Genomic DNA, 55,726 nt, shown 5'->3' on the forward strand with positions numbered 1-55,726 from the left:
GGACAGCGCCTGTTCGGTGCGCCGCAGGTCTTCGAGGACGAGGTCCACCGTGCGGGCCGCGACCAGCATGACGGCGGTGTCCATGATGTCCTGGCTGGTCGCCCCGCGGTGCACGTAGGGGCCGAACTCGTCGGGCACCGATGCCGTCAGGTCCGCCACCAACGGGATGACGGGGTTGCCGCCGCCGCGGGCACGGCGGGCGATGTCACGGGCGTCGAAGCGGGCCGAGCCGGCCGCGGCCGTGACCGCCCGGCCGGCTTCCGCCGGGGTATGGCCGAGGGCCGCCTGGGCCCGGGTGAGGGCCGCCTCGGCGTCGAGCATGGCCCGCAGGAACGCGGTGTCGGCGGTCGCGGACTCGGCGGGGGAGCCTGCCCGCCCGGGGGCGAGGAGGCCGTGATCGATGTCGGGGGATGTCACGGGAACTCCAGGAACACTGTCTCGCCTTCACCTTGGAGGCGGATGTCGAAACGGTAGGCACGGTTCTCACCGGGCCGCGCGATCAGCGTGGCCCGGCGCTCCGGCTCCACGGAGTCCAGCAGCGGGTCGGTGCCGTCCGCGAGGTAGGCGCGCGTGAAGAGGTGGTGCAGCAGGCCGCGCGCGAAGACGCAGACGCTGATGTACGGCACTCCTGCGCTGCCGGGCTGAAGGGTGTGCAGGGCGTAGTGGCCGTCGGCGTCCGTGGCGACCCGGCCGAAGCCGGTGAAGTCGGTGCCGTTGCGGCCGAGGAAGCCGCCGGTCACCGGGTTGCGGCGGAGCGATCCTGGGACGCCGGCGAGGGAGCGGTCCGGGGCCGCCTGCCAGAACTCCAGGAGGGCGTCGGGCACCGGGTCGCCGTGGCCGTCGAGCACGTGCCCGTGCAGCACGATGGTGTCGGGGTGGCCCTTGGGCGCGATCTGCTCCCCCTCGGGGAAGGGAAGTGCGTACCCGTAGAAGGGGCCGACGGTGTGGGACGGCGTGGGGAGGATCGTCTCGGTCATCTCGCTCAGTGCCCTTCTTCGATCCAGGTGGCGGAGGGACCGTCGAGGACGATGTCCCACTCGTAGCCGAGGGAGAACTCGGGCCGCGACAGGTCGTGGCGGTACGCGGCGACCAGTCGTTCACGGGCGGCCCGGTCGGTGACCGAGCGCAGGATCGGGTCGTAGGGGAACAGCGGGTCGTTCGGGAAGTACATCTGTGTCACGAGCCGTTGCGTGAACGCGGTGCCGAAGACGGAGAAGTGGATGTGGGCGGGGCGCCACGCGTTGGTGTGGTTGCGCCACGGGTAGGCGCCCGGTTTGATCGTGGTGAACGTGTACCGGCCCTCGCCGTCCGTCAGCGTGCGTCCGACGCCGGTGAAGTTGGGGTCGAGGGGCGCCGGATGCTGGTCGCGCAGATGCGCGTAGCGGCCGGAGGCGTTGGCCTGCCAGAGTTCTATGAGCTGTCCGCGTACGGGGTGCCCGGCGCGGTCCAGCAGCCGCCCCGACACGGTGATGCGCTCGCCGAGCGGCTCCCCCTGGTGCTGGACGGTGAGGTCGTTGTCGGTCTCCGTGATGTCGGTCGGGCCGAACACCGGACCGGACAGCTCGACCGTCTCGGGATCGCCGCCGCTCACGGGGACGAGCGGCTGCTTGGGGTGGCGGAGCAGCGAGCTGCGGTAGGGCGCGTAGTCGCGCCGCGGGTGGTGGTGCGCGGGCGCGCCCGCCGCCAGCGCCTCGTCGTAGGCGTGCTGGAGTTCGTCGATGGCGGTGTCGATGTCCGACTGGGTGTGAGTCATGGGGTTTCCCGGATTCCTGGTACGTGCGTACGCGAGTCGCTGGTCCATGAGGCGCGGGTCTACGGGCGGGGCGCGGCTGAGCGCTCGGCCGGTGCCCGGCGCGCCCGCTCAGCGTTCGAGGACGAGGGCGAGCCCTTGGCCGACCCCGATGCAGAGGGTGGCGACGCCGGTCCCGGAGCCGTTGCGGGCGAGCTGGTGGGCGACGGTGCCGGCGAGGCGGGCGCCGGAGGCCCCCAGCGGGTGGCCGAGGGCGATGGCGCCGCCGTACGGGTTGAGGATCGCCGGGTCGAACTCGGGCCATTCGGCGACACAGCCGAGGACTTGAGCGGCGAACGCCTCGTTGAGTTCCAGCGTCGTCAGGTCGTCGAAGGACCTGCCCGCCCTGGCGAGGGCGCGGTTGACGGCTTCGACGGGACCGAGGCCGAACCAGTGCGGCTCGACCGCGGCGACACCGGTGGCCGCGACGCGGGCCAGGGGTTCGCGTCCGGTGGCCCGCAGTCCCTCTTCGTCGACGAGGAGCAGCGCGGCGGCGCCGTCGTTGAGCGGGGACGCGTTGCCCGCCGTGACCGTGCCGCCTTCCTCCGCCGTGCGGAAGGACGGCTTCAGCTTGGCCATCGCCTCCCGGGAGGCGTTCTCCCGCACGCTCTCGTCGCGGTCGAGGAGCACCGGGTCGCCCTTGCGCTGCGGTACGGGTACCGGTACCACCTCGGCGTCGAGAAGGCCGCCGTGCCACGCGGCGGATGCCTTGCGGTGGGATGCGAGCGCCAGGGCGTCCTGCTGCTCGCGGGTGATGCCGTGCTTGTCGGCGATCAGTTCGGCCGACTCGCCGAGCGGCACGGTCCACTGCGGCTCCATCCGCGGGTTGACCATGCGCCAGCCCAAGGTGGTCGAGTACAGCTCGGTGTGGCCCGCGGGGAAGGGGCGGTCGCTCTTGGGCAGGACGTAGGGCGCGCGGGTCATCGACTCGACTCCCCCGGCCAGGGCGATGGACACGTCGCCGAGTGCGACGGCCCGCGCGGCCTGGACGACCGCTTCGAGGCCGGAGGCGCACAGCCGGTTGACGGTGACCCCCGGCACGGAGGTCGGCAGCCCCGCGAGCAGGCCCGCCATCCGGCCGACGTTGCGGTTCTCCTCACCCGCTCCGTTGGCGTTGCCGAAGTAGACGTCGCCGATGCGGGAGGGGTCGAGCTGCGGGGTGCGGGCGAGGAGTTCGCGGATGGTGTGGGCGGCCAGGTCGTCGGGGCGTACGCCCGCGAGGCCGCCGCCGTACTTGCCGAAGGGGGTCCGTACGGCGTCCACGACGTACACGTCGCGCAGGCTCATGATGCTGTCTCCTCCGCGGTGAGGGCGATACGCAGGTCCGCGGCGGTCCTGCGCACGATGTCGTCGGCGGACACCCCGGGGGCGGTCTCGACCAGCTCGAGGCCGTCGCCGGTGACGTCGAGGACGCCGAGGTCGGTGACGATGCGGTCGACGCAGGCCTTGCCGGTCAGGGGCAGCGAGCACTCCTGAACGATCTTCGCGGAGCCGTCCTTGGCCGTGTGGTTCATGACCACGACGACCGTCCGGGCGCCGTGCACCAGGTCCATCGCCCCGCCGATCCCGGTGATCATCTTTCCGGGGACGGCCCAGTTGGCGAGGTCGCCGCGCGCGGACACCTGCATGGCTCCGAGCACGGCCACGTCGATGTGCCCGCCGCGGATCATCCCGAAGGAGAGGGCGGAGTCGAAGTAGGAGGCGCCGGGCACCACCGTGACCGTCTCCTTCCCGGCGTTGATCAGGTCCGGGTCGACCTGGTCCTCGGCGGGGTAGGGCCCCACGCCGAGGATGCCGTTCTCCGACTCGAGGACGACCTCGACGTCGTCCGGAAGGTGATTGGGGATCAGCGTCGGCAACCCGATACCGAGGTTCACGTACTGGCCGTCCGCCAACTCGCGCGCCGCGCGCGCCGCCATCTCTTCGCGTGTCCAGGCCATCAGGCGCTCTCCGTCCTGGGGCTGCTCGTTCCGGTGCTCCCCGTCCCGGTCCCGCGCGTCGGCGACGCGGAGACCGTGCGCCGCTCGATGCCCTTGTCCACCGCCTGCTCGGGTGTGAGCGCGACCACGCGCTGGACGAAGACACCGGGCAGATGCACCTGGTCGGGGTCGATCCCGCCCGGTTCCACCAGCTCCTCCACCTCGGCCACCGTCACTCTCCCCGCCATCGCGGCCAGCGGGTTGAAGTTCCGGCTCGACTTGTTGAAGACCAGGTTCCCGTGCCGGTCCCCCCTGGCCGCGCGCACCAGCGCGAAGTCCGTACGGATGCCGTGCTCGAGGACGTACTCGGTGCCGTCGAAGGTACGTACTTCCTTGGGCGGTGACGCCACCTCGACGCCCCCATGGCCGTCGTACCGCCAGGGAAGTCCGCCGTCGGCGACCTGGGTGCCGACCCCCGCCGGGGTGTAGAAGGCCGGAATGCCGTGCCCCCCGGCCCGCAGCCGCTCGGCCAGCGTGCCCTGCGGAATCATCTCCACCTCCAGTTCGCCCCCCAGGTACTGGCGGGCGAACTCCTTGTTCGCACCGATGTAGGACCCGGTCACCCGGGAGATGCGGCCCGCGGACAGCAGGACCGCGAGGCCGGAGTCCAGCGCGCCGCAGTTGTTGGACACCACGCCGAGATCCTTGACGCCCAGGTCGTACAGGGCGCCGATCAGTACGTTGGGCACACCGCTCAGACCGAAGCCGCCCACCGCGAGTGTCGCCCCGTCCCGGGCATCGGCCACCGCCTCAGCGGCGGTGGCGACCACTTTGTCCATACCGGAAGCCTCCACTCCCCCGAGGGCTCGAACCCTCGGAGTTAATCAGTGCACTGACTATTTTCTAGGAATGCGTCATGCTGGCATCCGGCGTACCGACCGTCAATAGGTCGCATGAATCAGCAGGTCAACGCGTTGCGCAGGGGCAAGGCATCGTGACGTCCAGGCAGTATCCTCAGTGCACTTACAGAAGCGAAGGGGAGGAACACCATGGCCGCCGTCGACCTGACCACCCACCCCGGGCACTTGGCCCGGCGCCTTCAGCAGGCGCACCACTTGCTGTGGACGACGATGGTCTCCGAGGAGATCACTTCCCCCCAGTTCGGCGTGCTCAACGCGCTCACGGCCGAGCCGGGCCTCGACCAGCGGACGGTCGGCGAGCGCGTGGGGCTCGACCGCTCGACCATCGCCGATGTCGTCAGCCGGCTCGGCCGCCGGGGCCTGCTCGACAAGGTCCGGGATCCCGACGACGGCCGCCGGTTCCTGCTGCGGCTCACCGACGAGGGCGCCCGGACGCATCGCCGGCTCACGGTGCGCACGGCCCGGATGAACCAGGTCTTCCTCGCACCGCTGTCCGCCGAGGAGCAAGCACTCTTCCTGACCTTGCTCCGCCGCGTCTCGGACGCCGCGGAGGCGCTGCGGACTCCGGAGGAGACCACGTCGGCGGGGCGCGAGGAGACCGCGTCGGCGGGGCTGTAGCGCCTACTCCACCACGAGCGGCACGTACGCGAAGGCCGTCGCCAGTTCGTCCTCGATGCGGGAAGCGGTGTCCCGCAGGGCCGGGAGCACGCGCTCGACGGTCTCCCGAGGTGTGCTCCGGCCCGCGTGCACGGCGACGTTCAGGGCGGCGACGACACGCCCGTCCCGGTCGTGCAGGGGTACGGCCAGGGAACGCAGCCCCTCTTGCAGTTCCTGGTCGACCAGGGCGTAGCCGTCCCTGGCCGCCGCGGCGACCGCGGCGGCGAGACGGCGCGGTGCGGTGAGGGTGTACGGAGTGAGGGGCCGCCGGTCGGTCCGGGCGATGCGGGCCGCGAGTTCGCCCGGGGGCAGCGCCGCGAGCAGGACGCGCCCCATGGAGGTCGGACCGGCGGGCAGGCGGGTGCCCGAGGTGATGTCGATGCGCAGGACGCGGGAGGTCGCAGCGCGGGCCAGATAGCGGATGTCGTCCTCGTCGAGAACGGCGACCGAGGCGGACTCGCCGAGGAGCGCGGCCAGTTCCGCCAGGTGCGGGCGGCTGATGTCGGTGAGGGTGAGGCAGGACAGCCGGGCGTGGCCGAGGTCCAGGACACGGGGCAGCAGACGGTACGTCGGCCCTCGGCTGTCCGCGTACCCGAGGTGGTGCAGGGTGAGCAGGGCGCGTCGCGCGGTGGCCCGGGACAGTCCGGTCGCCGCGGCGGCCGCGCTGATGGTCAGCCCGCCACCGGCGCCGCCGAAGGCGGACAGCACGGCGAGGCCACGCGCGAGGGACTCGAGGAACTCCATCCCCAGTTCGTCCTTGGACTCGCGCAGGTCCTGGGCGGTGGGCGCGGGGCGAGCGGCGGGCCGCGGCGACAGGCTCCGAGCGGTGGGCGCGGGGGGATCGGTGGGCCCGCCCGCCCGGTGGAGCGCGGCCTCCATCCGGCCGACGGCCGCTCGGAGCCGGGGCATGACATGTCCGGGGAAGTCGGCGGCCGTGTGCCGACTGGTGTGGGTGAGCACGCTGACCGCGGCCAGGATCCGGCCGGCGGGGTCACGGACAGGAGCGGCGACAGCCAGCAGGCCGGGCTCGATCCACTCCTCGTCGAGCGCCCAGCCGGCCCGGCGGGCGACGGCCGCGCGGGAGCGGAGGCAGCGCTCCGACTCGTCCTCCGCCGGGGCCTCGTCGCGGGCAGGCACCGCGGGGAAGCCCGCGTCCAGGAGGTCCGCGCGCCGCAGGGCACGCCAGGCGTCGAACTGCGCTTCCTCCCACCCGCCGGCCAGGACCACCCCGGCGGCGCTGCGCTCGGCAGGCAGCAGGTCCCCGATGTGGAAGGCCAGGTACAGGGCGCGGCGCCGGACGGCCTGAGTGATCAGCCGGGCGCCGTCGCGGTCCGGGACGGCCAGGGACACGGATTCGTCGAGTTCGTCGGCCAGTTCCACGACGTAAGGCTCCAGGGCGTCGACGAGGCCGCAGGAGGCGAGATAGGCGTTGCCGAGCTCCATCACGCGGGGGGTCAGGAGCACGTCCCGCCCGTCGGCACGGACGTAGCCGAGGCGCAGCAGGGTGGCGACGATGCGGTCGACGGGGGAACGGAGCAGGCCGGTGGCGGCGGTGAGGTCGCTGCGCCGCATCCGCGGAGAGGGGTTCGCGGCCATGGCGTGGAGTACGGCGAGGCCGCGCTCCAGGGGGCCGACGGCCTCTCCCGACATACCAGGGCCCCTTCGCTCCGTGTCTTTGATCAGTGAGTACGCGAAAGATACCCGGCCGCCCATTGACGGTCGCGACCGCGGTGACCCACACTCGGCCCCACCGCACAACGAAAGAAGTTTCGGCAGGCGAACATGGGTGGCGAGGTCCCCGGCGCGGACGGCCCCCTCCACTCGCGGCATCCGACAGAACCCTTCAGGAGCCCTTCCATGACCTCCATCACCCGTGGACTGATCATCGGCGGCCGGGAGATCCCCGCGTCCTCCGGCCGCACCACCCCCGACATCGGTCCCTGGACCGGGACCCCGTACGCGGAGGTCGCCGCGGGCACCCCCGAGGACGTCACCCGTGCGATCGACGCCGCCGACGCCGCCGCCGACGACTGGGCGGCGCTGGCCCCCACCCGGCGGCGCGCGATCTTCCTGCGCGCCGCCGACCTGCTGGAGTCCCGCACGCCCGAGGCCGTCGCGCTGATGGCCGAAGAGGTCGGCGGCGCCGCCCCCTGGGCCGGTTTCAACGCCGCGCTCGCCGCCGGGATCCTGCGCGAGGCCGCCGCCGCGATCACCCAGCCCACCGGGCAGATCCTCGCCACCGACACGCCCGGCGCGTACTCGATGCACGTACGCGTGCCGGTCGGCGTCGTCGCGGCGATCGCGCCCTGGAACGCGCCCCTGATCCTCGGCATCCGCGCCATAGCCATGCCGCTGGCCATGGGCAACACCGTCGTGCTCAAGCCCAGCGAGGACGCCCCGCTGGCCTGCGGCCTCTTCCTCGCCGACGTCCTGCACGAAGCGGGGCTGCCCGCGGGCGTCCTCAACGTCGTCACCAACGACCTCGCCGACGCTCCCCGGATCGTCGCCACCCTGATCGCCGACCCGCGCGTCCGGCTGGTCAACTTCACCGGCTCCACCTCCGTCGGCCGCCGCGTCGGTGTGCTGGCGGCCGAACACCTCAAGCCCGCCGTCCTCGAACTCGGCGGCAAGAACGCCCTGGTGGTGCTCGCCGACGCCGATGTGGACTACGCCGTGGACGCCGCCGCCTTCGGCTCCTTCATGAACTCCGGCCAGATCTGCATGTCCGCCGACCGCGTCGTCGTCCACCGCGACCGCGCCGAGGAGTTCACCCGCAAGCTCGCCGCGAAGGTCAAGTCCCTGCGCTACGGCGACCCATCCGACCCGGCCACCGTCGTCGGCCCGGTCGTCAGCGCCCGTGCCGCCCGGCGCGTCGCCGCACTCGTCCAGGACGCCACCGACAAGGGAGCGCGACTCCTGGCCGGCACCGGCCGGGTGGAGGGCGACGCCGGGGCGCTCCTTGCCCCCGTGGTCCTGACCGGTGTCACGAAGGACATGGACATCTACTACGGGGAGATCTTCGGCCCGGCGACCGTCGTGCACGTCGTCGACTCGGTCGACGAGGCCGTCGACCTGGCCAACGACACTCCTTACGGCCTGACCGCCGGTGTGATCACCGAGGACTTCGCCGCCGGTGTCGCGGTGGCCCGCCGTCTGCGCACCGGCATCGTCCACGTCAACAACCAGACCGTCGCCGACGAGCCGCAGGCGCCCTTCGGCGGCGTCAAGGACTCCGGCTACGGCCGTTTCGGCGGCCAGGCGGGCATCGACGCCTTCACCACCGCCCGCTGGATCACCGTCCAGGCACACGGTCACGCCCACTACCCCTTCTGACCTGGCACCGCTCCGCTCCCCCACCGCCTCCCCGGCCCCCGCGCAGCCCCGGCTCACCCCCAGCGAGCCGGGGCATCCTCATGTCCGCCTCGCGGGCGCGCCCCCGTGCGACACCGTGCCGCTTCCCTCCCGTGCCTTCCCAGACGCGAAGCGTTCACTTCCAAAATCCGGTACTCATGGGCGTTTTCCAGCCAAGAGATATGACCACACCGGCTCCCTTGATCGTGTGCTCAGGCAACTCGCGGCGCAAACGCCCCCAGGGCACCGGCGGTTTCCCGTCGTCTCTGCTGCAACGCGTTAGTTCGAGCACCCAGTGGATCAGAGGTACTCCTGCCCTTCCTCACCACTGCTAGACAGGCGGTGCATCATTTCCGCACACGTGCGAAGACTCGTCACGGCTGTCCTGACCCTGAGCCTCCTGGTCGCAGCCGGCGTCGCCCCGTCCTGGGCGGCCTCCCCCCGGGACCGTCCGCCCACCACGGCGGCGGCCGTCACCCCCGCGAAGGCCAGGACCGCCGCCGACCTGCCGAAGCCACCCAAGGCCATGACACTGGCCCAGCGGCGCGCCCAGGTCGCGAAGGAACAGCACCAACTGTCGCCGATGCGCGCCTATATGAACGCGCCCGGCAGGAAGCCCGAAGGCCGCCCGCACGGCAGGCCGGACCCGGACCGGGCGCGGCGCGGCCCCGCCGCCGTCCCGCCGCGCCGCCCGGCAGGTTCCCTCGCGGCGCCCGAGAACCCGACGTCGGTCTCGGCCTGGGCCAGCGCGTACCCAGCCATGCTGTCGATCGGCGGCCAGGTGAAGCTGCCCAAACGGGGTTCCACGTACAGCGGGATGTGGCTGTACGTCATGGACGAGGGCGGCGCCCCGGTCCACCAGTTGGAGATCAAGAAGGCCACGGACGACCCCAGGGGCGACACCCCGGGCACCGGCGCCTGGTGCTACGACTGGTGGTCGAGCAACTCCTACCCCACCGACCAGTGCTTCTGGTGGGCGGGCAACGAGCTGGGCGGCGCCCTGAAGGACGGGAAGAAGTACTACGCCTGGGTCTTCATGAACAGCTCCGACGGCTCGTCGAGCCCCGGCGGGACCACGTCCCCGCTCGTGGAGGCCTTCTACACCCCGGACATACCCGGCGCGCAGGCGGGCATCTGCAACTGCTACGCGCAAGCGCACCGCGCCGACCCGGTCAACACGGCGACCGGCATGTTCTCCCAGCAGCTCACTGACGCATCCCTGGTCGGCCCCGGTGTGCCCCTGGCCCTGGAGCGCACCTACCGCTCCGACTCCACCGCCACCGGGCTCCTTGGACGCGGCTGGGCGACACCTTTCGACGCGGGACTCACCCTCGCGACGGGCAGGGCGACGTACCGGACGGAGGACGGCGCTTCGTTCGTGTTCACCCAGAGCAGCGACGGCACATACACCGCCCCGGCCGGTTCGACGGCCAAGCTGGTCAGGAGCGGCAGCACCTACGCGGTCACCACGCCCGACCACACGCGGCGCACCTTCGACAGCGGTGGCCGGCTCACCTCCGTGGCCGACCGCGCGGACAAGGGCCTCAGCCTGACGTACGCGTCCGGCAGGCTCGCCTCCGTCGAGGACGCCGCCGGCCGCACCACCACCTTCACCACCGGCACCGACGGACTGCTGTCCAAGGTGGAGCTGCCCGACGGAGGCTTCGTCGCGTACGAGTACACCGGCGGGCTACTGACCTCGGTGACCGACCCGGCGGGCCGGAAGTCGGCCTACGCGTACGACGCGAACAAGCGCCTGACGTCCCTCACCGACCCGGCGGGCGGCAAGGTCACCAACGCCTACGACGGCGCGGGCCGCGTGCGGTCCCAGACCGACCAGAACGGCAGGACCACCGCGTTCACCTGGGACGGCAAGAAGAAGCAGGCGCACACCACGGCGCCCGACGGCGGCGTGTGGACCGACGTGTACTCCGGCAACGTCCTGATGGAGACCCTCGACCCGTACGGGAAGAGCATCACGTACGACTACGACCGCCGTCTGCGGCCCGTCACCATCACCGACCAGCGCGGCAACGCCACGACCATGACGTACGACAGCGCCGGCCGGATGCTCACCCGCGGTGCGCCCACCGAACTCGGCTACAAGGAGAGCTGGACCTACGACGGCTCGGGCAACATCACCAGCAGCACCGACGGCCGCGGCAACAAGACGACCTACGCGTACAACACGTCGAACCAACTCACCACGACCACCGACCCGGCGGGCGGCAGGACCACCTACACGCACACCCCGCTGGGATCCCTCGCGACGGTGACGACGCCACGCGGCAAGACCACGACGTACGGCTACGACTCCGCGGGCAACCGCACGTCGGTCACCACACCGCTCGGTGAGAAGTCCACGTTCACGTACGACAAGGCCGGGCGGATCCTGTCCAGGACGGACCCGCGGGGCAACGCCGAAGGGGCCGACCCGGCCGCGTACACCACCACGTTCGCCTACGACGGGCGCGGCCTGCTCACCTCGGCCACCGATCCGCTGGGCCGCACCACGACCTACACGTACGACGGCGCCGAACAGCTGGTGGCCGCGCGCAATCCGGCGGGCGACACCACCACGTTCGCCTACGACGACGCCGGGCATCCGACCCGCACCACCGACCCGTCCGGCAAGTCCGTCACGCGTACCTACGACACCGCCGGACGCCCGGCCTCCGAGACAGATGCCGCCGGCGGCAAGAGGACCTACACGTACGACAAGGCGGGCCGCCTGCTCACCAGCGTCTCGGCGCGCGGCAACGCCGCAGGGGGCAACCCGGCGGCCCACACGACCAGTTACGCCTACGACGCGGCGGGCAACCGCACCAAGGTCACCGACCCCACCGGCGCGGCCACCACCACGACCTACGACGCCCTCAACCGTCCGCTCGTGGTCACCGACCCGCTGGGCCGCACCACCGGCTACACCTACGACGCCAACGACAACGTCACCAAGGTCACCGACGCCGCGGGAAAGACCACCACGGCCAAGTACGACAAGAACGACCGGCACACCAGCGGCACCGACCAGCTCGGCAGGACCACCACCTACGCCTACGACGCGGGCGGCAACCTGCTCAGCCGCACCTCCCCGCTCGGCCACAGGTCGAGCTGGACCTACGACGGCGACGGCCGCCGGGCCACCTCGGTCGACCCACGCGGCAACGCCACCGGCGCCGACCCCGACCAGTACACGACCACTTACGGCTACGACCTCGCGGGCAACCCCACCAAGGTCACCGACCCGCTCGGCGGCGTGACCAACACCGCCTACGACGCCCTGAACAAGGTCGTCGAGCGCAAGGACGCCGACGGGCGCACCACCACCTACGGCTACGACAAGCTGGACCAGCCGACCGAGGTCACCGCCCCCGGTGGCGCCGTCACCGCCTATGACCACGACAAGGCCGGCAACATCGTCCGGCGCACCGACGCGAAGGGCCGCGTCACCACGTACGGCTACGACGCGGCACACCGACTGACGTCGGTCACCGATCCGTTGAAGCGCGAGACGTCGTACGCGTACGACGCCGACGGCAACCTCGCCGAGAAGACCACGCCCCGCGGCTCCACCACCCACACCCACGACCCGCGCGGCCTGCTCACCAAGGTCGACTACTCCGACTCCACTCCCGATGCCACCTTCGGCTACGACGACGCGGGCCGCATGGTCTCGCGCGTGAACGCGAGGATGTCCGAGGACTTCGGCTACGACGCGGTCGGCAACCTCACCAAGACCCGCGGCTTCGCCTACACCTACGACGCGGCCGGGCAGATGCTCACCCGCAAGTACTCCGACGGCAACACCCTCACCCACACCTACGACGACGACGGCCGCACCGCGACGACGACGGCCGACGGCAGGACCACCTCGTACACCTGGGACCCGGCGGACCGCCTCACCAAGTCCGCGCTGCCCAACACCGAGACCGAGGAGCGCGCCTACGACCGGTCGGGCCGGCTCACCGCCGTCACCGCTGCCAAGGGGGACACGACGGTCACCAGGACCGCGCTCGGCCTCTCCCCTGCGGGACTGCCCACGCGTGTCGACGTCACCCGCGCCGGGGTCGGCACCGGCGGCTGGGACCTCGGCTACGACGCGGCCGGGCGCCTCACCTCCGGCTGCTTCCCCCAGCCCTGGGCCGCCGGCTGCGCCGCCGGGCGCGCCACGACCTACTCGTACGACAAGGTCGGCAACCGCCTGACCGCCACCCTGGGCACGGTCACGACCGACTACACCTACGACGCGGCCGACCAGCTCACCGCCGCCACCACCGGCACCACGACCACTGCCTACGACTACGACACCGAGGGCAACCAGACCAAGAAGGGCGCCGACACCTACGCCTACGACCTGGCCGGACAGATGTCCGCCGCCACCGTCGCGGGCGCCTCCTACGCCTACGACCACGACGCGAGCGGCAACCAGGTCACCACCCGCAAGGGCGGCGATGTCACCTCCCGCACCCAGTGGGATCCCAACGGCGCCCTGCCGATCCTGGCGACCGAGTACGACAGCGACTGGAAGATCAAGCAGTCCTACCGCTACGACCCGCTCGACCAGCCCACCGCCACCAAGAACGCCGCCGGGGCGCTCTTCTACTACCACCACGACACCCAGGGCTCCCCGGTCGACGTCACCTCGAGCACCGGCACGCTCCACCAGCGCTGGGCCTACGACCCCTACGGCACCCGCGTGCTGGGCACGGTCACCGGCGGCGCCCCCGCGGGCACCCCGTCGTACACGGGCGCCCGGTACGAGGCCGGCACCGGCAACCTCGACCTGCACGCCCGCCAGTACGACACGACCACCGGCCGCTTCACCCGCCCCGACCCGGCTCCCCGGGGCCCATCGACCCCGTACGTGTCGCCGTACGCCTACGCGGACAACACCCCCACCCTGTACACCGACCCCAGCGGACTGACCCCGGTCCCGGGTGACGACGGCAACGGCAAGGTCGACAGCGTCGAGGAAGGGGCGCGGATCTTCGGAAAGGGCTTCCTCCGAGGGCTGAAGGCGCCCTTCGAGTTCCTCGGTGACGCGAAGGACGCGGTCACCGGGACGAACGGCGGCGCCGGTGCCTTCGTCGACAAGTACCTGCCCGTCCGTCCCGCCTACCGGCTCTACCGCAGCGAGCAGCTGCTCCGGCAGCAGGGCTGCGACGCGCTCGCGGACCTGTACGGCGAGGCCGGCGACGAACTGACCCAGCAGATCGCCCTCGTGGGCGTCGGCGGTCTCACCGGGTGGCGCCGAACCGCCGTCGCGCCCGAAGTACGCGGGCACAAGAACCCGACCCACGGCAAGGGTGTGGGCCCCGCCGCGGAACGCGTCCCCGGCGGCCGTCCTGACGGTCAGGCCGTCGTCGCGGGTCACGGCTGGTACGTGAGGGGCACCGGTGACACCCGGATGCCCAGCGGAACGTGGGGATACTTCTATGTGGAGGACGGAGTCGGCCTTCGCCAGTCGGTCGGCCTCGCGATCGAGAGGGGACAGAAGATCAAGCCGACGGAGATCGTCGGTCCCGGCAAGTCGTTGCCGGACTACACCGTGTCCCCCGGGGACAACCTCAAGATGATGAGCGGATCGATCACCGTCAGCAAGGACACCCTGCTGAGTGAGATCCTCAAACCCAACATGGGCCCGGTCCACCTGGCGATCTGCCGGAAGCACTGCGACCCACGGCGCTGAGGAGAGACGGATGACCTACTACCCCGACTTGTCCCCCTACTCCTATGACGATTCGCCCCGCGCGATGCTCAACGTGGGATGGCTCTCATCGGCGCACGAGTACACCAGGGGTGTGGTGGACGAGCGAGTGCTGGATGCCCTGAAGATCCTTTGCGTCGCCTACGAGAACCAGATGCGTGGCCTCCACCACTGTGAGTTCTGTGACATCGACCGTTCGTTCGTCCTCGGCGGACCGGCCGGCGACACGAAGGTCCTGCTCGGTTCGGCCGAGATCCGGGTGGAGGGAGCGGACGGCACTTGCTATGCCGCACCGGACCTGGTGCTCCACTACATCACGGAGCACCTCTACTGCCCTCCTGAGGACTTCTGCCGAGCAGCGGTCCGCGCGGTGGGGCTGGAGACGAACGGTGAGCTGACCGTGGTCGAGTAGTCGGGCCCACGAGACGAGGTGCGTGTGCGGGAGGCGCCCGGGGCCTGGCCCCGGGTGCCTCCCGCACTGACGTGGTGACACCCACCGCCGTCTCGTCGCACCCGGGGCGGCTGGGCGGCTAAACGGGCTGCACCGATTATACCCACTGTACCTATTAGTATGTACACTCGCCGGATGAGTACATCGGAGCGTCTGATCAGGTCCACGCGCGAGCTGTTGTGGGAGCGCGGCTACGTCGGCACCAGCCCGAAGGCGATCCAGCAGCACGCGGGCGCGGGCCAGGGCAGCATGTACCACCACTTCACCGGCAAGCCCGACCTCGCGCTCGCGGCGATCCGGCGCACGGCGCAGGAGATGCGCGCCACCGCGGAGGCGACCCTCGCCGGTGCCGGTCCCGCGTACGACCGGGTCGCGTCGTACCTGCTGCGCGAGCGTGACGTCCTGCGCGGCTGTCCGGTCGGACGGCTGACGATGGACCCGGACGTGATCGCCGACGAGGAGCTGCGGGCGCCGGTCACCGAGACCCTGGAGTGGCTGCGCGAGCGGCTCGCCGGAATCGTCCAGGAGGGCGTGGACGGGGGCGAGTTCAGCGGCACGCTCGACGCGGGCGAGGTCGCTTCGGCGATCGTCGCGACCGTGCAGGGCGGCTATGTGCTGGCGCGGGCGACGGGTTCGCCCGCGGCGTTCGACGCGGGCGTCAAGGGACTGCTCGCGCTGCTGGCGCCGCGTGCTTGAGCGCCGCGTGCCCTGAGCGTCCGGCTCGTCGGGATCGCGCACCGCGGGCCTCCCTGGCGGCTCCGCGGTGCCGATCAGGGCGGGCGACACCGTGTGGATCGAGCCGGGCGAACGCCACTGGCACGGTGCCGCGCACCGGCACCCGTACCCGCACCCCTCTCACCCCTGGAGCACCATGCACGCCAAGCAGTACGAGATCACCCTGCCCGCCGACTACGACATGGAGGTCGTCCGCCACCGGGTGGCGGTCAAGGGGCACCTCCTCGACGCCTTCCCGGGGCTGGGGTTCAAGGCGTACCTGATGCGTGAGCGCGGCGTCGACGGCTCACCGGTCAACCAGTACGCGCCGTTCTACCTCTGGAACACCATGGAGGGCCTCGGCTCGTTCCTCTGGGGCCCCGGGTTCCAGGGGCTCTGCGAGGACTTCGGGCGTCCGGTGGTGCGGCACTGGATGGCGCTCGGGTACGAGGACGGGGGCGCCGCCGGTGCCCGGCCGGTGGCGGCCCTGCGGCACCGCAGGGCCGTGCCCGACGGCGTACGGACCACCGACCTCGCGGAGGAACTGCTCAGAAGTGCGCGGGCGTTGGCGGAGCGGGACGGGGCCGTCGGCGTGGTGGTCGGCGTCGACCCGCGGCACTGGGAGGCGGTGACGTTCTCGCTGTGGGCCACCGAAGGCGCGGGGGGCGCGGCGGCGTCGGACGGTGAGCTGTTCCAGGTGCTGCACTGCTCCACGCCCGAGCTGGGGAGCCTCGCCCGGGGCAGGGCGTGGTGACGCCGGGGGCGCGGGAGGCGGCGGCGACGGGGGTGCGGGAGGCGGCGGCGACGGCGCACGGGAGCGAGGGCGCGGGCACCGTACGGACCGTCCTCGGGGACGTCGCCCCCGGAGAGCTGGGGGTCTGCGACGCCCACGACCACCTGTTCCTGACGAGCCCGCAACTCCCGGGCCAGGAGCTGGACTCCGTGACCTCCGCCGGGGCGGAACTCGCCGCCTTCCGGGCGGCGGGCGGGCAGAGCGTCATCCAGTGGACCCCACACGGCATGGGGCGGCGCGCGGCCGAACTGCCGGGGCTCGCACGCGCGGCGGGAGTGCACGTCGTGGCGGCCACGGGGTTGCACCAATCCGTGCACTACACGCCCGGGCTGCCGGCCGGACTGCGGGCGCCGGAGGACGCGCGTGCCGTGAACGGCGCGGACGGCGCGGACGGCGCGGATGCCACGAACGGCGCGGAGGTCACGGACTCCGCCGACGATGCGGACAGCGCCGACGCCACGGACCGCCTCGCCGCCCTGTTCGTCCGCGAACTGACCCGCGGTATCGGCGGCAGCGGTGTGCGAGCCGGGCTGATCAAGGTGGCGGGCGGTTTCCACGGTCTGGACGCGCACGCCCGCTGGACGATGGCGGCCGCCGCCGCGGCGCACCGCGCGACGGGCGCGCCGATCGCCGTGCACCTGGAACTCGGCACGGCCGCGCTCGACGTACTCGACCTGCTGTGCGGCGATGCGGGGGTGCCGCCGGGCAAGGTGATCCTCGGGCACCTCAACCGCGACCCCGACCCGGTGGTGCACGCACAGGCCGCGGCGGCGGGTTGCTGGCTGGCCTTCGACGGGCCCTCCCGCGCCCAGCACGCCACGGACTGGCGGATGCCGGAGGCGGTGCGCGCCCTGGCCGAGGCCGGTCACGGCGACCGGTTGCTCCTCGGCGGCGACACGACGACGGCCGCGGCGCGCTCGGTGGACGGCGGCCCGGGAATGCCGCACCTGCTGCGCCGGGTACGCCCACGGCTCGCCCGCGCCGTGGGCACGGAGCTGGTGGACCGGATACTGACGGTCAACCCGCAGCGGGCGTTCGCCGTCAGGTGGGCGCGGTGAGGGACGGAGCGAGCGGCACGGTGCGGGGCGGGACGGTGCGAGGGCGCGGGGAGAGCGCCCGGCCCCCCGGGCCCCACCGCTCACTCCTCACCGTTCACCCACCGCCCCGCCGCCCCGGTACACCGCCACCGCCGCCCGGGTCTCCTCGGCCACCAGGTCCGCGTTGATCTGTCCCGCCGCGGCCGCACCGGCGGCCGCGGCACCGCCGACCTGCGCGGACAGGTCGGTGACGTTGCCCGCGACCCACACTCCCCGCACCTCCGTGCGACCGGCCTCGCTCGGCACGTACTCGCCCGCCGGGTGCGGCACCGGTGCCAGGCCGAGCGCCTTGAGGAAGTCGACGCGCGCGACCATACGCGGCGCCACCGCCACCGCCTCGCGGGGCACCAGCTCCCCGTCGGCGAGCCGTACGCCGACGACGCGGTCGTCGACGATCTCCAGGGAGCCCACCTCGCCCTCGACGACCCGGATGCCGCGCGCGGCCAGCTGCTCCGCCTCCTCGGCACTCGGCGGCGCCATGGTGTGCGGGAAGAAGGTGATGTCGGCGCTCCACTGGCGCAGGAGCAGCGCCTGGTGCACCGAGAGGGGGCCGCTGCCGAGGACACCGATGGCCTGGTCCCGCACCTCCCAGCCGTGGCAGTAGGGGCAGTGCAGCACGTCCCGGCCCCACCGCTCGCGCAGTCCGGGCACGTCGGGCAGTTCGTCGGTCAGGCCGGTGGCCACCAGGACGCGGCGGGCACGCAGGGCCCTGCCGTCGGCGAGGCGGACCTCGAACCCGTTCTCGGCGCGCTCCACGCCTGCGACCTCCGCCGACACCACCTGCCCGCCGTATCCGCGCACCTCGGCGCGACCGCGCTCCAGGAGTTCGGCGGGCGGCATGCCCTCCCGGCCGAACAGTCCGTGCACCCCTTCGGCGGGGGCGTTGCGCGGGGCTCCCGCGTCGAGCACCACCACCGAGCGCCGGGCCCTCGCCAGCATCAGCGCACCGTTGAGCCCTGCGGCGCCACCGCCGATCACCACCACGTCGCAGCTGTTCACCAGTTGATCGTTCATATCCGAACACCTCCACGACCGACCTTGCAGGACGCGTACGCATTCAACAAACACACTTGCCGATATGGCAAACACGGACACTCGCCACTCCCCCTCCCGCGTCCACCCCCAGCCGTATTGCATCGGCCAGTCCAAAACGGCTACGGTACGGACATGGCCCGACCGCGGACTTTCGACGAGGAGCGGGCCCTGGACGCGGCGATGCGCGCCTTCTGGGCGAACGGCTACGAGGCCACCTCGACCCAGGACCTGTGCGAAGCCACCGGACTGGGCCGCAGCAGCATCTACAACACGTTCACCAGCAAGCACGACCTGTTCCGGCGCGCGCTCGCCCGCTACATCGACCTGATGAGCGTGCCGCAGGCGGAGATCTTGGAGGACACCGGGCGCTCCGGCATGGAGCGGATCCGCGCCCTGCTCACCCGGATCGTCGACACCGAGTACGAGTACCGCGAGGACGACGGCACCAGCATCGGCTGCCTCACCGTCAACACCGTCGTGGAACTGGCGCGGCGCGACCCGGACGCGGCCGCGCTGGTCGAACGCGACCTCGACATCCGGCTCGGCCTCCTGCGCGTGGCGCTCGACGCGGGCCGCAGGGACGGTTCGATCACCACCGGGCGGGACACCGACGCCCTGGCCCGGTTCGTCAACGCGACCATTGGCGGCATGCGCGTCTCCGCACAGGCGGGCGCGGGCCGCGCGGTCCTGGAGTCCATCGCCGACACCGCCCTGGACGCCCTCCACCCCTGATCCCACCCTCCCCGGCCGCTCCCCCGTGGATCTCGTGCGGCCAAATTCTGTACTGATCTGTCCAATACTTCGTCATCCGTTCACGCACCGCCCACGCCTCCCGAAGGAGCAGCCTCATGCCCCGCGCCGTATACGTCCTGGCCCTAGGCATCTTCGCCATGGTGACCAGCGAGTTCGTCGTCGCCGGACTGATGCCGCAGATGGCCGCCGGGCTCGACGCCACGATCCCCGAGATCGGCTATCTGATCACCGCCTTCGCCGTGGCGATGGCCTTCGGCGGGCCGTTCCTGACGGTCGCCCTGCTGAGACTCCCGCAGAAGCGGGCGCTGATGGTCCTGTTCGGCATCTTCCTCGGGGGCAACGTCCTCGCCGCCCTCGCACCCGACTACCGGACCATGCTCGTGGCCCGCGTCGTCACCGGCATCGCCTCGCAGGCCTTCTTCGGCGTGGGCATCTCCCTGGCCAGCCGCCTCACCCGCCCGGAGATACGCGGCCGGGCCGTCGCCGTGGCGCTCAACGGCCTCATGCTCGGCACGCTCCTCGGACTTCCATTCGCGACCGTCGTCGGCGAGCACCTGGGCTGGCGCGCGGCGTTCTGGGCCATCACCGCCCTGACGGCGCTCGCCGCGGCGGCCACCCTCGTCGGCGTGCCGCGCATCGAGCGGTCCGACGACGCGGGGTCGATCCGTGCGGAGCTGGGCGCCTTCCGCAGCCCGCGCCTCTGGCTGACCCTCGTCACCAGCACCTTCGTGATCGGCGCCACGTTCTCGGCGTTCAGCTATCTCAACCCGATCCTCACCGAGGTCACCGGGTTCGCCACCGGCACCGTGCCACTGCTGCTCGTCGCGTACGGCGCCGCCACGCTCATCGGCAACACCGTCGTGGGGCGCCTCGCCGACCGGCACACGCTCCCTGTCCTGGTCACCGGACTCCTCCTGAACCTCGGGTTCCTGGTCGGCTTCGCGCTCCTCGCCGACATTCCCGCCGGCGCGGTCACCATGATGCTCGGCATCGGCCTCGTCGGCGTCACCATGAACCCGGCGATGGTGACCAGGGTGCAGCGGGTCGGCAACACCCGACCGCTGGTCAACAGCGTCCACTCGTCGTTCATCACGGGCGGCATCATCATCGCCACGTCCGTCGGCGGCCCGGCCATCGACGCCTACGGACTGCGGGCGCCGCTGTGGATCGGCGCCGGGCTCGCGGTGCTCGGCCTGCTGAGCCTCGTACCGGAGGTGGGGCGGCGCACCGCCGCGGACGCCCCGGCCCCCGCCGGTACCGGCTCCCCCGTACGGGAACCCGTCGAGGTCGGCTGAGCCCCCTCCTCCTAGGGCGCCGAGCTAGCCGAGCGCCCCCAGGGGGTCGTCGAGCACCGGCTGCCACGCCAGCTCGGCGGCCCCCACCAGGCTGTTGTGGTCGAGGGTGCAGGCGAGGATGGGGACGCCGCCGCTGCGGCCCCAGAGGCTGCGGTCGGCGACGACGGCGCGCAACCGCTCCGGGTCGGCCTTCAGGAGCGCGCGGTGCAGCCCCCCGAGGATGATGCGGTCGGGGTTGAGGATGTTCACCAGGCCCGCGAGGCCAAGACCCAGCCGGTCGATCAGCTCCGCGGCGGCCGTGCGCACCGCGGGGTCCGCGTAGCGCTCGGCCAGCAGCCTGCGGGCCTGCTGGAGCAGGCCCTCGGGCCCTGGTTCGACACCCATGGCCGTGAGGAAGGCGAGCGGGTCCGTCTCCACGTCCAGGCAGCCGCGGCTGCCGCAGTAGCAGGGGCGGCCCTCCGGACGCACGGTGAGGTGCCCGACTTCGAGGGCGAGCCCCGAACTGCCCGTGTGCAGCCGTCCGTCGAGGACGAGGGCGCCGCCGACGCCGCGGTGCCCGGTCGCCACGCACAGCAGGTCCCGTGCGCCGCGGCCCGCGCCGTGCCGGTGCTCGGCGAGCGCGGCGAGGTTCACGTCGTTGCCCGTGAAGGCGGGGCCCTCGATGCCCGCGTCGCGTACGCGGTCGGCGAAGATCTCCCGGACCTGCGCGCCCGCGGGCCAGGCCAGGTGCAGGGGATTGAGGGCGGTGCCCTCGGGCTCGGCGACGGCCGACGGCACCGCGAGCCCCGCCCCCACACAGCGTCTTCCCGTCTCCCGCAGGAGCTGCGCGCCCGCCTCGATGACCGAGCCGAGCACCTGCGCCGGGTCGGCGCCGACGGTCTCGCAACCGGGCGCGGTCGCGACGATGTGACCGCCGAGCCCGACGAGCGCCGCCCGGAAACCGTCGGCGTGCACCTGCGCCGCGAGGGCCACGGGGCCCGTCTCGGCGACGGCGAGCCGGTGCGAGGGCCGGCCCTGGGAACCCGCGGCCGCGCTCGGCCTGGCGTCGATGCGGATCAGGCCGAGCGCCTCGAGCTCCGCCGCGACGGCACCCGCCGTGGCCCGGGTGACGCCCAGCTCGGCGGTGAGGACGGCTCGGGTGGGGGCGCGCCCGGTGTGGACGAGTTCGAGGGCGGGTCCGAGCGCGGTGCGCCCGCGTTCGAGTCGCGTACGCGTGGACAGATGTGCCTCACCCCGGGTGGCAGCCTTCCCGTTCATGAGGGCGAGTCTCCCATGATCCGTACGCCGCCTCGCCGTTCAGCCGTCATCCCGGCTTCCCCGCCCCGACGCCTACCGGCACCCCGCACGCCCGGCGCCCCCGGCGCACCTCGCACGCCACGCACCTCCCCCACCCTTCGCTCGCTCCACGGGCAATCCGCCTTGTCCGCGACCCGGTTCCCCTCTACGCTGACTTTGTGCCGCCACTAAACAAAACCACGTCCGGGGCGCGTGGAGCCACCTCCCCCGCACTGACCCGGCTCCGTGCCGCCCTCACGCTCTTCTTCGCCCTCGACGGCTTCGTCTTCGCCGGGTGGGTGGTGCGGATCCCGGCCATCAAGGAGCAGACCGGGGCCTCGGCGAGCACGCTCGGGCTCGCGCTGCTCGGGGTCTCGGCCGGTGCCGTGGTCACGATGACGCTGACCGGGCGGCTGTGCTCCCGCTTCGGGAGCCGTCAGGTGACGGTGGTCTGCGGCGTGCTGATGCCCCTGAGCGTGGCGCTGCCGCCCCTGACGCACTCGGCGCTCGCGCTCGGCCTGGTGCTGCTGTTCTTCGGGGCCGCGTACGGCGGGATCAACGTGGCGATGAACAGCGCCGCCGTCGATCTGGTGCGCGCGCTGCGGCGCCCCGTGATGCCGAGCTTCCACGCCGCGTTCAGCCTCGGCGGCATGCTCGGCGCCGGCCTCGGCGGCCTGGTCGCGGGACATCTGTCCCCGACCCGCCACCTGCTCGCGCTCACCGTGCTCGGTCTGCTGCTCACGGCGGCCACGGCTCCCACGCTGCTGCGGTACGAGGTGCCGCCGGTGCCCGGTGGCCACGACGCGGCACGTTCCGGTGACCCCGGGGCCTCCGGTCGTTCCAGGGCCTCCGGGGACTCCGGGGCCGCCGGTGGTTCTGGGGACTCCGGTGACTCCGTCGAGTCGGCGCGGCTCGACGCCCGGGGCCGTGCGGCGCGCCGCACCCGGGGGCTCGTCCTCGTCTTCGGTCTGATCGCGCTGTGCACGGCGTACGGCGAGGGGGCGCTCGCGGACTGGGGCGCGCTGCACCTGGAGCAGGACCTGGACGCCCATCCCGGGATCGCGGCCGCGGGCTACTCGTGCTTCGCCCTCGCCATGACGATCGGACGCCTCTCCGGCACGGCACTTCTCGAACGCCTCGGCCGCACCCGCACCGTCGTCGGCGGCGGGTTGCTCGCGACGGCCGGGATGCTCCTGGGCGCGCTCGCCCCCTCGGTCGGCGTGGCGCTCGCCGGTTTCGCCGTCACGGGGCTCGGGCTCGCGAACATCTTCCCCGTGGCGGTCGAGCGGGCCGGGGCGCTCGCCGGTCCCAGCGGCGTGGCGACCGCCTCCACCCTCGGCTACGGCGGCATGCTGCTCGGGCCGCCCGCGATCGGGTTCATGGCGGACTGGTTCTCACTGCCGGTGGCCCTGACGAGCGTGGCCGTGCTCGCGGCGGTGGCGGCGTGCATCGGCGCGGCGGCGGGCCGTACGCCGACGCCGGGCAACCGCGCCGCGGAGGCGAGCGCCCAGCGGCCGGAGCGCACGCCCGTACGCTGAAGCGGGGGCGCCGCCCGCACGCCGAAGCAGGGACGCCGCCCGTACGCGGCGGCGCGCATGCCCCTGCGGCCCGCATGCCCCCTGCGATGCGCATGCCGTACGGTGCGCATGCCCCTGCGGTGCCCGCGGAGCCCCGTACGCGGAAAAAGTCCCGCGCCCCGCGACCGTACCGTGTTGCACAATCCCCCCATGAAGACTGCCGAGCACATCGAAGTCCTGGACCGCGAGGGGACGTTGCTGGCGAGCGCCGCGCAGGAAGCGGGGCTCGACGCGACCGTCCCCACCTGCCCCGACTGGCGGGTGCGCGATCTGCTGCGGCACACCGGCGCGGTGCACCGCTGGGCGGCGGGGTTCGTCGCGGAGGGCCACCCCGCGCCCCGTCCCATCCGGGAGGCGCCGGACCTGGACGACGCCGCGCTCCTCGACTGGTTCCGCGAGGGGCACGCCGGTGTGGTCGCCGCCCTGCGCGAGGCCCCGGACGACCTGGAGTGCTGGTCGTTCCTGCCCGCCGCGTCACCGCTCGCCTTCTGGGCGCGCCGCCAGGCCAACGAGACGGCCGTCCACCGCTACGACGCCGAGTCCGCGCGCGGCGGGTCGCCCACGCCGGTGGGCACGGAGTTCGCGGCGGACGGGATCGACGAGCTGCTGCGCGGGCTCCACGGGCGTGCCAAGAGCCGCATGCGGACGGATGTCCCGCGGGTGCTGCGCATACGGACCACGGACGCGGGGGCCGTCTGGACGGTGCGCCTCTCCGAGGACATCCCCGTCACCGAGTCCGGCGGGACGGCGCCCGCCGACTGCGAGGTCGCGGGACCGGCCGGGCAGCTGTATCTGGCCCTGTGGAACAGGGAACCGTTCCCGCAGGTCACAGGGGACGCGGAACTGGCCGAGCGATGGCGCGAGCAGGCGGGGGTCTGAGCGGTCGGTGGCCGGGGGCGGTCGGGCACCCGTGGGCGGGGCGGGCACCCTCGCGCCCGGGCCCGTTCCCCTCGCCGCCCAGACCTGGGCCGGGCGATGCCGCTCAGGCCCTGGGCTCCGCGCCCGGCAGCATCCGGGCGAGGACCGCCCGCTGCACGGGCCGCGCCTCGGCGTGCACCTTGCTGCCCTTGCCGGTGAGGCAGACCCGCACACCGCGGCGGTCCTCGTTGCACATCCCGCGCTCGACCAGGCCGTCCTTCTCCAGACGGCCGATGAGGCGGGACAGCGCGCTCTGGCTCAAGTGCACCTGGCAGGCGATGTCCTGGACGCGGAAGGCGTCGGTGCCGTCCTCCGCGAGTCCGGTGGCGAGCACGTCGAGGACCTCGAAGTCGCTCGCCCCCAGGCCGTGCGGATGCAGCTCGCGGTCCAGCTCGCACTGGGTGCGCGCGTGCACCGCGAGGATGTCCCGCCACTGGTTCACGAGCCCCTGCTCGGCGTCAGTCTCCGCCGGCCCGGCCTTGGTCGCCGCCATGTACGCACGGTAGCAAAGTTCAGCATTTATTGCACATGAATTAAATGCACTTGCATTCAATGCATGCGCATGGAAATCTGCTCCGCATGACTTCTCCGCTCCCTCCTGCCTCCACGTCCCCGGAGCGCTGGACCCCGCGCCTGTGGGGCACGCTGCTCGTGCTGTGCGCAGCGATGTTCCTGGACGCGCTCGACGTGTCGATGGTCGGCGTGGCCCTGCCCTCCATCGGCTCCGAACTGGACCTGTCCACCTCGTCCCTGCAATGGGTCGTCAGCGGCTACATCCTGGGCTACGGCGGTCTGCTGCTGCTCGGCGGCCGGGCGGCCGACCTGCTCGGCCGCCGCGAGGTGTTCCTGATCGCCCTCGGCGTCTTCGCCCTGACCTCGCTGTTCGGCGGGCTCGTCGACTCCGGTCCGCTGCTGATCGCCAGCCGCTTCGTGAAGGGCCTCAGCGCCGCCTTCACCGCGCCCGCAGGCCTGTCCATCATCACGACCACGTTCGCCGAGGGCCCGGTCCGCAACCGCGCCCTGTCCATCTACACCACCTGCGCCGCCGCCGGCTTCTCCCTCGGCCTCGTCCTGTCCGGCGTACTGACCGAGGTCAGCTGGCGCCTCACCATGCTGCTGCCCGCGCCGATCGCCGTGCTCGCCCTGCTCGCCGGGCTCAAGCTCATTCCGCGTTCCCCCCGCGAGGAGAAGCGCGGCGGCTACGACGTGCCGGGCGCCGTCACCGGCACGGCCTCGATGCTGCTGCTCGTCTTCACCGTCGTGCAGGCGCCCGAGGTCGGCTGGGCCTCCGCCCGCACGCTGCTCTCCTTCCTCGCGGTGGCCGTACTGCTCGCCGTGTTCGTCCGCATCGAGCTGCGCACCGCGAGCCCGCTGATCCGTCTCGGCGTGCTCCGCTCGGGGCCCCAGGTCCGGGCCCAGCTCGGCGCGGTGACGTTCTTCGGCGGCTATGTGTCGTTCCAGTTCATCGCCACGCAGTACCTCCAGTCGCTGCTCGGCTGGTCGGCCCTGGAGACGGCACTCGCCTTCCTGCCCGCCGGTGTGATCGTGGCCCTGTCCGCCACCAAGATCGCCGGTGTCATCGACCGGTTCGGCACCACCCGTGTGATCGTGACGGGCTTCGCGCTGCTCGTGGCGTCGTACGCGCTGTTCCTGCGCATCGACCTCTCGCCCTCGTACGCCGCCGTCATCCTGCCGTCGATGATCCTGCTCGGCCTCGCCTGCGCCCTGGTCTTCCCCTCGCTCAACATCCAGGCCACCAACGGCGTGGACGACCACGAGCAGGGCATGGTCTCCGGTCTGCTCAACACCTCCATCCAGGTGGGCGGCGCGGTGATCCTCGCGATCACCACCGCGGTCATCACGGCGTCCGACGACGGTTCCGCCGAGGGCGCCGCGTCCCCGCAGGCCGTCCTCGACAGCTACCGCCCCGGCCTGGTCCTCGTCACCGTGTTCGCGCTCGCGGGTCTGCTCATCAACCTCACCGGGCTGCGGTCCCGGCGCAGGCAGCGGACCGTGGTCGTGGCGAAGTCGGCGATCGCCGCCGGGCCCGCGGCCTCGTCGGCCCCCGCGGCGCACGCGTCCGGTGCGACCGCTTCCGAGGGCGAGCGGGTCACCGTGGGCGACTGACTCCGGGACCCCTCCCGTACCCCGGCTGCCCGGTGGGTTCCTTGCCCACCGGGCAGCGGGCTGTTTCACTCGCGGTAAGCGGACGACGTACGTACGGGGAGACCATGGAGCGGGACACGGGCCGCCGCCGGCGCAGCCGGGCCGAGCGGGACGCCGTCACGATCGAGATCGGGTACGCGCTCGTGAGCGCGACGGTGCTGGCGCTCGCCGTGATCGGCGTGGTCGTGGCGGGACCGGCGCTGGCGTTCGACCCGCCCGAGGTGGTGGAGCGCGTCCTCCTGCGCGTGGGCGTCGCCCTCGCGGCGGCGGCGTTCGCCGTCCGGCTCGTGACGGTGCTGTGGCGGTTCACGGCGCGCGAGCGCGCGCGGCGGGCCGCTCTGGACGGCGGGGCTCCGTACGGGGGCATGGACATCGCCGCGTACCTGGAGGAGCGCGGGGACGGCGGGGCGGATCAGCCGAGCCAGCCGGGCCGGACGAGGCCCGACTCGTAGGCGAGCACGACGAGCTGGGCCCGGTCCCTGGCGTGCAGCTTCACCATGGTGCGGCTCACATGTGTCTTCGCGGTGAGCGGGCTGACGACTAGGCGGCGGGCGATCTCCTCGTTGGAGAGGCCGATGCCGACGAGCGCCATCACCTCCCGCTCGCGTTCGGTGAGCTCGCTCAGCGCCTCGGCGGCCGCCGGCTCCTTGGAGCGCGCGGCGAACTCCCCGATGAGGCGGCGCGTCACCCCCGGCGAGAGCAGCGCGTCCCCGGCGACCACCGCCCGTACCGCACGCAGCAGTTCCTCGGGTTCGGTGTCCTTCACCAGGAAGCCCGAGGCGCCGGAGCGGATGGCCTCGAAGACGTACTCGTCCAGCTCGAAGGTGGTGAGCATGACCACTTTCACCCCGTCGAGGTCCGCCTCGCCGGTGACGCGGCGGGTGGCCGCCAGGCCGTCGAGCACCGGCATGCGGATGTCCATCAGGACGACGTCGGGGCGCAGCAGGCGCACCAGGCGCACGGCCTCCTCGCCGTCCGGCGCCTCGCCCACGACCTCGACGTCGGCCTGCGCGTCGAGCAGCGCCCTGAACCCGGCGCGGACCAACGACTGGTCGTCGGCGAGCAGTACGCGGATCACTGGTCCTCCTGGGGAGCCGTGGGGCCGGTGCGGGTGGGCAGGACCGCGGTGACCCGGAAACCGCCGTCCGGGCGCGGACCGGCTTCGACGGTGCCGTTCAGGGCGGCGGCCCGCTCCCGCATCCCGGCGAGGCCGTTGCCGCTTCCGCCCGCACGGGCGCCGGTGGCGGGCCCTTCGTCGTCGACGCTCAGGGTCACCGCGTCGGGCGCACGGCGCACCAGGACGCGGGCGGTGCGCGAGCCCGAGTGCCGCACGACGTTGGTCAGGGCCTCCTGCACGATGCGGAACGCGGCCAGGTCGGCGCCGGGCGGCAGGGCTTCGCCGCGGCCCTCCGTGGTGACGGTGACCGTCAGGCCCGCGCTGTGCGCCTGCTCGACGAGTTCGGGGAGGCGGTCGAGTCCGGGGGCGGGGGCGCGGGGTGCGGCGCCCGGGGCGCGGAGGGTGTCGAGGACCTGGCGGACCTCGCCGAGCGCCTCCTTGCTGGCGGCCTTGATGGTGGTCAGGGCCGTGCGGGCCTGCTCTGGGTCGGAGTCGAGCAGGGCGAGGCCGACGCCCGCCTGGACGTTGATGACGGAGATGCTGTGGGCGAGCACGTCGTGCAGCTCCCGCGCCATGCGCAGACGCTCCTCGTCGGCGCGGCGCCGGGCGGCCAGCTCGCGTTCCTCGCGCTGCCTGGTCCACTGCTCGCGGCGGGTGCGGGCCAGCTCGGATACGGCGATGACGGCGACCACCCAGACGGCCGCGGCGATCTCCTGCCCCCAGGGCTCGGCCTCGTCACCCGCGGGCGGCAGCCACCGGTACAGCCAGTGCGCGAGCAGGACGTGCCCGGCCCACAGCGCCCCGACGGCACCCCACGCCGCCCCGCGGTGCCCGGCGACGACGGCCGCGAAGCAGGCCACGGCGACGGTGACGAAGACCGGACCGTAGGGGTATCCGGCGCCGAGGTACACCAGGGCCGTCCCGGTGACGACGTACACCACCGGCACCGGGCGCCGGTGGCGCAGCAGGAGCGCGGCCGTGCCCGCGAGGAGCAGGGCCCGCGCGTAGCCGTCGACCGGCTCCCTGTCGGGCTGACCGTGCGTGGCGAACGTGGTGCCGAACTGCACGAAGCCGGTGAGCAGCACGGTGGTCGGCCAAGGCAGCCGCGACCCCGCACCCCCGAGCCGCCACCACACGGGGCCGTCCCGCCACCAGGGCGGGCCCGTGGGATGCCGCCCCGGCGCCCCCGCGCCCGCCCGCGGCGCTTCCGCGGAGCCCGACGGTGACTCCGTGGAACGCGACGGCGGCCCGTCCCCGTCCCGGGGCGGGCCGCCGTCGGCCTCGCGTCCACGCTGTTCTTCCATGGCGGTCACGCTAGACCGCGGGCCCGGTGCCGGGCGTCCGCCGGGCGAGGTGATCAGGTGTACTCCCGGTGGAGTACGAAGTCCCGCACGGAGAGCGCCGCCCCACAAGGGGGGAGCTACTTGTCCATCCGGCTCAGGACCCGCCCCGCCACCGGATGCGTCCGCACGATCTCCGCCAGCGTCGTCGCACCACGGGTGATCTTCGCGAAGGCGTTCCACGCGGGCCGGAAACCGGTGATCGCGGTGTGCAGCAGGCCGGGGCGGCGCTCGAAGACGGTCAGCATGCGGCGGCCGACGCTCATCTCGACGCCGAGGCCGGCCTTGACGGCGAACGCGTAGTTCAGGGCCTGGCGGCGGGCGTCCACCGCGTCGTGCGCCTCCGCGATCCGCACCGCCCACTCCCCCGCGAGCCGCCCGGAGCGCAGCGCGAAGGAGATGCCCTCACGGGTCCACGGCTCCAGGAGCCCCGCCGCGTCCCCGCACACGAGGACGCGTCCACGGGACAGGGGCGAGTCGTCACTGCGGCAGCGCGTGAGATGGCCCGAGGAGATCGCGGGCTCGAAGCCCGCGAGGCCGAGGCGGGCGATGAAGTCCTCCAGGTACCGCTTCGTGGCGGCGCCCTCGCCGCGCGCGGAGATCACACCGACGGTGAGCGTGTCCCCCTTGGGGAACACCCAGCCGTAACTGCCGGGCATCGGACCCCAGTCGATGAGGACGCGGCCCGCCCAGTCCTCGGCGACGGTCGAGGGCACCGGGATCTCGGCCTCGAGACCCAGGTCGACCTGGTCCAGCTTCACGCCGACGTGCGACCCTATGCGGCTCGCGCTGCCGTCGGCGCCGACGACCGCGCGGGCCAGGACGGTCTCGCCGCCCTGGAGGACGACGGCGACCGTGCGCCGGTCGGGGACCGCCGGGCCGTGCTGCTCGACGCGCACCACCGTGGCACCCGTGCGCAGCTCGGCGCCCGCCTTCTGCGCGTGCTCGACGAGCTGCTGGTCGAACTCGGAGCGGTCGATGAGGCCGAACAGCATGCTGCGGGAGCGCCGGGTGCGGGAGAACTTCCCGTCGAGACAGAACGTCACCGCGTGCACGCGGTCCCGCAGGGGCAGCTCGAACCCGGGCGGCAGCGCGTCCCGCGAGGGCCCGATGATGCCGCCGCCACACGTTTTGTACCGCGGCAGTTCGGCCTTCTCCAGGATCAGTACGCTGCGTCCCGCGACGGCCGTCGCATAGGCCGCCGAGGCGCCCGCGGGGCCCGCGCCGACCACGACGACGTCCCACACCTGCGCCGCGTCGTCCGCTGAGTTCTCGCTGCTCACGTTGGTCTTCCGCTCCCGATCCCGCTCTTGGCCGCGCTGACCGCGCTCTCCTGAGGCATCCTACGGCGCACGTCCGCGCGAACCTCCTGTGGGAGGATCACCCGCATCCCCGTACAACGTCGCACCCACGAGGAGCGTGCCCATGTCCCCGCATCCGGTCGCCGCGACCGTCGCCTCTCTCATGCCGAGGGCAAAGGCCGAACTCACCGAACTGGTGGCGTTCAGGTCGGTGGCGGACTTCGAGCAGTATCCGAGGAGCGAGAGCGAGGCCGCCGCGAACTGGGTGGCCGACGCGCTGCGCACCGAGGGCTTCGAGGACGTCGCGCTGCTCGACACCCCGGACGGCACACAGTCGGTGTACGGGTATCTGCCGGGCCCCGAGGGCGCCCCGACCGTCCTGCTGTACGCGCACTACGACGTGCAGCCGCCGCTCGACGAGGCGGGCTGGGCGACGCCCCCCTTCGAGCTGACCGAGCGCGACGGCCGGTGGTACGGGCGGGGCAGCGCCGACTGCAAGGGCGGCATCGTCATGCACCTGCTCGCGCTGCGCGCCCTGAAGGCGAACGGCGGCGTCCCCGTGCACGTCAAGCTGATCGCCGAGGGCTCGGAGGAGCAGGGCACGGGCGGCCTCGAGCGGTACGCGGAGGAGCACCCGGACCTGCTGCGGGCCGACACGATCGTGGTCGGTGACGCGGGCAACTTCCGGGTGGGGCTGCCGACGGTGACCGCGACGCTGCGCGGCATGACCCTCGTACGCGTACGGATCGACACCCTGGAGGGCAATCTGCACTCCGGGCAGTTCGGTGGCGCGGCGCCCGACGCGCTCGCCGCACTGGTGCGCGTGCTCGACTCGCTGCGGGCGGAGGACGGCTCGACGACGGTCGAAGGCCTCGCCGCCGACGGAGTCTGGGAGGGCTTGCAGTACGCGGACGCCGACTTCCGCAAGGACGCCAAGGTCCTGGACGGGGTCGAGCTCATCGGTCGGGGCTCGGTCGCCGACCGCATCTGGGCGCGCCCCGCCGTCACGGTCCTCGGCATCGACTGCCCGCCGGTGGTCGGCGCGACGCCGTCGGTGCAGGCGAGCGCGCGGGCGCTGATCAGCCTGCGGGTGCCGCCCGGCATGGACGCGGCCGAGGCCACGAAGGCGCTGCGGGCCCATCTGGAGTCGCGCACTCCGTGGGGCGCGCGCGTCACGACGGAGCAGACAGGTCAGGGACAGGCGTTCCGCGCGGACACCACGAGCCCCGCCTACGAGGCGATGGCCGCGGCGCTCAGCGAGGCCTACGACGGCGAGAAGATGCAGGCCTCGGGCATGGGCGGCTCGATCCCGCTGTGCAACACGCTGGCCGCCCTGTACCCGGAGGCGGAGATCCTGCTGATCGGTCTGAACGAGCCCGAGGCGCAGATCCACGCGGTCAACGAGAGCGTGTCGCCCGAGGAGCTGGAGCGGATGTCGGTGGCGGAGGCGCTGTTCCTGAAGCGGTACGCGACGAGCTGACCGTCTTTTACACACCGCGGCTGCCGTGGGCGGGTCCCCTCCGCCCACGGCAGCGCGCGTCGGCCTCCGAATACCGGCGGCCGCCCCACGCACCCCGCTTCTCCCTGTGGTCGGGGAGCGTCTTCGCGTCTCCGGTGCCGACGCCTGCATTCTCGCCAGGCGGTGCGGCGCGGTCCGGTCCGCCGCATTTCGCGAAATTCCATATTCAGCTCGGGATTCCGCCTACGGCCGCCTCATATCTGCTGCTCAGGCGCTTCCCCGCTGCTGTCACGGCCGGGCTCGGCACCTCGCTCTCTCGCGCCGAAAAGAGACTGCTGCACCTATCGGTCAAATGCTAGAAGGGTGCGATCGGGCGGAAATTCGAGGCACCGGTCACGGGTACCGAAACATGGGGGAAACGGAATGCTCAGGATTCACTTCACCTCGGACGATCTCGCGCGCACACGCTTCGCCGAGGAACCCGATCCGATGTGGGAGGTGAACATCAGCCTGCACCGGCTGCAACGCCGCGACGCCTCCGTGCTCTTCGGCCCCTGGCGGCGGCGGGTGGCCCCACGGCTCCCGGCCGGCCTCCGGCTCCTCACCGCCCTGTCCCCGGCCCGCGGCTACACCTGCGACTTCCTCACCCCGCGGACCGGGGCGGGGCTGCGGGCCCAGACGACCGCGCTGCGCGCCGTGCCCCGCGCCAGGCTGCGCGCGGAGCTGGAGACCTTCGGGCGCTGCAACCCGGGGCTCCGGCTGCCCGCGTGGACCGCGGACCTCGCTGCCGGGTCCGCCACGGTGCTCGGCCGCATCGCCGACACCACGCACGCGTACTTCGACGCCGTCCTGCGACCCCACTGGGGGGCCGTCCACGGCGCGGTGCGGCGCGACGTCGCCCTGCGCACGCGGAGTCTCGCGCACGGCGGGTGGGCGGCGGTGTTCGCGACGCTGCACCCGTCCGCGCGCTGGGACTATCCGGTCCTCGCCCTGGACTTCCCCGTCGACCAGGACCTCCACCTCGAAGGCCGCGGGCTGCTGCTGCAACCGTCGTTCTTCTGCCGCTACCGCCCGACAGCCCTGTTCGACCCCGCCCTCGAACCCGTCCTGGTCTATCCGATCGAGCACAGCCCCGGCTGGGAGCGCCCCGCCGCCACGGCCGCGCGCCCCGCCCTCGGCGCCCTCCTCGGCCACGCCCGCGCCCTGCTCCTCGAAGCCGCGGCGGACGGAACCTTCACCACGGCCGAACTGGCCCGGCTCACCGGCCTCACCCCGTCCAACGCCAGCAGGCACCTCACCGCGCTGCGCGCGGCCTCGCTGGTCTCGAGCCACCGGCACCGCAACACCACGCTGCACGGCGCCACCGCGCTCGGGGTCTCGCTCCTGGAGGGGCGGCAGCCGCTGCTGCCCGCCTGAGGCGCGTCCGGTTCAGCCGCCCACCGGCTCACCCGCCTCCAGGTACAGCGCCGCACCCCGCTCCCGCGCGCGGAGGGCCCAGCGCAGGCGTGCGTAGCGCACCGGGGGCAGCAGCCGTTCGGCCTCGGCCTCCGTGACGAAGCGCCAGGCGCGCAGTTCGGGGCCTGGAAGGAGCATGTCCTCGACCTCGGCACCGGCGAGCCTGCCGCCGTCGAAGAGGAAGCGCATGCCGCCGTAGCCGGGCGGCTTCGGCGCCTCCCAGTCGGCGACCAGGAGCCTCGGGGTGCCGCGGAGCCGGATGCCGGTCTCCTCGGCGACCTCGCGCACGCCCGCGCGCGCGGGAGCCTCGCCCGGCTCCACCACACCGCCGGGGAATTCCCAGCCCGCCTTGTACGTCGGGTCGACGAGCAGCACCCGGTCCTGCTCGTCGAAGAGCAGCACCCCGGCGGCGAGGGTCTCCGCGGTGGGCTCGGGGGTCTGCACGATGTCGCAGACGGCGGCGGCTCCGGTGCGTACGGCTTCGGCGACGCGCTCGGCGGTCTCGTACGGCGTCAGGGTGCTGGTGTCGACGCGGTGGGCGTCCGCGCCGAGCCAGCCGGCGAGCGCGGCGGAGTAGGGCTCGATGTGGTCGAAGGACCACTGCCGGACGCGCAGTTCGCCGTCGGGGGCGTCCAGGGGGAACTCGCGGCGGGCGATGCGCGCACGCAGGATCGTTTCGTCCGGGGCGAGCAGAACATGGCGTACGCCGATGCGGCGGGCGGCGAGGCCCCCGAATATCTCGTCGCGGTACTCCTGGCGCAGCAGTGTCATCGGCACCACCAGGACGCCGCCCACCTCGGCGAGCAGACCGGCGGCCGCGTCGACCACCAGGCGCCGCCAGATCGGCAGGTCCTGGAAATCGCTCACCTCGGCGAGGCGCTTGGCGGGCAGCAGGTGCGGGAGCGCACCGCCGATGACCTCGGGGTCGAAGAGCGTGCTGTTCGGGATCAGCTCGATCAGTTCCCGTGCGGCGCTGGACTTGCCCGCACCGAACGCGCCGTTGATCCAGACGATCACGGTTCCCCCTCTTCTGTTGGCCCCCAGTGGCTTGCCCGCAACACACTGCCACGGAAACCAGCCGCTGATGAGGGCGGCAATGCGCACTCCAAAGGGCCGAGCACCCTGTCAAGGCCCTCCTATCAACTTCCGCCTATCGAGTGTCGTCCCTCCCACGTGAATCGTTCCCTCACTTCGCGGTCCCTCGGCGCCCGATACGGTGATCCGCCAGGCACCCCGGCCCCTGGTGACCTGCTCGTTCCGGCTGCCTCACGGCACCCGCACCCGGCCGCGCTCGGGCTGGGACTTGCTCTGGGGGGATTAGTGCATCAGGACGAACTGAGCCATTTCACATACGACGCCCCGGAATCGCCGCCGCCTCATGTGTACGAGGTCGGGGACGCCACCGTCATCGAGCTGTGCGGTGAGGTCGATCTCGTGGCGCTCCAGCAGACCACGCCGCTGATCGACACGGTGACCGCGGGACCCGCGCGGACCGTCGTGCTCGATCTGTCCCGCACGACGTTCATCGACTGCTCGGGTCTCGCCCTGCTCATGCGGGCCAGGTGCCGCCTCGACGCCAGGGACGCCCGCCTCGGCGTGGTGTGCACCGACCGGATGTCCCTGCGCGTCATGGGCATCACCGGCCTGAAGGCGACGCTGTCACCGGTGGCGTCGGTGCGCGAGGCCCTCGCCCACGCGCAACCGGACCTCTGACGCCCGCCCCTGGGTCAGTCGCCGTCGTCGCGCCCGGTGGGGGGTTGTTCCGGTGGCTCGTTGTCGTCGTTCTCGGGTGCCGCGCGGTCGTCGACGGTGATGTGCACGGGGCTGCTGTCGGGGTGGAATGTGGTGGTGAGGGAGCGCACGGTGGTGGCGACGCGCTCGTACAAGTGATGGGCGATGGCTGCGGTGCCGGGGTCGACCGCTGGGGCGTGCTGAACGCCGTGGAGGCTGGTGAGGGCGGCGACGAGGCTGCGGCCCGACACGTCGACGGTGACGGTGCCGCCGGTCTCCCCGACGGCGCCGGGGATGTGGAAGTGCTTGTCCTGCCCGGCGTGCTCCACCAGGAAGGCCCAGGTGTCGCGGTGCACCCGGAGCGTGGCGGCCGAGATGCCCGCGGCTTTGCGGAGCAGGTCCCGGTGCTCGGTGGCGTCGGGCTCACCGGCGGGCGGTGTCTCGGTGGGCGGTGTCTCGGCGGACGGCGTCATGGCGGGCAGCGTCATGGCGAGTGGCTCCTTCGGCTCGGGCTCCGGCTCCGGTTCGCCGGGGGTGGGCTTCGGGTCCGCGGCGGGCCGGGCGCGGTTCAGGTCGTTGATCGAGGCGCGCAGGCCCACCAGTTCGGTGCTGACGTGGATCAACGGGTCACGAAGGGTGTCGGCACTGCGGTTGAGTCCGTCGCGGACGACGGAGCGGATCTCGGCGAGACCGGAGTTGATGGCGGCGTTGGCGTCCTGACGGGCCTGGTCGACGGCGTACTGCTGGTGGTCGACCTGCTGGCGCAGCTCGCCGAGTTCTTGCAGGATCTGGCGGAGCAGGTCCTCATGGCCGGACCCTTTGCTAAAAATCGGCACATAGCCCCCTACGACCGTTCGTGGGGCAAGCGTGACGAGATGCCGACCGGTCGACAAGCACGCGATCCGGACAGGGATATAGGGGCCCCCGGTTGCCACCGGAGGCCGGGCCTCATCCCTAGTTGGGCCTGAAAGTCAGCGCCGCGACGACGAAGTGCCGTTGTGGTAGCAGGAGGACCAGGGTCGTGGGCAGAGCTACCAAGCACGTGGGCGGGGCCACCAGGAACTAGCCCGTCCGGCCCAGGGCGGGGCCCCGCAGCCCGAGCAACCACCCCCGCCCCCGCCCGACGCACCCGAACCCTCAGCGATTGACCGCCGGACGCAGCCGTGCCGCCGCCGACTCCTCGGGGAACGCCCGCAGCGCCGCCGCCGCCGCGCCCACCAGGCCCGCGTCGGTGCCCGTCAGGGCGGGGGCCACGGTCAGGTCGCGGATGAAGGAGAGCGTCGCGTAGTCCCGCAGGGCGCGGCGCAGGGGTGCGAACAGGGTCTCGCCCGCCCGGGCAACTCCCCCGCCGATCACCGCGATGTCGATCTCCACGAGCGTCGCCGTGGCGGCGATCCCCGCGGCGAGGGCCTGCGCCGCCCGCTCGAAGGAGGCGACGGCGACCGGGTCTCCCGCGTGGGCCGCGCGCGCGACGGCCGCCGCGGACGTGTCGCCGTCGGGCCCGGGGCGCCAGCCCGCCTCGACTGCGCGCCGAGCGATGTTCGGGCCGCTCGCGATCCGCTCCACGCAACCCCGCGCCCCGCACGGGCACGGGTCACCGTCGAGGTCCACGCTGATGTGACCGATGTGGCCCGCGTTACCGGTGGGGCCGGGATGCAGCGAGCCGCCGAGGACCAGGCCGCCACCGACGCCGGTGGACACCACCATGCACAGCGCGTTGTCATGGCCGCGGGCGGCGCCCTGCCAGTGCTCGGCCGCCGTCATCGCGACCCCGTCGCCCACCAGCTCGACGGGCCGGCCGCCGGCCACCGCACGGACCCGCTCCACCAGCGGATACCCGCGCCAGCCCGGCACGTTGACGGGACTGACCGTGCCCGCGCCCGCGTCCACGGGACCCGCGCTGCCGATGCCGACAGCACGGACGTGCCCCCACGGCTCACCGGCCGTCAGCTCCCCGATCACCTCTTCCACCGCGTACATCACCGTGTCACCGTCCTCGTGCGCGGGCGTCGGCCGCTGGGCACGCAGCAGGATCCGGCCCTGGCCGTCCACCAGGGCTCCGGCGATCTTGGTGCCGCCGATGTCGAGTGCGGCGACGAGGTCCGTGGGCATCAGTGTCTGATCTCCTGGTGAAAGGGCAGGACGCAGAGTGCGGTGCACAGTCTGGCGCACAGGCCCGTGCGCACTCCGGTGTGCAGTCTCCCGCAGTCTCTCGCGCTTTTGACAACGTTGTCCAGGCTCTCTGCCCGACGACGCGTGCCCCGCACACGCAAGAACCCCCGCCCGGGGGCCGCCGCGTACCGCTCGCCCGCGCGCGCCGCTCGCACACCGCGCGTGACCGACCCCCCGTACGCGGGCGCGCACGGGCTCCGAGCCATAGTGGACATCATCTGTGCGCCGTACACAGGAGAATCCGGAACTTCCTCGCGGGAACCGCGCTTCGTTGCGCAGACTGAGACCCGCACGGGACCAGAACCGCGCCCCCCGCCGCGCGCCAGGGGACCGGCGGCAGTGCACGACACACCAGTGGACGACAGACAGGACAGCGCACCGTGGCAGAGACCGCCCGCACCCCCGTCTCCCGCCTCCGTACCGACGGGAGCCGCACGGACGGCACCGCGGACGCCAAGCGCCGTTACGGCAACCGGCCGACCATGAAGGACGTCGCCGCCCGCGCGGGCGTGGGTCTCAAGACGGTCTCCCGCGTCGTGAACGGCGAAGCCGGTGTCACTCCCGACACCGAGCGCCGCGTCCAGGAGGCCATCGAGGCCCTCGGCTTCCGGCGGAACGACAGCGCGCGGGTGCTGCGCAAGGGCCGCACGGCGAGCATCGGTCTCGTACTCGAAGACCTGGCCGACCCGTTCTACGGGCCGCTGAGCCGCGCCGTCGAGGAGGTCGCCCGCGCGCACGGTGCGCTGCTCATCAACGGGTCGAGCGCCGAGGACCCGGACCGGGAGCAGGAGTTGGTGCTCGCGCTGTGCGCGCGCCGCGTCGACGGGCTCGTGATCATCCCCGCGGCCGACGACCACCGCTATCTGGAGCCGGAGATCGCCGCCGGGGTCGCCACCGTGTTCGTCGACCGGCCGCCGGGGCGCATCGACGCCGACGTGGTCCTCTCCGACAGCTTCGGCGGTGCGAGGGACGGTGTCGCGCACCTCATCGCGCACGGTCACCGCCGCATCGGCTTCATCGGCGACCAACCGCGCATCCACACCGCGATAGAGCGGCTGCGCGGCTATCGCGCGGCGATGGCGGACGCGGAGATCGAGGTCGACGAGTCCTGGGTGTCACTCGGCCCCACGGACCCCGAGCGGGTCCGGCGTGCCGCCGAGGCGATGCTGACCGGGTCCGCCCCCGTGACCGCCGTCTTCGCGGGCAACAACCGTGTGACGGTGACGGTGGTGCGTGTCGTCGCCGCCCGCACCCGCCCCGTCGCTCTCGTCGGCTTCGACGACTTCGAGCTGGCCGATCTGCTCAGCCCCGGTGTGACGGTGGTCGCGCAGGACGCTGCGCAGCTGGGCCGGACGGCCGCGGAGCGGCTGTTCCGCCAGCTCGACGGCGCCTCGGACGCCCCGGAGCTGATCGAGCTGCCCACGCGCCTGATCACGCGGGGGTCGGGGGAACTGCCGCCCGCGTCCTGAGCGCCGGCAGCGTCACCTCCCAGGTGTCCGCGGCGTAGTGCAGGCCGAAGCCGTGGGATGTGTACAGGTCAAGGGCGCCCGTCGCGTTCTCCGTGTCGACGCCGAGGCCGACGGTGTCGCGGCCCCGTGCCGCGTACACCGCGCAGGCGTGCCGCAGCAGGTGCCCCGCGATGCCCCTGCCGCGGGCGGACGCTCGGACGCCGAGGTTGCGGACCCAGGCCATGGCCTCGCGGTCGTCGCGGGTCAGGACGACGCCCACGTCACCCGCCCCCTCCAGGGCGGCGATCCAGACCAGTGACCAGTCCATCCCCGGGCCCAGGTCGTCGAGCCACTGCCGGTAGCCGCGCGGCTGGTGGTCGTGGTGGGCGGCGAACGTCTCCTCGACCAGGGCGTGCGCGCGGCGCCGGTCCGTCTCCGCCTCGCAGCTCCGCAGGGTCAGTCCGGGCGGCGGGACAGGCGCGGGGTCGGCTTCGGGCGCGAGCGGCCTGGTCAGTACGTGGTAGCGGCGGACGGGGTGCCAGCCGCGGGCGGTGAGTCTCCTCGGGTCGAGGGTGGGGCGGCTGTTGAGGGTGAGGTGGACGACGGCGCGGTCGGCGCCGTTCTCACCCGCGCGTTCGGCCGCGCGCCGCTCGATGGCGGCGAGCAGCCGCTCCCCCGCGTCCTGGTGGCTGGGCAGGACGTAGTGATCGGCGTCGATGCGCTCGCCGCCCGAGGCGTCCCACAGCAACCCGTACGCGACGAGCCTGCCGGCGTGGAACGCGAGCCAGGAGTTGCGGGCCAGGTCCGCGTCGGGGCGCACGAGGTCGGTCTCGACGCTGCCCGGGTCGGTCTCGGCGCGCCCTGTCTCGACCAGGTCGACGGCGTTGAGCAGGGCGCAGATCGCAGCGGTGTCCGCCACGCTTGCGGCCCGAACGGTCAGTTCGTCCGTCGTGAGCGTTGTGTGCGTCGCTTCCGGGTGGTTCGTAGCGTACGTCCCGTCCGGGTGGTTCGTGGCGTGCGTCCCGTCCGGGCGGTCCGTCACGTGCGTCCCGTCCGGATGGTTCGTGGCGTGCGTCCCGTCCGGGTGGCCCGACGCGTGCGTCCCCTCCGGGTGGCCCGACGCGTACGCCGCTTCCGGGCGGCCCGACGCGTACGCCGCTTCCGGGCGGCCCGACGCGTGCGTCCCCTCCGGGCAGCCCCTCGCGTACGTCCCCTCCGGGCGGCCCCTCGCGTCCGGGTAATTCGTCGCGTCGTCCATCGCGCCAGGGTCCGCGCCCGGCGGTGGCCGTCACAACTGGATTTCGTGGGTGCCGGTTTCGTGGGGGCCGGTTCTCGTGGGTGCTGAGGCGCGCGGCGTGCCGGGGGGCGCCAGGGTGTCGCGTTGCGCGGACGGTGGCTCTCAGCAGACCGGCAGGCCCGGCAGCGGTTTGTCGTTGTCGCCGCCCTGGATGTAGACGTCGCTCACGAACACGTTCGTGTTGCCGCTGTCGTCGTCCGTCCTGGCCCACCAGACGTTCGTCCACCGGCCGTGGGTCTCGCGGCGGCCGAGGTCCTGTTGGCAGTAGAAGTAGTTGGTGCCCGCGTTGAGGGTGCCCGCTTCCGCGCCCGACGCCGTGTACGACTTGGCGGTCCGCCACACCGAGCAGTTGTACTTGCCGCCGCCCGCCGGGTGGCAGACGGGCTCCCGACTGCCGTCCCCGGAACCGCCCTTGGCGGGGTCCCGGTCCTCGGGGCGGGTGGCGGACTTGTCGGAGGAGTCCTTGCCGGAGCCGTCGCGGTCGTCCGCGGATCCGTCGCCGCCGCCCTTCCCGCCCTTGTCCCGCGCGTCGCCCTCGCGCTCAGCGTCCTTGCCGTCCTCGCCTTCTTCGCCGTCCCTGTCCGGACGCTCGGCGTCGGCGTCCTTGGTCTTCTTGCCGGGCCTCGGTTCCTCGTCCCCGAGGCCGGAGGGCCTGGAGTCGTCCGCCGGGTCCATCGCGCCCCGGCTCCCGTCGGACCCGGGCTCGGCCGCGTTCCCGGCCTCCCGCGCGTCCTGCGCCCGGTCCTTCTCGCCGTCCCCGCCGGACAGCGCCGCCACGGTCACACCCGTCGCGGCCAGGACCACGGCCACGGCCACCGCGGCGAGCAGCGCCTTGCGCGGCCGAGCCGTACGCGCCGTACGCGCGGCACGCCTACCCGCGGGCTCCGGAGCGGGCACCGGTATGGTCCCGCCGGGCGGCGGCCCGAACCCGGGCGGCGGTGCGGACGGCACGTGCCGCACCGTGGGCTCGCGCTCCCCCGCCCGGGCACCGTCCGCCCCCTTCGCCCCGTACCCCCCGGCGTCGACGGCCCCCGCCGCCACCGCGGAGTCCGGCGACAGGACAGGATCCGGCGTCGGGACAGAGTTCGGCGCCACCGCGGAAACCACCGTCTCCGCAGACGGCACCACCCCCGCGGCCACCTGCTCAAGGAGCCGCCGCGCCCCCTCCGCGTCCGGCCGGGAGCGCGGGTCCTTGTCCATGAGCAGGCGCAGGACGGGCATGAGCGGCCCCGCGCGGAGCGGTACGGGCAGTGGCTCGACCACGATCGCGGTGAGCGTGGACCACGTCGACGTGCGGCGGAACGGCGAGGCGCCCTCCACGGCCGCGTACAGCGTCGCGCCGAGCGCCCAGACGTCCGAGGCGGGCCCGGGCTCCTGGCCCTGGGCGCGCTCGGGCGCCAGGTAGTCCAGGGAGCCGACGAGTTCACCGCTGCGCGTGAGGTGCGTGGCCGAGCCGTCGCCGGGGTCCTCCATGGTGGCGATGCCGAAGTCGGTGAGGACGACGCGGCCACCGGTCTCCAGGAGGATGTTGCCGGGCTTCACGTCACGGTGCAGGACACCGGCGCGGTGGGCGGCGGCAAGGGCCTCCATGACCTGCGCGCCGACGGCCGCGGCGGCACGCGGATCGAGCGTGCCGCGTTCGCGCAGCACGTCGTCCAGGGACGGCCCCTCGACCAGCTCCATGACGATCAGCGGCCGCCCTTCGACCTCCGCCACGTCGTGCACGGCGACCACTCCGGGGTGGCGGACGCGGGCCGCCGCACGGGCCTCGCGCTGCATCCGCAGGCGCAGATCGGCCAGTTCGGGACCTTCGGCGTCGGTGTAGGTGCGCAGCTCCTTGACCGCGACCTCGCGGTGCAGCACCTCGTCGACGGCGCGCCACACCACGCCCATGCCGCCGCGGCCGAGCTGCGCGAGGACGCGATAGCGCCCGGCGAGGAGCCGGCCGACCCCGTCGCTGTGTTGCTGTTCCCCCGAAGACACCGCTGCCCCGTCCCTGTGCCGCCGTCACTCCCGTGCTGTGGCGTACAGGGTACGGGGCAGTGGTGACAGCGGCTGCCCGAGGCACGGGCGCCCCGGTCGCGGCCGGGTCACTTCCCGCCGGGGGTGAGGTCGCCCCGGCGCGGGCCCGCGTACACCTGGAGGCCGGCGAGGGTGAGACCGGTCAGGCGGGTGACCTCGGCGGTGTCGAGGGCGCCGCAGTCCAGGCCGCGCAGCAGGTACCCGGCGAGGGCCTTCGCGGTGGCGGGCTCGTCCGCGATGTCGCCGCCGGTGCGGTTGGCGTAGGCGGCGAGGCGGGCCGCGGCCTGGGCGAAGCCCTCGCGGTAGAAGGCGAAGACGGCGGTGTAGCGGGTCGGGATGTGTCCGGGGTGCATGTCCCAGCCCTGGTAGTAGGCGCGGGCCAGGGCGCGCCGGGTCAGGCCGTAGTGCAGCCGCCAGGCGTCGTGGACCTTCGCGGTGGGGCCGACGGGCAGCACGTTCGTGGAGCCGTCGGACACGCGCACGCCGGTGCCCGCGGCGGCGACCTGCATGACGGCCTTGGCGTGGTCGGCGGCGGGGTGGTCGCTCGCCTGGTACGCGGCGGAGACGCCGAGGCAGGCGCTGTAGTCGAACGTGCCGTAGTGCAGGCCGGTCGCGCGGCCCTCGGCGGCGTCGATCATGCGGGCCACGGCAGCGGTGCCGTCGGCGGCGAGGATGGACTGGCTGGTCTCGATCTGGATCTCGAAGCCGATCCGCCCCGCGGTGAGCCCGCGCGCCTTCTCGAACTCCGCCAGGAGCCGTGCCATGGCGGTGACCTGCTCGGCGTACGTCACCTTGGGGAGCGTGAGGACGAGCCCGTCGGGCAGGCCGCCCGCGTCCAGCAGGCCGGACAGGAAGACGTCGAGGGTGCGGATGCCGCGGTCGCGCACCGCCGCCTCCATGCACTTCATGCGGATGCCCATGTACGGGGCGGCCGTGCCGTTCGCGTACGCCGCGGAGATCAGGCGCGCGGCCCGGGCGGCGTGCGCGTCCTCCTCGGCGTCGGTGCGTCCGCCGTAGCCGTCCTCGAAGTCGACGCGCAGGTCCTCCACGGGCTCGCGCTCCAGCTTGGCGCGCACGCGCGCGTACACGGGCTCGGCGAGTTCGTCGGCGAGGCCGAGCACGGCGGCGAAGGAGGCGGCGTCCGGGGCGTGCTCGTCGAGCGCGGCGAGCGCCTGATCGCCCCAGGTACGGATGGTGTCGGCGGCGAACAGCTCGCCGGGCACGTACACGGTGTGCACGGGCTGGCGGGTGCCGGGGTCTCCCGGGTAGCGGCGTTCGAGCTGCGCGTCGACCGGTGCGAGCGAGGCGCTGATGCCTTCGCTGACCGCACCCGCGAGGCTCGTGGACACCTTCTCCTGCTGACCCATCCGTGCACCCTCCCACTATCGTTTCCGCTTACCGGAATCATGAATCCGTATGGTGAAGTTATCCGTGCGCCTTCCGGCTGGTCAACACCTTCTCGCGTGCCGGACCCCGCGTGTTCACGCGTGTCTCAGCTGCCGCCCCCACACTCCGGTGGGCACACTCCACAGCGAGCGGGATCCCGCCGGGTCACGAACCCGGCCCCGCGGGGACCCTCGCCCGGCTCCGCCCGAGACACGATCCTGGCCCCACCGCGAATTCGGCCCCACCGCGCGCCCGACCGAAGGAGACCGCGTGCCGACCGACACCCGAGTGACCCGCCGCTCCGGCTTGCAGACCGCGGCGGCCGCGGCGGCCGCCGTCACGGTCCCGCTGCTCGCCACCGCCCTCGCGGCCACGCCCGCCCACGCCACCCAGCGCCCCGGCCGCCGTCTGGAGGTGATGTCCTTCAACCTCCGCTACGCCGGCGCGACGCCGCCCAACACCTGGGCCGACCGCAGGCCCGTGACGCGGGAGCTGCTCCGCCGGGCGCGGCCGCACGTGGTGGGCTCCCAGGAGGGCCTGTACGGGCAGGTCCTCGACATCGCCGAGGACCTGGGCAAGGACTACGACTGGGTCGGCACGGGCCGCGCGGGCGGCAGCCGCGACGAGTTCATGACGGTCTTCTACGACCGGCGCAGGCTGCTGCCCGTGGCCTACGACCACTTCTGGCTCTCGGACACGCCGGACGTGATCGGCTCCAACACCTGGGGCGGCGGCTCGATCCGCATGGTGACCTGGGTCCGCTTCCTGGACCGGCGCACGGACGACGAGTTCTACTTCCTCAACACCCACCTGGACAATCACAGCCAGTACGCACGCACGCGTGCCGCGCGTCTGATCGCCGACCGCATCACGGTCCTCGACCGGTCCCTGCCCCTGATCGTGACGGGGGACTTCAACGTCGCGGCCCACCGGAATCCGGTGTACGACACCATGCTGGACGCCGGCCTCGTCGACACCTGGGACGCCGCGGACGAGCGCAGCAAGCAGTACGCCACGTTCCACGGCTACAAGCCGCTCGTGCCCGACGGCGACCGCATCGACTGGATCCTCGCGACCCCGGCGGCGCGGGTGCACGCCGCCGCGATCAACACGTTCTCGCTCGACGGCCAGTTCCCGAGCGACCATCTGCCGGTGCAGGCCAGCCTCACGCTGTGAACGCACAGGGCCCCCGCCTCCGCACTCGGCGGCGACGGGGGCCCGGACCTGCCGGGGCGGCGGGTGCCGGGAGAGCCCGAGGACCCGGCGCTCCCGCGGCCCGACGGGCTCAGCCCTTACGGGACTTGACCTCTTCGGTCAGCTGCGGGACGACCTCGAAGAGGTCGCCGACCACGCCGTAGTCGACCAGGTCGAAGATCGGGGCCTCGGCGTCCTTGTTGACGGCCACGATGGTCTTCGAGGTCTGCATGCCGGCGCGGTGCTGGATCGCGCCGGAGATGCCGGAGGCGACGTACAGCTGCGGCGACACCGACTTGCCGGTCTGGCCGACCTGGTTGGAGTGCGGGTACCAGCCGGCGTCGACGGCGGCGCGGGAGGCGCCGACGGCGGCACCGAGCGAGTCGGCGAGCGCCTCGATGATCGCGAAGTTCTCGGCGCCGTTGACACCGCGGCCGCCGGAGACCACGATCGCGGCCTCGGTCAGCTCGGGGCGTCCGGTCGACTCGCGCGGGGTGCGCGACGTGACCTTGGTCCCGGTCGCCTGCTCCGAGAAGGACACGGCGAGGGCCTCGACCGCACCCGCGGCCGGGGCGGCCTCGACGGGGGCCGAGTTGGGCTTCACGGTGATGACCGGGGTGCCCTTGCTGATCCGGGACTTGGTGGTGAACGCGGCCGCGAACACGGACTGCGTCGCAACCGGGCCCTCGGCACCGGCCTCCAGGTCGATGGCGTCGGTGATGATGCCGGACTCGATGCGGACCGCGAGGCGCGCCGCGATCTCCTTGCCCTCGGCGGACGACGGCACGAGCACCGCGGCCGGGGACACGGCGGCGTGCGCCGCCTGTAGCGCGTCCACCTTCGGTACGACCAGGTAGTCGGCGAACTCGGGGGCGTCGGCGGTGAGGACCTTCACCGCGCCGTGCTCGGCGAGCGTGGCGGCGGTGGCCTCGGCACCGGCCCCGAGGGCGACGGCGACGGGCTCGCCGATGCGGCGGGCCAGCGTGAGCAGCTCCAGGGTGGGCTTGCGGACGGCGCCGTCGACGTGGTCGACGTAGACGAGAACTTCAGCCATGGGACTTCAATCTCCTGCGGGTACGGAAGAACGCCAATGAAGAACGTGCGGTGGGTGGGGAGCTCGAAGCCCAGGAGAGCTTCTGGCCCGCGCGGCAGCGGTTAGATGAACTTCTGCTCCGCGAGGTAGGCCGCGAGCTGCTTGCCGCCCTCGCCCTCGTCCTTGACGATCGTGCCCGCGGTGCGCGCGGGACGCTCGGACGCGGACTCGACCTTGGTCCAGGCGCCCTCGAGGCCGACGGTCTCGGCGTCGATGTCCAGGTCGTCCAGGTCGAGCGACTTCACCGGCTTCTTCTTGGCGGCCATGATGCCCTTGAAGGACGGGTAACGGGCCTCGCCCGACTGGTCCGTCACGGACACGACGGCGGGCAGGGACGCCTCCAGCTGCTCCGACGCGCTGTCGCCGTCGCGGCGGCCCTTGACGACACCGCCTTCCACGGAGACCTCGGAGAGCAGCGTGACCTGCGGAACGCCCAGGCGCTCTGCGAGGATCGCGGGCAGCACGCCCATGGTGCCGTCCGTCGAGGCCATGCCGGCGACGACGAGGTCGTAGCCGGTCTCCTCGACGGCCTTGGCGAGGACCAGCGAGGTGCCCATGACGTCCGTGCCGTGCAGGTCGTCGTCCTCGACGTGGACGGCCTTGTCGGCGCCCATGGAAAGGGCCTTGCGCAGCGCGTCCTTGGCGTCCTCGGGACCGACGGTGAGGACCGTGATCTCGGCGTCGTCGTCCGCCGCCTCCTTGATCTGCAAGGCCTGCTCGACCGCGTACTCGTCGAGCTCCGAGAGCAGACCGTCCACGTCGTCGCGGTCGACGGTCAGGTCCTCGGCGAAGTGCCGGTCGCCGGTGGCGTCGGGCACGTACTTCACACAGACAACGATCCTCAAGCTCACGCCGGCTCTCCTACTGCATCGTCATTACTGGGCTGCTGCCTTGGCAACGGCTACTGCCTTCCACCAGGCAGCATATGCGCCTCAAGCGGCGGATCCCGGTCGGGGCGGCCGCCGCTCCCACCGGAATATTACTCATGAGTACACCCAGTACTTTCCCCCTGAGCAAGCGCTTTGAACTGTGACCTTCGCAACGCTCCGTAACCGTGCGCACCGCCGTCACCGGCGGCGTTCAGTCGCGCAGCGCGTTGAAGCGGCCCTGGTGGTAGAGCAGCGGGCGGCCCGCCCCCGCGGGGTCACCGACGACGGCCTCGGCGAGCACCACCCGGTGGTCACCGGCCGGCACCCGCGCCACGATCCGGCACACCAGCCACGCGAGCACACCGTGCAGCACGGGCACGCCGTGCGGTCCTTCGAACCAGCGCGTGGGGGCGCCGAAGCGGTCGGCGCCGCTGCGCGCGAAGGTGGCGGCGAGGTCCCGCTGGTGTTTGCGCGGCGCGGGGTCCGGCACTGGGGCGCGGTCCGGCTCGGGGGCACGGTCCGGCTCGGGGGCACGGTCCGGCTCGGAAGCGCGGTCCGGCCCGAGGGCACGAACCCGCACCGAGGCATGGTCCGGCGCAGAGACACGGTCCGGCGCGAAGGCGCGGTCCCGCACCGGGGCACGGTCCCGCACTGAGGCACAGTCCGGCGCAGAGACACGGTTCGGCGCAGAGGCGCAGTCCGGCGGGGAGACGCAGTCCGGCACCAGGGCACAAGGCACCGGAGAGGCACGGTCCCGTACCAGGGCGGGGGGCGCCGGACAGGCACGGTCCCGCACCGGGGCGCGGGGCACCGCCGAAGGGCAGGCCCGTACCGGGGCGTGGGACGCCGCCGAGGCGCAGTCCCGTACCGGGGCGCGGGACGCCGCGGGGGCGGAAGTGGGCACGGGGGCACGTGTCACCGTCGGGGCGTGGTTCAAACCGCCGCCCCCAGTGCCGCGATCACATCCGCCTTGCGGGGCTGCCCCGCCGCGCGCCGCACGACACGGCCGGCGGCGTCGAGCACGAGGACCGTCGGCGTGCTGTCGACGCGCAGCGCGCGGACGAGGCCGAGGGCGCCCTCCGCGTCGATCTCCACGTGCGCGACACCGGGCACCATGGCGGCGACGTCCGCGAGGACCCGCCGCGTGGCGCGGCACGGCTGGCAGAACGCGCTGGAGAACTGCACGAGGGTGGCCTTCGCGCCGAGCTCCGCCCCGAGTTCACTCGCTCCGAGCCGTTCACCGCTCGCTCCCGTCACGTCCCTCCCCACGTCCATCCCACCTTTCGACACCCTTCACCACCCCCCGCGGGAGCGTCGACCCGCCCCTGGCCCCGGGGCACCGCATACGTCTTTACTTGGAGCACCCGTACCCGCGAAAAGATTCCGACGTGACGAGAATCTCCTGAGATACGGGCACCACCGCTGGTCTGCCGCTCGTTCTTGGGGCACCATCTGGCGGAGCCGTAGACCCTACGGCTCCGTAACTTAGCTTTGTGCCAGGCCGCTCATCTGGCAGAGACGAAGGGCCCTCCCCACCCATGGCAGAACTCGTCTACCGACCGGTCATCGGCGCCGCCAAGACCCTCTTCAAGGCCCTGGACCTGAAGATCGACTGCAAGGGTTCCGAGAACATTCCCCGTGCGGGCGGGGCGGTCCTGGTCAGCAATCACATCAGCTACCTGGACTTCGTCTTCGACGGCCTCGCGGCGCTGCCCCAGAAGCGCCTGGTGCGCTTCATGGCCAAGGAGTCGGTGTTCCGCCACAGGATCTCGGGCCCTCTGATGCGGGGCATGAAGCACATCCCGGTGGACCGCAAGCAGGGTGAGACGGCCTACGCCCACGCCCTGGAGTCGCTGCGCTCCGGCGAGATCGTCGGCGTCTTCCCCGAGGCGACGATCTCGCAGTCGTTCACGCTGAAGTCCTTCAAGTCGGGCGCCGCGCGCCTCGCCCAGGAGGCCGGTGTCCCGCTGATCCCGATGGCGCTGTGGGGCACCCAGCGGGTGTGGACCAAGGGGCACCCTCGCAACTTCCGGCGGCAGCACATCCCGATCACGATCCGCGTCGGCGAGGGCATCGAGGCGCCGAAGGACCAGTACGCGGGCGCGATCACCCGCAGGCTGCGCGAGGCCTGCCAGGAGCTCCTGGAGGCCGCGCAGCGCGCCTACCCCGTGCGCCCCAAGGGCACGGAGGACAGCTGGTGGATGCCGGCCCACCTCGGCGGCACGGCCCCGACTCCGGCCGAGGTCCGCGCGGCCGAGGCGGGCTGAGCCGCCGGGGCCGGACCAGGCACGACGGACCAGGGCCAGGGCCACGGCCTGGGCCAGGGTCAGGGCCCGGCGCGAGCCAGGGTCAGGGCCCGGCGCGGGCCGGCTCAGCCGACGGGCGGGTGCACGGTGACGCGCGCCCCCGGGCTGACCTTCGCGAGCAGTTCGGCGAGTTCGGCGCCCGCCGCTTCCAGGCCCGCCTCCGGACCCATGCCCTCGAGCAGGAAGATCGCGTTCACGCTCTCCTCGGTGAGCCGGGTGCGGGGCCCCTGCCGCCAGTTCCAGCGGCGGCACGTGACGCCCCGCTCGTCGCACCAGACGACCTCACCGGGCTCGGGGTGCTCGACGGCACGCTCCCCGGCCGCGGCGGTCACGAAGTCCTCGTCGCCGCTCGCGCGCACGAGCCGCATGCCGCCCTCGACGAGGTCGAGGTCCTCGCCGCCGACGGGGACGAGGCGGGCCACGCTGATCGCGTTGTAGACATCGACGAGCGCGTTGATGCGCGGCAGGCCCCCGTCCGCGAGCGCCCGCCTGGCCAGCGCCTCGGCGGAGTTGCGCGTGCGCGAGGGCTTGGCGCCGAAGGCCGTGTACGCGGCGCGCCAGGCGACCATGTGCGGGTCCTCGTGCGGGGCGCGCCCGTCGAGGCGGGCGGCGAGGCGGCGGGCGGCGTCGTCGAGCAGCGCCGACGTGCCGTCCGTGCTCGGGCCGTTGACGAGGTCGTACGCCTCGATCGCGACATGGGAGAAGCCGGGCGCGAGCGTACGCACCTCGTCGGACACGGTGAGGGTGAGCGTCATGGTCTGCCTTGGTTCGCGGGATTCGACGGAAGTACAGTATAGGGGACCAGTCAGTGCACTCCACTGAACTCTTCGGGCAGGGGCAGGTCGCCGGGCAGGGTCTTCCACAGGTACGACCGGTCGGGAGCGCGCATGAGGGCGTCGAGGACCACGGGGTGGGGTGCGGCGAACAGCGTCGGGTGATCGGCCTCTCCGGCCGCGGTGTCCACGGGGAACGCCAGGCGCTCGCCGGTCAGGGAGAACTGCGCGTCCACGCCCGCCTTGTTGCCGCGGCAGTCCTGCCGGTGCCAGGCGCCGTCGAGACGTACGGCGACCAGGCCGTGCAGGACGAACCCGCTGCTGTCGTCGCGCGTCAGGCGCTGGTAGCACAGCGCCGTGGGGATGTCCTCGGCGCGCAGGAGCGCGGCGAGCGCGTGCGCCTTGGCGTGACAGATGCCGGTGCGCTGGGCGAGGACGTCGGAGGCACGCCAGGTGACCCGCATGTCACCGGCGTCCGCGGAGTGCGGGACGGTGTCGCGGACGAACTCGAAGGCGGCGCGGGCGTATGCGTAGGAGTCGGCGGAGACCGCGGCCAGCCGGGCCGCCGTGTCCCGCACCAGGGGATGCGTGTGGTCGATGACGTCGTCCGCGGCGAGATACGCCGAGAGGTCCGGGGTGTTCTGGATCAGCTCCATGGACGGCGAGCATAGGAACGCGGCCGATCGCCGGTCAATGACTTTTCGATCGGCCGCATACCCATGCAACACACCCAGGCAACATGCAGAACGCCGAGGGTGCGGACGGTGCGGCTAGCGCGCCATCTCTTCCTTCAGCGCCGCCACGAAGGCGTCCACGTCGTCCTCGGTGGTGTCGAAAGCGCACATCCAGCGGACGTCTCCGGCCGCCTCGTCCCAGAAGTAGAACCGGAAGCGCTTCTGCAACCGCTCGCTGACGTCGTGCGGCAGACGTGCGAAGACGGCGTTGGCCTGCACCGGGTAGAGGATCTCCACGCCGTGCACCGCGCGGACGCCCTCGGCGAGGCGCTGGGCCATCTCGTTGGCGTGCCGGGCGTTGCGCAGCCACAGGTCCTTGGCGAGCAGCGCCTCGAACTGCACGGAGACGAACCGCATCTTGGAGGCGAGCTGCATGGACAGCTTGCGCAGGTGCTTCATGTGCCGCACCGCGTCGTGGTTCAGGACGACCACGGCCTCGCCGAACAGCGCGCCGTTCTTCGTCCCGCCGAGCGAGAGGATGTCGACGCCGACCGCGTTCGTGAACGTCCGCATGGGGACGTCGAGGGACGCGGCGGCGTTGGCTATCCGCGCCCCGTCGAGGTGCACCAGCATGCCGAGGCCGTGGGCGTGCTCGACGACGGCGCGGATCTCGTCCGGGGTGTAGAGGGTGCCGAGTTCGGTGTTCTGGGCGAGCGAGACGACCTGCGGCATCGCGCGGTGCTCGTCCTCCCAGCCGAACGCCTGCCGGTCGATGAGCTCGGGGGTGAGCTTGCCGTCGGGCGTCGGCACGGTGAGGAGCTTGATGCCCGCGACCTTCTCGGGCGCACCGCCCTCGTCGACGTTGATGTGCGCGCTCTCCGCGCAGATCACCGCGCCCCAGCGGTCGGTGACCGACTGGAGGGCGACGATGTTGGCGCCGGTGCCGTTGAAGACCGGGAAGGCCTCCGCGCCCGCGCCGAAGTGCCCGCGTACCACCTGCTGGAGGTGGGCGGTGTAGTCGTCCTCGCCGTAGGCGATCTGATGGCCGCCGTTGGCGACGGCGAGGGCGGCGAGGACCTCCGGATGCGCGCCGGCGTAGTTGTCGCTCGCGAAGCCGCGGGTCGCCGGGTCATGGTGCCTGCGCGCGTCGGTCCTGGGCGGGTTCACGGCTTCTCGGTCAGCCACAGACGGTTTCCGTTCACTTCCTCGGCGGGCCGCTCCCAGACTCCGGCGATGGCCTCGGCCAGCTCCTCGACGTCGGTGAAGCCCGCGAACTTCGCGCTCGGCCGCTCCGCCCGCATCGCGTCGTGCACCAGCGCCTTCACCACCAGGATGGCAGCCGCCGCCCGCGGCCCGTCCTCGCCCCCGGCCTTGCGGAAGGCGTCGCCGAGCGCCAGCGTCCAGGCCTCCGCCGCCGCCTTGGCCGCCGCGTACGCCGCGTTGCCCGCGGTCGGCTTCGACGCGCCCGCGGCGCTGATCAGCAGGTACCGGCCGCGGTCGCTGCGCTGCAAGCCCTCCTGGAAGGCGAGCGAGGTGTGCTGGACGGTGCGGATCAGCAGGTTTTCCAGGACGTCCCAGTCGCCGAGGTCGGTCTCGGCGAAGGACGCGCTGCCGCGCCAGCCGCCCACGAGGTGCACCAGGCCGTCGATCCGGCCGAACTCCTTCTCCGTGCGGTCGGCCCAGGCGCGGGCCGCGTCCAGGTCGAGCAGGTCGACGGTGTCACCGGTGACGGTGGCGCCGCCGTGCGCGTACCGGGCCGCGTCCACGGCCTCCGCGAGGCGGGCGGCGTCGGCGTCGGACGCCACGACGGTCGCGCCGGCCTCCGCGAGCCTGAGCAGCGTCGCACGGCCCGCGGGACCTGCGGCCCCGGCGACCGCGACTACGGCTCCCTCGAGTGCGGACATGGTCCTCGCCTCCTTGGTGCGGCCGCTCACGCGGCGACCTTCTCGGCTCCCGAGCCCGCGGTGATCCCCTGGGTGGAGGCGATCACGGCCTTCAGCTTCTTGGAGAGCGCCTCATAGAACATGCTGAGCGGAAACTCGTCGGGAAGCACCTCGTCGACCAGTTTCCGCGACGGCAGCGAGGTGTCCAGGGCGTCGGGGCCCTTGGCCCAGCGGGAGCCGGGGTGCGGGGAGAGGTACGTCGAGACCAGCTCGTACCCGGCGAGCCAGTGGACCAGCTTCGGGCGGTCGATGCCGTCGCGGTAGAGGTTCTCTATCTCGGCGCAGAGCTGGTTGGTGACCTGGGGCGCGCGCTCCCAGTCGATCCGCAGCTTGTTGTCGGTCCAGCGGACGACGTCGTGCTTGTGCAGGTAGGCGAAGAGCAACTGGCCGCCGAGGCCGTCGTAGTTGCGTACGCGCTCACCCGTGACGGGGAAGCGGAACATCCGGTCGAAGAGCACCGCGTACTGCACGTCGCGGGCCTGGGACACACCGTCGGCCTCCAGCTTCACGGCCTCCTTGAAGGCGGTGAGGTCACAGCGCAGCTCTTCGAGGCCGTACATCCAGAACGGCTGCCGCTGCTTGATCATGAAGGGGTCGAACGGCAGGTCGCCGTGGCTGTGGGTGCGGTCGTGGACCATGTCCCACAGGACGAAGGCCTCCTGGCAGCGGTCCTGGTCGTCGAGCATCGCGCGGACGTCGGCGGGCAGCGAGATCCCCAGGATGTCCACGGCCGCCCCGGTGACGCGCCGGAAGCGGGCCGCCTCGCGGTCGCAGAAGATGCCGCCCCAGGTGAAGCGCTCGGGGGCCTCGCGCACCGCGATCGTCTCGGGGAAGAGGACGGCGGAGTTCGTGTCGTAACCGGCGGTGAAGTCCTCGAAGGTGATGCCGCAGAACAGCGGGTTGTCGTAGCGCGTGCGCTCGAGCTCCGCGAGCCATTCGGGCCACACCATGCGCAGCACGACCGCCTCGAAGTTGCGGTCGGGGTTGCCGTTCTGCGTGTACATCGGGAAGAGCACGAGGTGTTGCAGGCCGTCCTCGCGGCGGGCCGCGGGCTGGAAGGCGAGCAGCGAGTCCAGGAAGTCCGGCACCTGGAAGCCCTCGTCGGCCCAGCGGCGCAGATCGGCCGTCAGGGCCCTGTGATACGCCTCGTCGTGCGGGAGCAGCGGAGCGAGCCTCTCCACCGCGGAGATCGCACGGCCGACCGCACGCTCGGCCGCGGCACGCGACGGGGCGCCCTCACGCTCGAAGTCGATCGACCCGTCCTTGGACTGCCAGGGCCTGATGTCTTCCACGGCACTCTTGAGTTCCGGCCAGGCCGGGTGGTCCACCACTCGTCCATCGGCGTGGCCACCCACGCCCTCTGTCACCGTCTGCACAAGAATTTCCGTCATGACCCATCCTCCACGGGAGAACCTCGCGTATGGACACCGTATGGGTGCGAGGTTCTCGGCCACAAGAGGCGATCCGGGAAATTATCCTGCCGCACCCCCTACCTCGCCGCTGTTTTTCCTTTCCGTTACGGCCGCAGCGATCGCTTCTGTCTCCGTTTCCCGGGCGGTACGGGCGCCTACGCGGGGCCCGGGGAAGCCGGAGGGCAGCGACAGGGGCCCGGGTCAACTCCGTGGCGACGCGCCCACCCACGGGTGAGGCCGCTCGCGATCACAGGGGCCACGGCGGTAGGACGGGCCGGGCAAACCCGTACCGTCCGAGAGAGGCCGCGAACCCTTGAGCACCCGCGCCGTCCTGGTCGCCGCAGTCATCACCGGGCTCGTCCTCGGCATCGTCGGCACCAGAGCGGACGACTCCGCTCCGTCGCGCGGGCACCGTCCCGTCGCGGAGGCGGGCGATTAGGCTGCGGCCTGCCGCGTGGTCGTGGGCCGCCGCACCACGGGCATCCGAGCCGCCGTCGACGGAAGCGAGTGGACCTTGAACTTCGTCACCATCGGTCATCGCGGTGTCATGGGTGTCGAGCCCGAGAACACCCTGCGTTCGTTCGTCGCCGCGCAGGCCGCGGGTCTCGACATCCTCGAACTCGACCTGCATCTGAGCAAGGACGGCGCCCTCGTCGTCATGCACGACGCCGATGTGGGCCGCACCACCGACGGCGAAGGCGCCGTCGCCGACAAGACGCTGGCCGAGCTGCGCGACCTCGACGCCGGCGACGGCGAGCGCGTCCCCGTCTTCGAGGAGGTGCTCGACGCCGTCACGGCGCCGCTCCAGGCCGAGATCAAGGATGTGGCGGCCGCCCGCGCGCTCGCCGAGGTCATGAACGGACGCGATCTGACCGGCCGCGTCGAGGTGCTCTCCTTCCACGACGAGGCGCTCGCCGAGATCACCCGGCTCGTGCCCGGCGTACGGACCGCGCTCGTCGCCAGCCGGTACGGCACGGACGTCGTGGAGCGCGCCACGGCGGTCGGCGCCGGCGCGCTCGTACTGAACATCCGGCGCCTGACGCTGGAGATCGTGGAGCATGCGCGCGCGGCCGAGCTGCGGATCATCGGCTGGGTCGTGAACACCCAGGACGACCTGCGGCTCGTACGCGCCCTCCAGCTGGACGGCGCGACGACCGACTACCCGGAGATCAAGCGCACGGGCCGCTTCACCGCCTGAGAGCCGCGCGTGGCCCGAGGACCGCGCGTGGCCCGAGCGCCTCGCGTGGCCCGAGCGCCGCGTGCGGCATCGGATCCGCGTGCGGCGGTCAGCCGATCTCCTTGACCAGGAGTTCGAACTGGAGGTCGTCGCGCTGCGGGATGCCGAAGCGCTCGTCGCCGTACGGGAAGGGGGTCATTTTTCCCGTACGGCGGTAGCCGCGCCGCTCGTACCAGGCGATGAGCTCCTCGCGTACGGAGATCACGGTCATGTGCATCTCGCGCACGCCCCACGTCTCGTGCGCCGTCCGCTCCGCCTCCGCCATGATGACCTTGCCGAGACCCGCGCCCTGGAGCTCGGGGCTCACGGCGAACATCCCGAAGTAGGCGTGCTCACCGCGGTGTTCCAGGTGGCAGCAGGCGACGGTGCGGTCCGCGCGCTGTACGGCGAGCAGCTTGCTGTCCGGCGACGCGATGATGGCCGCGACACCCTCGGGGTCGGTGCGCTGCCCCTCCAGGATGTCCGCCTCGGTCGTCCATCCGGCCCTGCTGTCGTCCCCGCGGTACGCCGACTCGACGAGCGCGACAAGGGCGTCGACATCGGCCTCGACGGCGTCCCGGAAGGTCAGGTCGCCGTGGGTGCTCGGACGCGGGGCGGTGTGCATGGGGCGGGTCTCCGATCTCCGGTGCCGCGGCGGCGCATCGCCACGCGCACGCCGAGCGTAACGCGGCACTAGGGTGCGGCCACATGGTGCACGTACTCAGCAGCAGGATCCTGCTCCGCCCCACCGACCCCGAGCGGTCCCGCGCGTTCTACGGCGGCGCTCTGGGCCTGGCCGTGTACCGCGAGTTCGGCACGGGACCCGAGCGCGGCACGGTCTACTTCCTCGGCGGTGGCTTCCTGGAGGTCTCCGGCCGCGCCGAGGAGCCCCCGTCACCCGCGGTGCGCCTGTGGCTCCAGGTGGCCGACGTGACGGCCGCGCACGAGGAGCTGGCGGGGCGGGGCGTACGGATCCTGCGCCCACCGGTCGAGGAGCCGTGGGGCCTGGTCGAGATGTGGATCGCGGACCCGGACGGCACCCGGATCGCGGTGGTGGAGGTCCCGGCGGACCACCCGCTGCGGTACCGGCCCTGAGCGCGG

At 72.8% G+C, this 55,726-nt stretch carries 52 protein-coding genes and 1 pseudogene (1 of these 53 only partly in view); 24 read left to right on the forward strand and 29 right to left on the reverse strand.

Features of this window, described 5'->3' with window-relative positions:
* The 6 genes from pcaB to ACH4DX_RS17090 form a co-directional block, all read right to left on the reverse strand.
* A protein-coding gene (gene pcaB, locus ACH4DX_RS17065) for a 3-carboxy-cis,cis-muconate cycloisomerase (RefSeq protein ID WP_398155666.1) crosses the window boundary here: on the reverse strand, nucleotides 1-417 show its 5' end (the start). Its footprint begins 969 nt before the window's first position; 417 of the gene's 1,386 nt are visible here — the first part of the coding sequence; the start codon lies at nucleotides 415-417; its stop codon lies beyond the left edge, outside the window.
* Entirely contained in the window at nucleotides 414-977 is a 564-nt protein-coding gene (pcaG, locus tag ACH4DX_RS17070) for a protocatechuate 3,4-dioxygenase subunit alpha (RefSeq protein WP_398118470.1), read from the reverse strand. Before pcaG ends, pcaB begins: the two co-directional genes overlap by 4 nt.
* Before the next feature lie 5 nt (nucleotides 978-982).
* A complete protein-coding gene (gene pcaH, locus ACH4DX_RS17075; protein WP_398118468.1) occupies nucleotides 983-1,753 on the reverse strand; it encodes a protocatechuate 3,4-dioxygenase subunit beta in 771 nt (256 codons plus the stop codon).
* A gap of 108 nt (nucleotides 1,754-1,861) precedes the next feature.
* On the reverse strand, nucleotides 1,862-3,070 hold the full coding sequence (locus tag ACH4DX_RS17080; RefSeq protein ID WP_398155820.1) for a thiolase family protein: 1,209 nt from the start codon (nucleotides 3,068-3,070) through the stop codon (nucleotides 1,862-1,864).
* 2 nt (nucleotides 3,071-3,072) lie between these two features.
* On the reverse strand, nucleotides 3,073-3,729 hold the full coding sequence (locus ACH4DX_RS17085; protein ID WP_398118466.1) for a CoA transferase subunit B: 657 nt from the start codon (nucleotides 3,727-3,729) through the stop codon (nucleotides 3,073-3,075).
* Complete coding sequence (locus ACH4DX_RS17090) at nucleotides 3,729-4,547, reverse strand: CoA transferase subunit A (RefSeq protein ID WP_398155667.1); 819 nt, start codon at nucleotides 4,545-4,547, stop codon at nucleotides 3,729-3,731. The genes ACH4DX_RS17085 and ACH4DX_RS17090 overlap by 1 nt, the downstream gene beginning before the upstream one ends.
* Before the next feature lie 210 nt (nucleotides 4,548-4,757).
* Between ACH4DX_RS17090 and ACH4DX_RS17095 the strand changes: the two genes are divergently transcribed.
* A complete protein-coding gene (locus tag ACH4DX_RS17095) occupies nucleotides 4,758-5,246 on the forward strand; it encodes a MarR family winged helix-turn-helix transcriptional regulator (protein WP_398155668.1) in 489 nt (162 codons plus the stop codon).
* Between the two features lie 3 nt (nucleotides 5,247-5,249).
* On the opposite strand, the gene ACH4DX_RS17100 is transcribed toward ACH4DX_RS17095, so the two are convergent.
* On the reverse strand, nucleotides 5,250-6,935 hold the full coding sequence (locus tag ACH4DX_RS17100; protein ID WP_398155669.1) for an IclR family transcriptional regulator C-terminal domain-containing protein: 1,686 nt from the start codon (nucleotides 6,933-6,935) through the stop codon (nucleotides 5,250-5,252).
* Between the two features lie 207 nt (nucleotides 6,936-7,142).
* Here ACH4DX_RS17100 and ACH4DX_RS17105 point away from each other — a divergent pair, with 207 nt between their 5' ends.
* From ACH4DX_RS17105 to ACH4DX_RS17135, 7 genes and pseudogenes are all read left to right on the forward strand, one after another.
* The gene (locus ACH4DX_RS17105; RefSeq protein WP_398155670.1) at nucleotides 7,143-8,618 is read left to right on the forward strand and encodes an aldehyde dehydrogenase family protein; all 1,476 of its coding nucleotides are present in this window, start codon (nucleotides 7,143-7,145) and stop codon (nucleotides 8,616-8,618) included.
* A gap of 544 nt (nucleotides 8,619-9,162) precedes the next feature.
* Nucleotides 9,163-14,325 (forward strand): DUF6531 domain-containing protein, encoded by a 5,163-nt coding sequence (locus tag ACH4DX_RS17110; protein ID WP_398155821.1) that lies wholly within the window; start codon nucleotides 9,163-9,165, stop codon nucleotides 14,323-14,325.
* 10 nt (nucleotides 14,326-14,335) lie between these two features.
* A complete protein-coding gene (locus ACH4DX_RS17115; protein WP_398155671.1) occupies nucleotides 14,336-14,755 on the forward strand; it encodes a hypothetical protein in 420 nt (139 codons plus the stop codon).
* 174 nt (nucleotides 14,756-14,929) lie between these two features.
* Entirely contained in the window at nucleotides 14,930-15,490 is a 561-nt protein-coding gene (locus ACH4DX_RS17120; protein WP_398155672.1) for a TetR/AcrR family transcriptional regulator, read from the forward strand.
* Between the two features lie 55 nt (nucleotides 15,491-15,545).
* Nucleotides 15,546-15,629, forward strand: a pseudogene (locus ACH4DX_RS17125) (cupin domain-containing protein); the annotation flags it as partial.
* Between the two features lie 36 nt (nucleotides 15,630-15,665).
* Entirely contained in the window at nucleotides 15,666-16,262 is a 597-nt protein-coding gene (locus ACH4DX_RS17130; RefSeq protein WP_398155822.1) for a DUF4865 family protein, read from the forward strand.
* A 32-nt stretch (nucleotides 16,263-16,294) separates the two neighbouring features.
* Nucleotides 16,295-17,359, forward strand: a complete 1,065-nt coding sequence (locus tag ACH4DX_RS17135) for a phosphotriesterase (protein ID WP_398155823.1) — start codon at nucleotides 16,295-16,297, stop codon at nucleotides 17,357-17,359.
* 87 nt (nucleotides 17,360-17,446) lie between these two features.
* Here ACH4DX_RS17135 and ACH4DX_RS17140 read toward each other — a convergent pair whose 3' ends face one another.
* Nucleotides 17,447-18,412, reverse strand: coding sequence for an NAD(P)/FAD-dependent oxidoreductase (locus ACH4DX_RS17140; RefSeq protein WP_398155673.1), 966 nt, complete (start codon nucleotides 18,410-18,412; stop codon nucleotides 17,447-17,449).
* 153 nt (nucleotides 18,413-18,565) lie between these two features.
* Between ACH4DX_RS17140 and ACH4DX_RS17145 the strand changes: the two genes are divergently transcribed.
* The gene (locus ACH4DX_RS17145; RefSeq protein WP_398155674.1) at nucleotides 18,566-19,165 is read left to right on the forward strand and encodes a TetR/AcrR family transcriptional regulator; all 600 of its coding nucleotides are present in this window, start codon (nucleotides 18,566-18,568) and stop codon (nucleotides 19,163-19,165) included.
* A 116-nt stretch (nucleotides 19,166-19,281) separates the two neighbouring features.
* On the forward strand, nucleotides 19,282-20,481 hold the full coding sequence (locus ACH4DX_RS17150; RefSeq protein WP_398155675.1) for an MFS transporter: 1,200 nt from the start codon (nucleotides 19,282-19,284) through the stop codon (nucleotides 20,479-20,481).
* A 24-nt stretch (nucleotides 20,482-20,505) separates the two neighbouring features.
* Here the strand turns inward: ACH4DX_RS17150 and ACH4DX_RS17155 are convergent, their stop codons facing one another.
* Nucleotides 20,506-21,738, reverse strand: coding sequence for an ROK family protein (locus ACH4DX_RS17155; RefSeq protein WP_398155676.1), 1,233 nt, complete (start codon nucleotides 21,736-21,738; stop codon nucleotides 20,506-20,508).
* Between the two features lie 197 nt (nucleotides 21,739-21,935).
* Here ACH4DX_RS17155 and ACH4DX_RS17160 point away from each other — a divergent pair, with 197 nt between their 5' ends.
* Both ACH4DX_RS17160 and ACH4DX_RS17165 read left to right on the forward strand, forming a co-directional pair.
* A complete protein-coding gene (locus tag ACH4DX_RS17160) occupies nucleotides 21,936-23,294 on the forward strand; it encodes an MFS transporter (protein ID WP_398155677.1) in 1,359 nt (452 codons plus the stop codon).
* A 189-nt stretch (nucleotides 23,295-23,483) separates the two neighbouring features.
* A complete protein-coding gene (locus tag ACH4DX_RS17165; protein WP_398155678.1) occupies nucleotides 23,484-24,212 on the forward strand; it encodes a maleylpyruvate isomerase family mycothiol-dependent enzyme in 729 nt (242 codons plus the stop codon).
* Between the two features lie 103 nt (nucleotides 24,213-24,315).
* Here ACH4DX_RS17165 and ACH4DX_RS17170 read toward each other — a convergent pair whose 3' ends face one another.
* On the reverse strand, nucleotides 24,316-24,744 hold the full coding sequence (locus ACH4DX_RS17170) for a MarR family winged helix-turn-helix transcriptional regulator (RefSeq protein WP_398118442.1): 429 nt from the start codon (nucleotides 24,742-24,744) through the stop codon (nucleotides 24,316-24,318).
* A gap of 86 nt (nucleotides 24,745-24,830) precedes the next feature.
* On the opposite strand from ACH4DX_RS17170, the gene ACH4DX_RS17175 reads away from it, so the two are divergent.
* Both ACH4DX_RS17175 and ACH4DX_RS17180 read left to right on the forward strand, forming a co-directional pair.
* Entirely contained in the window at nucleotides 24,831-26,378 is a 1,548-nt protein-coding gene (locus ACH4DX_RS17175) for an MFS transporter (protein ID WP_398118440.1), read from the forward strand.
* A gap of 104 nt (nucleotides 26,379-26,482) precedes the next feature.
* A complete protein-coding gene (locus ACH4DX_RS17180) occupies nucleotides 26,483-26,869 on the forward strand; it encodes a DUF6332 family protein (RefSeq protein WP_398155679.1) in 387 nt (128 codons plus the stop codon).
* On the opposite strand, the gene ACH4DX_RS17185 is transcribed toward ACH4DX_RS17180, so the two are convergent.
* The 3 genes from ACH4DX_RS17185 to ACH4DX_RS17195 form a co-directional block, all read right to left on the reverse strand.
* The gene (locus ACH4DX_RS17185; RefSeq protein WP_398155680.1) at nucleotides 26,830-27,495 is read right to left on the reverse strand and encodes a response regulator; all 666 of its coding nucleotides are present in this window, start codon (nucleotides 27,493-27,495) and stop codon (nucleotides 26,830-26,832) included. The genes ACH4DX_RS17180 and ACH4DX_RS17185 overlap by 40 nt on opposite strands.
* On the reverse strand, nucleotides 27,492-28,838 hold the full coding sequence (locus ACH4DX_RS17190; protein WP_398155681.1) for a sensor histidine kinase: 1,347 nt from the start codon (nucleotides 28,836-28,838) through the stop codon (nucleotides 27,492-27,494). The genes ACH4DX_RS17185 and ACH4DX_RS17190 overlap by 4 nt, the downstream gene beginning before the upstream one ends.
* 116 nt (nucleotides 28,839-28,954) lie before the next feature.
* Nucleotides 28,955-30,157, reverse strand: a complete 1,203-nt coding sequence (locus tag ACH4DX_RS17195) for a geranylgeranyl reductase family protein (protein ID WP_398155682.1) — start codon at nucleotides 30,155-30,157, stop codon at nucleotides 28,955-28,957.
* 142 nt (nucleotides 30,158-30,299) lie between these two features.
* Between ACH4DX_RS17195 and ACH4DX_RS17200 the strand changes: the two genes are divergently transcribed.
* Together ACH4DX_RS17200 and ACH4DX_RS17205 are read left to right on the forward strand one after the other, a co-directional pair.
* Nucleotides 30,300-31,655, forward strand: a complete 1,356-nt coding sequence (locus ACH4DX_RS17200; protein ID WP_398155683.1) for a dipeptidase — start codon at nucleotides 30,300-30,302, stop codon at nucleotides 31,653-31,655.
* Nucleotides 31,656-32,057: 402 nt separating this feature from the next.
* A complete protein-coding gene (locus ACH4DX_RS17205) occupies nucleotides 32,058-33,050 on the forward strand; it encodes a helix-turn-helix domain-containing protein (protein WP_398155684.1) in 993 nt (330 codons plus the stop codon).
* Between the two features lie 12 nt (nucleotides 33,051-33,062).
* Here the strand turns inward: ACH4DX_RS17205 and ACH4DX_RS17210 are convergent, their stop codons facing one another.
* Nucleotides 33,063-34,106, reverse strand: coding sequence for an NUDIX domain-containing protein (locus ACH4DX_RS17210; RefSeq protein WP_398118426.1), 1,044 nt, complete (start codon nucleotides 34,104-34,106; stop codon nucleotides 33,063-33,065).
* Nucleotides 34,107-34,409: 303 nt separating this feature from the next.
* Here ACH4DX_RS17210 and ACH4DX_RS17215 point away from each other — a divergent pair, with 303 nt between their 5' ends.
* Nucleotides 34,410-34,802: an STAS domain-containing protein gene (locus ACH4DX_RS17215; RefSeq protein WP_398155685.1), complete on the forward strand. Its 393-nt coding sequence runs from the start codon at nucleotides 34,410-34,412 to the stop codon at nucleotides 34,800-34,802.
* A 14-nt stretch (nucleotides 34,803-34,816) separates the two neighbouring features.
* Here the strand turns inward: ACH4DX_RS17215 and ACH4DX_RS17220 are convergent, their stop codons facing one another.
* On the reverse strand, nucleotides 34,817-35,656 hold the full coding sequence (locus ACH4DX_RS17220; RefSeq protein WP_398155686.1) for a hypothetical protein: 840 nt from the start codon (nucleotides 35,654-35,656) through the stop codon (nucleotides 34,817-34,819).
* A gap of 301 nt (nucleotides 35,657-35,957) precedes the next feature.
* Nucleotides 35,958-36,932 carry an ROK family protein gene (locus ACH4DX_RS17225; protein ID WP_398155687.1) on the reverse strand — a complete coding sequence of 325 codons (975 nt, stop codon included), beginning with the start codon at nucleotides 36,930-36,932 and terminating at the stop codon, nucleotides 35,958-35,960.
* Nucleotides 36,933-37,474: 542 nt separating this feature from the next.
* Here ACH4DX_RS17225 and ACH4DX_RS17230 point away from each other — a divergent pair.
* Nucleotides 37,475-38,461: a LacI family DNA-binding transcriptional regulator gene (locus ACH4DX_RS17230; RefSeq protein WP_398155824.1), complete on the forward strand. Its 987-nt coding sequence runs from the start codon at nucleotides 37,475-37,477 to the stop codon at nucleotides 38,459-38,461.
* On the opposite strand, the gene ACH4DX_RS17235 is transcribed toward ACH4DX_RS17230, so the two are convergent.
* Nucleotides 38,424-39,482 carry a GNAT family N-acetyltransferase gene (locus ACH4DX_RS17235; protein ID WP_398155688.1) on the reverse strand — a complete coding sequence of 353 codons (1,059 nt, stop codon included), beginning with the start codon at nucleotides 39,480-39,482 and terminating at the stop codon, nucleotides 38,424-38,426. The genes ACH4DX_RS17230 and ACH4DX_RS17235 overlap by 38 nt on opposite strands.
* On the opposite strand from ACH4DX_RS17235, the gene ACH4DX_RS17240 reads away from it, so the two are divergent.
* Nucleotides 39,483-39,785, forward strand: coding sequence for a hypothetical protein (locus ACH4DX_RS17240; RefSeq protein ID WP_398155689.1), 303 nt, complete (start codon nucleotides 39,483-39,485; stop codon nucleotides 39,783-39,785).
* Nucleotides 39,786-39,839: 54 nt separating this feature from the next.
* Here ACH4DX_RS17240 and ACH4DX_RS17245 read toward each other — a convergent pair whose 3' ends face one another.
* Nucleotides 39,840-41,720, reverse strand: a complete 1,881-nt coding sequence (locus ACH4DX_RS17245; RefSeq protein ID WP_398155690.1) for a protein kinase — start codon at nucleotides 41,718-41,720, stop codon at nucleotides 39,840-39,842.
* Between the two features lie 107 nt (nucleotides 41,721-41,827).
* A complete protein-coding gene (locus tag ACH4DX_RS17250; protein WP_398155691.1) occupies nucleotides 41,828-43,126 on the reverse strand; it encodes a DUF6986 family protein in 1,299 nt (432 codons plus the stop codon).
* Nucleotides 43,127-43,415: 289 nt separating this feature from the next.
* Here ACH4DX_RS17250 and ACH4DX_RS17255 point away from each other — a divergent pair, with 289 nt between their 5' ends.
* A complete protein-coding gene (locus ACH4DX_RS17255; RefSeq protein WP_398118415.1) occupies nucleotides 43,416-44,321 on the forward strand; it encodes an endonuclease/exonuclease/phosphatase family protein in 906 nt (301 codons plus the stop codon).
* Between the two features lie 109 nt (nucleotides 44,322-44,430).
* Here ACH4DX_RS17255 and ACH4DX_RS17260 read toward each other — a convergent pair whose 3' ends face one another.
* The 4 genes from ACH4DX_RS17260 to ACH4DX_RS17275 form a co-directional block, all read right to left on the reverse strand.
* On the reverse strand, nucleotides 44,431-45,393 hold the full coding sequence (locus tag ACH4DX_RS17260; RefSeq protein ID WP_398118413.1) for an electron transfer flavoprotein subunit alpha/FixB family protein: 963 nt from the start codon (nucleotides 45,391-45,393) through the stop codon (nucleotides 44,431-44,433).
* Between the two features lie 101 nt (nucleotides 45,394-45,494).
* Nucleotides 45,495-46,283: an electron transfer flavoprotein subunit beta/FixA family protein gene (locus tag ACH4DX_RS17265; RefSeq protein WP_398118412.1), complete on the reverse strand. Its 789-nt coding sequence runs from the start codon at nucleotides 46,281-46,283 to the stop codon at nucleotides 45,495-45,497.
* Between the two features lie 229 nt (nucleotides 46,284-46,512).
* Complete coding sequence (locus ACH4DX_RS17270; RefSeq protein WP_398155825.1) at nucleotides 46,513-47,112, reverse strand: flavin reductase; 600 nt, start codon at nucleotides 47,110-47,112, stop codon at nucleotides 46,513-46,515.
* 122 nt (nucleotides 47,113-47,234) lie between these two features.
* The gene (locus tag ACH4DX_RS17275; RefSeq protein ID WP_398118408.1) at nucleotides 47,235-47,576 is read right to left on the reverse strand and encodes a TlpA family protein disulfide reductase; all 342 of its coding nucleotides are present in this window, start codon (nucleotides 47,574-47,576) and stop codon (nucleotides 47,235-47,237) included.
* Nucleotides 47,577-47,839: 263 nt separating this feature from the next.
* Here ACH4DX_RS17275 and ACH4DX_RS17280 point away from each other — a divergent pair, with 263 nt between their 5' ends.
* The gene (locus tag ACH4DX_RS17280; RefSeq protein WP_398118407.1) at nucleotides 47,840-48,568 is read left to right on the forward strand and encodes a lysophospholipid acyltransferase family protein; all 729 of its coding nucleotides are present in this window, start codon (nucleotides 47,840-47,842) and stop codon (nucleotides 48,566-48,568) included.
* A gap of 104 nt (nucleotides 48,569-48,672) precedes the next feature.
* On the opposite strand, the gene ACH4DX_RS17285 is transcribed toward ACH4DX_RS17280, so the two are convergent.
* From ACH4DX_RS17285 to ACH4DX_RS17305, 5 genes are all read right to left on the reverse strand, one after another.
* Nucleotides 48,673-49,362, reverse strand: coding sequence for a B3/4 domain-containing protein (locus ACH4DX_RS17285; protein WP_398118405.1), 690 nt, complete (start codon nucleotides 49,360-49,362; stop codon nucleotides 48,673-48,675).
* A gap of 50 nt (nucleotides 49,363-49,412) precedes the next feature.
* Nucleotides 49,413-50,036, reverse strand: a complete 624-nt coding sequence (locus ACH4DX_RS17290) for a transglutaminase domain-containing protein (RefSeq protein ID WP_398155692.1) — start codon at nucleotides 50,034-50,036, stop codon at nucleotides 49,413-49,415.
* 114 nt (nucleotides 50,037-50,150) lie between these two features.
* Nucleotides 50,151-51,221 (reverse strand): threonine aldolase family protein, encoded by a 1,071-nt coding sequence (locus ACH4DX_RS17295; RefSeq protein WP_398155826.1) that lies wholly within the window; start codon nucleotides 51,219-51,221, stop codon nucleotides 50,151-50,153.
* Nucleotides 51,218-51,958, reverse strand: coding sequence for an SDR family NAD(P)-dependent oxidoreductase (locus ACH4DX_RS17300; RefSeq protein ID WP_398118401.1), 741 nt, complete (start codon nucleotides 51,956-51,958; stop codon nucleotides 51,218-51,220). Before ACH4DX_RS17300 ends, ACH4DX_RS17295 begins: the two co-directional genes overlap by 4 nt.
* Nucleotides 51,959-51,984: 26 nt before the next feature.
* Nucleotides 51,985-53,388, reverse strand: coding sequence for a DUF6421 family protein (locus ACH4DX_RS17305; RefSeq protein WP_398155693.1), 1,404 nt, complete (start codon nucleotides 53,386-53,388; stop codon nucleotides 51,985-51,987).
* A gap of 334 nt (nucleotides 53,389-53,722) precedes the next feature.
* On the opposite strand from ACH4DX_RS17305, the gene ACH4DX_RS17310 reads away from it, so the two are divergent.
* Nucleotides 53,723-53,848 (forward strand): hypothetical protein, encoded by a 126-nt coding sequence (locus ACH4DX_RS17310; RefSeq protein ID WP_398118397.1) that lies wholly within the window; start codon nucleotides 53,723-53,725, stop codon nucleotides 53,846-53,848.
* Between the two features lie 75 nt (nucleotides 53,849-53,923).
* Nucleotides 53,924-54,607, forward strand: coding sequence for a glycerophosphodiester phosphodiesterase (locus ACH4DX_RS17315; protein WP_398155827.1), 684 nt, complete (start codon nucleotides 53,924-53,926; stop codon nucleotides 54,605-54,607).
* Between the two features lie 88 nt (nucleotides 54,608-54,695).
* Here the strand turns inward: ACH4DX_RS17315 and ACH4DX_RS17320 are convergent, their stop codons facing one another.
* A complete protein-coding gene (locus ACH4DX_RS17320) occupies nucleotides 54,696-55,250 on the reverse strand; it encodes a GNAT family N-acetyltransferase (RefSeq protein ID WP_398155694.1) in 555 nt (184 codons plus the stop codon).
* Between the two features lie 83 nt (nucleotides 55,251-55,333).
* Here ACH4DX_RS17320 and ACH4DX_RS17325 point away from each other — a divergent pair, with 83 nt between their 5' ends.
* Nucleotides 55,334-55,720, forward strand: a complete 387-nt coding sequence (locus tag ACH4DX_RS17325) for a VOC family protein (RefSeq protein WP_398155695.1) — start codon at nucleotides 55,334-55,336, stop codon at nucleotides 55,718-55,720.
* Nucleotides 55,721-55,726: the final 6 nt, after the last annotated feature.

This window comes from Streptomyces sp. NPDC017940 (assembly GCF_044328435.1).
Classification (GTDB): Bacteria; Actinomycetota; Actinomycetes; order Streptomycetales; family Streptomycetaceae; genus Streptomyces.

What these genes read in the sequence shown, in the direction of transcription:
- pcaG (WP_398118470.1), bottom strand. Translation starts at nt 977, where the DNA reads ATGACCGAGACGATCCTCCCCACGCCGTCCCACACCGTCGGCCCCTTC.
- pcaH (WP_398118468.1), bottom strand. Translation starts at nt 1,753, where the DNA reads ATGACTCACACCCAGTCGGACATCGACACCGCCATCGACGAACTCCAG.
- ACH4DX_RS17085 (WP_398118466.1), bottom strand. Translation starts at nt 3,729, where the DNA reads ATGGCCTGGACACGCGAAGAGATGGCGGCGCGCGCGGCGCGCGAGTTG.
- ACH4DX_RS17090 (WP_398155667.1), bottom strand. Translation starts at nt 4,547, where the DNA reads ATGGACAAAGTGGTCGCCACCGCCGCTGAGGCGGTGGCCGATGCCCGG.
- ACH4DX_RS17095 (WP_398155668.1), top strand. Translation starts at nt 4,758, where the DNA reads ATGGCCGCCGTCGACCTGACCACCCACCCCGGGCACTTGGCCCGGCGC.
- ACH4DX_RS17100 (WP_398155669.1), bottom strand. Translation starts at nt 6,935, where the DNA reads ATGTCGGGAGAGGCCGTCGGCCCCCTGGAGCGCGGCCTCGCCGTACTC.
- ACH4DX_RS17105 (WP_398155670.1), top strand. Translation starts at nt 7,143, where the DNA reads ATGACCTCCATCACCCGTGGACTGATCATCGGCGGCCGGGAGATCCCC.
- ACH4DX_RS17110 (WP_398155821.1), top strand. Translation starts at nt 9,163, where the DNA reads ATGACACTGGCCCAGCGGCGCGCCCAGGTCGCGAAGGAACAGCACCAA.
- ACH4DX_RS17115 (WP_398155671.1), top strand. Translation starts at nt 14,336, where the DNA reads ATGACCTACTACCCCGACTTGTCCCCCTACTCCTATGACGATTCGCCC.
- ACH4DX_RS17120 (WP_398155672.1), top strand. Translation starts at nt 14,930, where the DNA reads ATGAGTACATCGGAGCGTCTGATCAGGTCCACGCGCGAGCTGTTGTGG.
- ACH4DX_RS17130 (WP_398155822.1), top strand. Translation starts at nt 15,666, where the DNA reads ATGCACGCCAAGCAGTACGAGATCACCCTGCCCGCCGACTACGACATG.
- ACH4DX_RS17140 (WP_398155673.1), bottom strand. Translation starts at nt 18,412, where the DNA reads ATGAACGATCAACTGGTGAACAGCTGCGACGTGGTGGTGATCGGCGGT.
- ACH4DX_RS17145 (WP_398155674.1), top strand. Translation starts at nt 18,566, where the DNA reads ATGGCCCGACCGCGGACTTTCGACGAGGAGCGGGCCCTGGACGCGGCG.
- ACH4DX_RS17150 (WP_398155675.1), top strand. Translation starts at nt 19,282, where the DNA reads ATGCCCCGCGCCGTATACGTCCTGGCCCTAGGCATCTTCGCCATGGTG.
- ACH4DX_RS17155 (WP_398155676.1), bottom strand. Translation starts at nt 21,738, where the DNA reads ATGAACGGGAAGGCTGCCACCCGGGGTGAGGCACATCTGTCCACGCGT.
- ACH4DX_RS17165 (WP_398155678.1), top strand. Translation starts at nt 23,484, where the DNA reads ATGAAGACTGCCGAGCACATCGAAGTCCTGGACCGCGAGGGGACGTTG.
- ACH4DX_RS17170 (WP_398118442.1), bottom strand. Translation starts at nt 24,744, where the DNA reads ATGGCGGCGACCAAGGCCGGGCCGGCGGAGACTGACGCCGAGCAGGGG.
- ACH4DX_RS17175 (WP_398118440.1), top strand. Translation starts at nt 24,831, where the DNA reads ATGACTTCTCCGCTCCCTCCTGCCTCCACGTCCCCGGAGCGCTGGACC.
- ACH4DX_RS17180 (WP_398155679.1), top strand. Translation starts at nt 26,483, where the DNA reads ATGGAGCGGGACACGGGCCGCCGCCGGCGCAGCCGGGCCGAGCGGGAC.
- ACH4DX_RS17190 (WP_398155681.1), bottom strand. Translation starts at nt 28,838, where the DNA reads ATGGAAGAACAGCGTGGACGCGAGGCCGACGGCGGCCCGCCCCGGGAC.
- ACH4DX_RS17200 (WP_398155683.1), top strand. Translation starts at nt 30,300, where the DNA reads ATGTCCCCGCATCCGGTCGCCGCGACCGTCGCCTCTCTCATGCCGAGG.
- ACH4DX_RS17205 (WP_398155684.1), top strand. Translation starts at nt 32,058, where the DNA reads ATGCTCAGGATTCACTTCACCTCGGACGATCTCGCGCGCACACGCTTC.
- ACH4DX_RS17225 (WP_398155687.1), bottom strand. Translation starts at nt 36,932, where the DNA reads ATGCCCACGGACCTCGTCGCCGCACTCGACATCGGCGGCACCAAGATC.
- ACH4DX_RS17230 (WP_398155824.1), top strand. Translation starts at nt 37,475, where the DNA reads ATGAAGGACGTCGCCGCCCGCGCGGGCGTGGGTCTCAAGACGGTCTCC.
- ACH4DX_RS17250 (WP_398155691.1), bottom strand. Translation starts at nt 43,126, where the DNA reads ATGGGTCAGCAGGAGAAGGTGTCCACGAGCCTCGCGGGTGCGGTCAGC.
- ACH4DX_RS17260 (WP_398118413.1), bottom strand. Translation starts at nt 45,393, where the DNA reads ATGGCTGAAGTTCTCGTCTACGTCGACCACGTCGACGGCGCCGTCCGC.
- ACH4DX_RS17275 (WP_398118408.1), bottom strand. Translation starts at nt 47,576, where the DNA reads ATGGACGTGGGGAGGGACGTGACGGGAGCGAGCGGTGAACGGCTCGGA.
- ACH4DX_RS17280 (WP_398118407.1), top strand. Translation starts at nt 47,840, where the DNA reads ATGGCAGAACTCGTCTACCGACCGGTCATCGGCGCCGCCAAGACCCTC.
- ACH4DX_RS17285 (WP_398118405.1), bottom strand. Translation starts at nt 49,362, where the DNA reads ATGACGCTCACCCTCACCGTGTCCGACGAGGTGCGTACGCTCGCGCCC.
- ACH4DX_RS17290 (WP_398155692.1), bottom strand. Translation starts at nt 50,036, where the DNA reads ATGGAGCTGATCCAGAACACCCCGGACCTCTCGGCGTATCTCGCCGCG.
- ACH4DX_RS17300 (WP_398118401.1), bottom strand. Translation starts at nt 51,958, where the DNA reads ATGTCCGCACTCGAGGGAGCCGTAGTCGCGGTCGCCGGGGCCGCAGGT.
- ACH4DX_RS17305 (WP_398155693.1), bottom strand. Translation starts at nt 53,388, where the DNA reads ATGACGGAAATTCTTGTGCAGACGGTGACAGAGGGCGTGGGTGGCCAC.
- ACH4DX_RS17320 (WP_398155694.1), bottom strand. Translation starts at nt 55,250, where the DNA reads ATGCACACCGCCCCGCGTCCGAGCACCCACGGCGACCTGACCTTCCGG.
- ACH4DX_RS17325 (WP_398155695.1), top strand. Translation starts at nt 55,334, where the DNA reads ATGGTGCACGTACTCAGCAGCAGGATCCTGCTCCGCCCCACCGACCCC.